Source organism: Thermobacillus sp. (genome assembly GCF_003390775.1).
Lineage (GTDB): Bacteria > Bacillota > Bacilli > Paenibacillales > Paenibacillaceae > Thermobacillus > Thermobacillus xylanilyticus.
In genome coordinates this window covers 1-57,237 of the sequence record NZ_QEWA01000024.1, presented here as the reverse complement: position 1 = coordinate 57,237, position 57,237 = coordinate 1, and the positions used below count along the sequence as shown (strand labels likewise).

Here is a 57,237-nt window from a genome sequence, read left to right as displayed (position 1 = left end):
GAGCATCTCGACGTCGACCATCACCTGGGACAGCTTCACGCTGGAAAATTACGCCCGGCTGTTCACCTCGATGAGCGCGCTGAAACCGTATCTGGTCAGCGTTCTGTATGCCGCGGCGGGATCAATCGGCGTCGTGGCCCTCGCGCTGTACGCGTCGAGAATTTTGCATAAGTACAAAAACAGCAAGCTGGCGCTGGCGCTGGAATATTCCTTGCTGATTCCGTGGATTCTGCCGAGCACGCTGATCGCGATCGGCCTCGTGATCGCCTTCAACATCCCCCGTCTCATCGTCGGGAACGCGGTGCTGACCGGGACGCACTGGATCGTCATTCTGGGCTATGTCATCATTCACATTCCGTTTACGATGCGCATGGTGAAGGCCTCATTCTTCAGTCTGGACAACAACCTGGAGGATGCCGCCCGGAACATGGGCGCGAGGCCGTTCTATACGTTCCGCAGAGTGCTGCTGCCCATCGTGCTGCCGTCCACACTGGCGGTCCTTGCGCTGAACTTCATCAAAATTTTGGACGATTACGATCTGACGGTCTTCCTGTATCACCCCGTTTATCAGACGCTGGGGGTTGTCATCAAGAACAGTACGGACGCGGAAGCGGGCATTATCGCCCGTGCCATGACGCTCGTCTACTCGGTCGTGCTGATGGTCATGTCCGGCATTACGATGTACTTCGTTTACGGCAGAGGCAGCAAAGAAAAGTAAACCGATCCGAAATCGGATCCGAACATCCGATACAGACAAACGCGGAGTGGAGGCACCTCATGCAATTGAAAATCATGTCGTTCAACCTGAGAGTCAACGTGGCATCCGACGGGGACAATGCATGGCCGAACCGTACGAAGGCGGTTGCCGAGACGATCAAGAAACATGATCCGGACATCATCGGCGTTCAGGAAGGGCTTCACGGCATGCTTGCGGACCTGGAGCCGCTGCTGCCGGAATACGCCTGGGTCGGCGAAGGGCGGAATGGCGGAACCGAAGGCGAATATACCGCGATTTTCTATAAGAAGAACAAGTGGGAAATGGTCCATTCGGGGAACTTCAGCTTGTCCGAGAAGCCGGAGCAGCTCGGGGCGATGAGTTGGAACACTTCCCACACGCGCATGTGCACCTGGGCGGCGTTCAAGTCGCGCACGGGCGACCAATTTGCCATGTTCAATACGCATCTGGATCATGTCAGCGAAGAAGCGCAGCGGAAGGGCATGGAGCTGATTCGGGAGCGGATGCGGAACCTGCGCGATCAGACCGGTCTTCCGATCGCCTTGACGGGCGATTTCAACGTTACGCCGGAACACGCCGCCGTAACGGGACTGGTGCAGGAAGGCTATCAAAGTGTTTATTCCGTTCTGCAAGCGGCAAACCGGGATGTCGGGGGAACGGTCCATCACTTCAAGGGCGGCGACACCGGTGAAACGATCGACTACATCTTTCTGACCCCGGATTGGCAGGTCCAATCGGTCGTGATCGATCGGGAGCTTTATGAAGGCCGGTATCCGTCCGATCATTATCCGGTCATTGCCGAGGTGTCGCTGAAGTAGACTCATTGGCTCGTGAGGAGGTGGCTCTGCCATGAAGGTGATTGAAACCGGGCTGTGGGATATTTCCTACGTGGACTCATCGCTGCGGATTTTGCTTTCGCTGGTGCTGGGCGGTCTGATTGGACTGGAACGCGAATGGCACAACCATGCAGCCGGTCTTCGCACGCACATTCTGGTATGTGTCGGAGCCACGATGATCATGCTGCTGTCCATTTACGGATTCGGCGACTTCGCGAGCGAATTCAATGTCCGCATGGACCCGGCGCGTCTGGCGGCACAAGTCGTGTCCGGCATCGGATTCCTTGGCGCAGGCGCCATCATCCGCAACGGTTTGAGCATCACGGGGCTTACGACCGCCGCTTCCATCTGGGTGGTGGCGGCGATCGGCCTGTGTGTGGGAGCGGGCTTTTTTTATGAAGCGGTGCTGGTTACGGTGCTGGTCATCCTCATCCTGCTGGTGCTGAACCGGCTTGAGAAAAGCCTCCACAGCAAGCGCAGCCGAAACGAAATCACGTTGCGGATCACCCGCGCGGAAGGGAGCGTCGCGCAAATCACGGATCTGATCGAGAAGGAAGGGCTTCTGATCGTGAGCATGTCGCTGGAAGCCCCCGGTGACGATCAGGATGAGGACGACATCCGGACGCTCCGGATCAAGCTGCACAAGCCGCGCACCCGCAATCTGCTTCATGTGTGCGACAAACTGCTGGCGCTCGATTTCGTGCAATCCTTCGAAACCGCCGGGGTGCTGAAATCGCAGCAGTCTCATGCCGGGATGTAAAGAATGGTTTTGCGTCTTGGCCTGTTATCCCGGATCTGCAAAGCATCCGGGATTTTTTGTGCCGGGGAAGAAGAAGAGGATATTCCAACCAAAGTGTCGTATAATAAGACAGGTCTTTGAATTTCAAACGGCATGCAAGGAAATGTTTCGGATTGCGGATAAAGGATGTGAGAAGATGCAGCATTATGGAAAGTGGCTGATCCGTATCGCGGCAATCTACGCGGTGATCGGCGCCATGCTCGGATCGGACTTGGCCGGCAGGAAAGATTATACGATGGTACCGGGCCACGCCCACATTCTGGTGGTCGGGTGGCTGAGTCTTTTTGCGTACGGGATTTTCTACCATGTGTTCAAGGAAATCGGCATGAAGCGAACGGCCATACTGCAAGCCTGGTCCAGTCTGATTGGCGGCGGATTGATGCCGCTCAGCATGTTGATCTACTACAAGAGCGAGAACTCGTTCACCACGCTGCTGTTTATCCTGACGGCGTCCGTCCTGCTTCTGGCCATCATCCTCTTCGCGGTATTGGTATTCTTCGACAAGAAAATGCCCGCAGTTAAATGGCTGGCAACGCGGGTGGTACCACGACACATTCGTCCCCGACGAGTGTGTCTTTTTATTTTGGAGCCCGCGAAGCTTGACAATAGTTGCTTTTGTCATATATTTATTTATAAAAGGCAATATTTGGCGGACGTTGAGGAGGGATGGCGGTGCCGGCTTCGGATTTCGAGAACCGGGTCGCTGCTGTAAGGCGGTTCAACCGTTTTTTCACGAGAAGGCTCGGCGTGTTGAGGGAAGGTCTGCTGCATACGCCGTATTCCCTCACCGAATCGCGCATCCTTTATGAAATCGCGAATCGGGACCAGGTCATTGCCGCCGAACTGGCGAAAGATCTGGGGCTGGATCCCGGATATCTCAGCCGCATATTGGACCGTCTCGAGCAGAAGGGATTAATCCGGAAGGAACAAGTTCCGTCGGATGGGCGGCAGCGGCTTCTTCGCCTGACGCCGGACGGAGAAGCAGCCGCGTCGCTGTTGGATCAACGTTCGAGAGAAGAGATCGGGGAGATGCTGGGCAACCTCTCCGAGCAGGATCAGAACCGGCTCATTCAAGCGATGAATACGATCGAACAACTGCTCGGCGAAGGATTGAAGTATTCCGAGCCTTATGTGCTGCGCCAGCATGAGCCCGGCGATATGGGGTGGATTGTCCATATGCACGGACGTCTGTATGCGGAGGAATACGGCTGGGACGAGCGCTTCGAGGCGCTGGTCGCGCAGGTTTGCTCCGATTTCATCAACCGGTACAACCCCGAACGGGAACGCTGCTGGATCGCGGAAATGGACGGGCAGATTGTCGGTTCCGTGATGGTCGTGCAGGAGAGCGATGAAACGGCCAAGCTTCGCCTGCTGCTCGTCGACCCGAGGGCCCGCGGCTTGGGATTGGGCAAACGTCTCGTGGACGAGTGCATCCGATTCGCAAGGCGCAAGGGCTACAAGAAACTCGTGCTGTGGACCAACCACGTGCTTGTACAAGCGAGAAACATCTATCAGAAGGCCGGTTTCGTGCTGGTCAAACAGGAACCGCACCGCAGCTTCGGCTCCGAGCTGATCGGGGAGACGTGGGAGCTCACACTGTGACGGTCGCCGGACGCTGACATTTTCGTGCAGGGAATGCACGGCGTCGAATCACCGGCTGCGGTACGATTCATCTCGAAAGGAGGGATGGCGATGGACTGGCTGGAAAGGCTGAACAAAGCCATGGACTACATCGAGGCGCATCTGGCGGACGAGATCTCGTATGACGAAATTGCGCGGATCGCCTGCTGCTCGACGTACCATTTTCAGCGGATGTTCCCGTTCATCACCGGCATCACGCTGTCCGAATACATCCGGCGCAGGCGGCTCACCTTGGCGGCCTTCGAACTGCAGACGACCGGCGCCAAGGTGATCGACGTCGCGCTCAAGTACGGGTATCAGTCGCCGGAAGCGTTCGCCCGGGCGTTCAAAAGTCTCCATGGCATCATGCCGATCTCCGCGCGCGATCAAGGCGTCACCTTGAAGGCTTATCCTCGCATGTCCTTCCGGATCTCAATCAAAGGAGATGTCGAGATGAATTATCGGATTGAGCAGCGCGGACCGTTCGAGATGTTCGGCGTTTATGCCGAGGTCCGCCAGGAATTGCAGCCGGCGTTCGAGGATGTCGCCCGGTTCCGCAGAGCGTGCGATGAAGACGGCAGCGTGGACGAGATCAACGCGCTGCTGGGCCGGTTCGGCAACGGTCTGCTGCACGCCGCCCTGTTCGACCACACGGGCGAGACGTTCAAGTACATGGTGTGCTACCATTTGCCGAAGGGACTGGACATTCCGAAGAAATTTACGAAGCTTGCCGTCCCGCCGCTGACGTGGGCGATCTTCCCGGAGCCGGACTGCGAACTGCAGCAGTTGTGGCGGCGCATCTATACGGAATGGTTCCCGACGTCCGGGTACGAGCAGGCGGAAGGTCCCCAGTTCGAAATGTACTACGGTACGCCGGAACGCACCCAAGGCGAAATCTGGATCCCCGTGAGGAAAAAATAACGCGCGTCAAGCGTAACCGACAGCCGAAGCAACAAGGCCATCCCGAACAAGGATGGCCTTCTTTCGCCCTTCCGCTAGTCCTTCCGGGCTTTCACCGAGAAGAGCAGCGGCGGGTGGTGGTTCCCCTTCAGCCGCCATCGCCCTTGCTCGTCCTGCGTCATGAGCCCGGGGTACATGTTGAACACCGTGAACGGGAACTCATGCAGAAATTCCAGCGTCAGTCCCGCCCCGATCAGCGCGCCGACAATCTCGGACAGCGTATGCTGCCACTGATAGGTCACGGGGTGCGCCAACGGATCGTCATCTCCCGTATAGGTGACGTCCGATACATATTGGCGTGTCTCGGTATTGAAATAGGAATCCGCGATCTTCAGCTCGCCGTCCACCGGTTCAAACATGAACGTCACCGGATGAAACTCCGCCATGTAGAAGATGCCCCCGGGTTTCAGGGACGTGCTGATCAGATCCGCCCAACCGTCCAAATCCGGCAGCCAGCACAGCACGCCATATGACGTATAGACGATGTCGAACTGCTCTCCGCCCAGCACTTCCTTGGCATCGTAGATGTCCGAGCACAGAAAACGCGCGTCAAGCCCGAGCCGGTCATTGAGCGACCTGGCCAGCGCGATCGCCTTTTCCGAGAAATCGATCCCGGTCACGCGGGCGCCCAGCCTGGCCCAGTTGAGCGTATCCAGGCCGAAATGGCACTGCAGATGAAGCAGGGTGCGCCCGGCCACATCGCCCAGTTCCTCCTGATCCAACCCGATCCGGGGCGCGTCATCCGCCAGAAAGGCATCCACGTCATAAAACTTCGACTTCGCATGAATCTCCGTCCGGTCGTTCCAATTGAGCCGATTGATGTCCCGGTATTGACGCATGATCATCCCCGCCTTTCAACAAGTCACCGATCATCGCATTGCAACGTTGATTCGACTATACAACGATGATGACGTCAAAGAAATGATAAATTACAGATTTAGCTGAATTTTACCAACGCGAGCTCAGGACATTCGCAACGATGCGCCTGACTTCCGGCAGCAAAGAATCATACCGCGAATCCCCGAGTTCCTGCCGGCCTACCCACGCATATTCCGTGTGCTCATCGTTCAACCGGAAGCTGCGGATGTCGCCGTTTCCCGGTCTGACCAGATAGGTGAACATGACTCTGTAGAAATCCCCCGACGCCTTTCGTCCCTTGAACGCCCGCACATGCAGCTCTTCGATAGAGTCAACTTCAAGGTTCGTCTCCTCCCGGACTTCCCGGATGACCGCCTCCTTCGGGGTCTCCTCATATTTCGCCTTGCCGGCCGGCACATACCACGCGCCATTGTCCGCTCTTTTCGCAAGCAGAACCTTGCCTTCATGCACAATAATCGCTTCCACGGCGATCCGATAGTCGGGGTACGGGTTCATGGGCGTCACACCTTTATATCGGTTTAAACCATTTTCCTGCAATTCGGAAACGGTGTAAATGCCCGGGCGTCAGGCGGACAGGGAATCCCGGTCCGGGCAGCGAAAGATATTAGATCATCGATTCCAGACGAAACGGAGCCGATCATGAAGAAACTGACCATGCGAACGTCCGACAGGACGCAGGCCAATATAGACAAAATCGCGGCGCTGTTCCCCCATGTCATCACCGAAGCGGTCGATGAAGAGGGCAGCGTGGTGCGGGCGGTTGATTTTGACCTGCTGAGGCAGGAGCTGTCCGGCGCGCTGGCGGAAGGGGAGAAGGAGCGGTATCAGCTGACGTGGCCGGGGAAGCGGGAGGCGGTCCTGAACGCGAACGTGCCGACCGACAAGACGCTGCGCCCGGTCAGGGAAGACAGCGTGGACTGGGACCGGACGCGGAACTTGTACATCGAAGGCGACAACCTGGAAGTGCTGAAGCTGCTGCAGGAGTCGTACCTGAACAAGATCAAGTGCATCTACATCGATCCGCCGTACAACACGGGGCGGGATTTCATCTACAAGGACAACTTCCGGGGAACGGTCCGGGAATATCTCGCGGAGTCCGGGCAGGTCGACGAGCTCGGCAACCGGCTCTTCCAGAACACCGAGGCCAACGGCCGGTTCCACAGCGACTGGCTCACGATGATGTACGCCCGGCTCAAGGTGGCGCGGAATCTGCTGCGGGAAGACGGCGTCATCTTCATCAGCATCGACGACCACGAAGCCGCCAATCTGCGCGCGATTTGCGATGAAATCTTCGGGCACGGCAACTTCGTCGCCACGATCATCTGGGAAAAAGTGTACAGCCCCCGCATGGACGTCACCGGTTTCTCCACTTCCCACGACTACATCCTCTGCTATGTGAAAGGCGATATCGCGGGACTCAAGCGGGAGCCGTTCGAGCAGAACGTCCGGCAGTTCAACCATGTGGACGAAGCGACGGGGCGGCGCTACCGGAGAAGAAGCATCCGGAAGGAAGGGAGCAACTCGCTCCGTTCGGATGCGCCGAATTCGTTCTTCCCGCTGGAAGCGCCGGACGGCACGCTCGTGTATCCGATCAAGCCGGACGGGACAGAGGGCTGCTGGCGCTGGAGCCAGGAGACTTACGAGGAGAACGTCAGGCAGGGGCTGGTCGAGTGGGTAAAGACCGAAGCGGGCTGGCAGGTGTACGCGAAGCAGTTTCTCGACGAGGGAGCGACAAAGCCGCCGGAGACGATCTGGCACCACAAGGAAGTGGGACACACCCACGGCGCGGCGGAAGAGCTGAAAAGTCTGCTGAACGGGCGATTCTTCGACAGTCCGAAACCGAAAGAGCTGATCATGAAAATGCTGACGCTCGCGACGGAGAAGGATGAAGAACATATCGTCCTCGACTTCTTCTCCGGTTCCGCCACGACGGCTCACGCGGTGATGGAGCTGAACGCGCGGGACGGCGGCAACCGCAGATTTCTTCTCGTCCAGCTGCCCGAGCCGACGAACGAGCGGTCCGAGGCGCGCAAGGCCGGCTACCGGACCATCTGCGATATCGGCAAAGCGCGGATCCGCCGCGCGGCGAAGAAGATCCGGGAAGTGACGGGGGCCGGCATCGACTACGGCTTCCGGGTGTTCCGCGTCGATTCGTCGAACATGAAGGACGTCCGGCATGCGCCGGACAAGCTCACGCAGGCCGACCTGTTCGATCTCGCCGCAAGCATCAAGGAGGACCGCACAGGGGATGATCTGCTCATCCAGGTCATGCTCGAGCTCGGCCTGGAGCTGTCGCTGCCGATGGAGACGCGGCGGGTGGACGGGAAGACGGTCCACCTCGCCGGCGGGAACGTGCTTGCCGCCTGCTTCGATGACGATGTGCCGGAGTCCGTCATCCGGCAGATGGCTTCCATGCGCCCGCAGCACGCCGTCTTCCGCGACAGCGGCTTCGCGGACGACGCCGCGCGCATCAACGTGGAGGAGCTGTTCAACCTGCTCTCTCCCGGAACGGACATTCGGGTGCTGTAAGGCGGTGTACGAGCGGTGAAAATCAGGTTCAAGCAGCAGCCGTTTCAACTGGATGCGGTGCGAAGCATTGTCGATTGCTTCGCGGGGCAGCCGTACGCGCCATCCGCTGGTCCGGATGCGCGGAACCGTCCCGTCATGCTCCCGGACGAAGACGTGCTGCGGAACATGCAGGCGGTGCAGCGGCGCAATGGACTGCCGGTCTCGGAACGGCTGGAAGGCCGGTACAACCTGACCGTGGAGATGGAGACCGGCACCGGCAAGACCTACACGTTCATCCGCACGATGTTCGAGCTGTACAAAACGTACGGATGGAGCAAATTCATCGTCGTCGTGCCATCCGTTGCGATCCGCGAAGGCGTGCTGAAGACGTTCCGGATGACGGAAGACCATTTCATGTCCGTGTACGGCATGAAGGCGCGGTATTTCGTATACAACTCGAAACAATTGCATCACATTGAGAAATTCGCCGGCGACGCCGGCCTGAGCGTCATGATCATCAACGCGCAGGCCTTCAACGCGCGGGGACGGGAGGCAAGGCGGATCTACATGGAGCTCGACGAATTCGGCAGCCGCAGGCCGATCGACGTGCTGGCGGACACGCGGCCGATCCTGATCATCGACGAGCCGCAGTCCGTTGAAGGCGTGAAGACGCGGGAATCGCTGAAGGCGTTCAACCCGCTGCTTACCCTGCGCTATTCGGCGACGCACCGCGAAGACTACAACAAGGTCTACCGCCTGGACGCGCTGGACGCCTACAACCTGAAGCTGGTGAAGAAGATCAGCGTGAAGGGGATTTCGCTGAAGGGCATCGGCGGATCGGACGGCTATTTGTACCTCGAAGGCATTGAGGTGAGCGCGGACCGGGCGCCGGCGGCCCGGCTGGAGTTCGAGGTGAAGACGAAGGCGGGCATGGTCAGGCGGACGCGCATCGTCAGGGTAGGCGACGATCTTCACGCCTTGTCCGGCGGCCTCGCGCAATACAAGGGGTACAAGGTGTCCGGGATCAACGGACGTGACGGCAGCATCAGCTTCACGAACGGCGTCACGCTGCATGCCGGCGACGTGCAGGGGGATACCGGGGAGCTGCATCTTCGCCGGGTTCAGATCCGGGAGACGATCAAGTCGCATTTCGCGAAGGAGCGGGCGCTTTTCTCGCAGGGGATCAAGGTGTTGTCGCTCTTTTTCATTGATGAGGTGGCGAAGTACCGGCAATATAATCGGGACGGCGCGGAGCTGAGCGGCGTTTACGCCGACATCTTCGAGGAGGAGTATGCGGCGCTGCTGGCCGAAGAGCTGGACAGGTTGGCCGACGACGATCCGTATGCCGGGTACCTGAAGCGAATCCGGGTGAAGGACACGCACAAGGGGTACTTCTCGATCGATCGAAAAAGCAACCGCTACGTTGATCCGAAGGTGTCCGCCCGCGAGACCGACTCCGATGATGCCGACGCGTACGACCTGATCATGCGGGACAAGGAGCGGCTGCTCAGTCTGGCGGAGCCCGTGCGGTTTATTTTCTCCCATTCGGCGCTGAAGGAGGGGTGGGACAACCCGAACGTGTTCCAGATCTGCACGCTGAAGCACAGCGATTCGACGATCAAGAAGCGCCAGGAGGTCGGGCGGGGCCTTCGGCTCTGCGTCAATCAGGACGGGGAGCGGATCGATTCGGCCGTGCCGGGCATCGACGTCCATGACATCAATGTGCTGACCGTCATCGCCAGCGAATCGTACGAGCAGTTCGCGCGGCAGCTGCAGCGCGAGATCGCCGAGGCGCTGTCCGGCCGTCCGGGTGCGGCGGATCGCAGCGCCTTCCTGGAGCATGTGGCGGAGAACGAGCGCATCGGCCATAGCGCTGCCGCTGCGGCGAATGACGACTTCCACAGGCGGGAGTTCCTCAAGCTCTGGAACCGGATCAACCGGAAAACGGGCTGCACCGTCAAGTTCGACTCCGGCGAACTGGTGAGGAAGTGCGTGGAGGCGCTGGACAGCCGTCTGCAGGTGCCGGCCATCCGATATACCGTCCGGCATGGCGAGATGCGGCGCATCGAGTCCCGGGAGCAACTGGAGTCGGGGGAAGCGTTCCGGGTGCGGGAAGTCAAGGATGAGACAGCAGATGTGCAGCCGCTGACCGGGGTGAAAATGGACCTGATCGGCAGGCTGACGGATGAGACGAAGCTGACGCGGAAGACCATTGCGGCCATCCTGACGGGAATCAGGGAATCGACGTTCCGGCAGTTTCGCCTCAATCCGGAGGAGTTCGTGCTCCGCGCCGCGAGGCTGATCAACGAGCAGAAGGCGGCGGCGATCATCGCATGCATCACGCACGACGCGTCGAATGATCGGTACGAGTTGAGTGTGTTCACGAAGAGCGGACTGTTCGGGCGGCCGGGGGACGGGGCGGAACCGGCAGAAGCCGTGGCGGACTTCCGGAGCGGTCGCGATCTTACGCAAGAGCCGGATGCGGGCGGCGAGGTGATCGTGTACGACAAGCTGCCCCGGGGGTTCTTCATCCCGACGCCAATGGGCGACTACCATCCCGACCGGGCGGTCGTGTTCCGGGAAGGCGATGTGAGGCACATCTGCTTCATCGCGGAGACGAAGGGCTCGCTGGAATCGCTGGAGCTGCAGGGTGCGGAGCGGGTGAAGATCGAATGGGCGCGGAAGGTTTTTGCGAAGCTGAACACCGGGCAAGTGAAGGTCGATGCGGCGGACAGTTACGAGAAGCTGCTGGAGATCGTGAAGCCGTCGTGAATGGAGAAAACGGCGCTCGTGGGGCCGTCCGGAACAGGGAAAACCGCCGATACTGATGTTCGACGAGGCGACCAGCTCGCTGGACAACGAGAGCGAACGGGTCGTGCAGGCTTGCGAACGAATCATCGTGCCGGCGTGAGATGGAGGATGACTTTTGATCGAAGGAGGCGACGACATGATCACGGAGACGGACATGAAGCATTTGCGGCGCTGTGTCGAGCTCGCAAGGATCGCGCTGGAGAAGGGCGATGAACCGTTCGGTTCGGTTCTGGTATCGGCCGAAGGCGAGGTGTTGTTCGAGGACCACAACCATGTGGCGGGAGGGGATCATACGCAACACCCGGAATTCGCCATAGCCCGCTGGGCGGCTCAGCACATGACGCCGGAAGCGCGCGCCCGGGCCACCGTCTACACCTCCGGGGAGCACTGCCCGATGTGCGCCGCCGCCCACGGCTGGGTCGGCCTGGGCCGGATCGTGTACGCCAGCTCATCCCGGCAATTGGCCGAGTGGCTGGACGAATGGGGAGTTCCGCCGTCCCGCGTAAGGAACTTGCCCATCCAGGAAGTCATCCGCGACGCTCAAGTGGAGGGACCCGTTCCCGAGCTGGCGGAGCAGGTGCGCGAGCTTCACCGGCGGCTCCACGCGGACAAACGCTAAAAATGTGGAGAAGGCTTTGGCGCCGGAAGGCGCGAGCCGGAGGAGGAAGGAACGACGGATGGAAACGTTCATTGCGCTGGGCGGCATCCTGATGGCGATTGCGGTCGCGCTGGGCGCGTTCGGCGCGCATGCGCTGAAGGATAAGCTGCAGCGGGACAAACTCGCCGCATTCCGGACGGGCGTGCAATATCATCTCATTCACGCGCTGGGCCTGATCGCGGCCGGCATGCTGGCCGTCGGTGTGTTGTAGTTGGGTGAAGCGGACAGGTTAGCGGGCTTTCAGCCGGTCCATCACATTGTCCGGACCGGCGAACACGGAACCTCCGTTTTTGACGGTGTCCCGGATCAGTTGGATCAGGCGGTCCTTGTCTATGCGGACTTCGCGCAGCCATGCGGCCGCCTCGGCTGTTTCGGGTTCATATTTGGCCCCCCAGGCAGACAACTCCAGCAGAACAGGGATAAAATCCAGTCCGGCGTCCGTCAGTTCATACAAATCTTTTCTTCCGTCCGTGGGATGGGGCTTCTTCGTGATCAACCCCAGTTCTTCCAGACGAGCCAGACGGCTGGCCAGGATGTTCCTCGCGATCTTCTCATCCGAGGCCAGGAACTCCCCGAATGTTCTTTTCCCCGCAAAAACGATATCCCGGATGATGAGCAGCGTCCACGAATCCCCGACCACTTCGAGCGAAAAGGCGATCGGGCAATTGGAACGACGTTTGATGGTTTTTCTCATGGCGTTGCTCCTTGACTGATGTGCCATAGCTTCATTATACTTGAATAAGTTTCAAAATGCAACTGAAAGGGGCGGGCGGAAATGCATTATCTGTTCGTTTACCATGGCGGTGTCGTTCCCGAAGATCAGGCGGAGCAAAACATCAGCGACCTGTGGAACTGGCTGGACAACCTGAAGGCAAGAGGATATGAGAAAGTGCGGTTTGCCGGATTCGGACGGAAGACGGTTTCCCCGCATGCTGTAGAGGACTATCAAGGCGACATTTTTGGGGTGGCGGTGATGGAAGCAGAATCTTTGGAAGAAGCGGTCTCACTCACGACCGATTGGCCCGAGCTGCAATACGGCGGGAAGATTGAAGTATTTGAAGCGCTGGCCGCGGACTACCCCCGCTCAAGTTCGGATGCCCATATCCTCAACTTGTTTGCCGATGTCAGACGGCAGATTCTGGATACTCTGCACGGGCTGCCTGTGGACAAACTTGACCATATTCCCCCGGGATTCCGAAACAACATGCGTTGGCAAGCCGGACATGTGCTCACGGTAACCGACGAGTTGATCTTTCAATTTTCGGGAGCCGGATCCCGCATTCCCGCGGAATATAAAACCTGGTTCGCATCAGGAACGGATCCGTCAGGCTGGAGTGATGCGCCCCCGGAAATCGATGTGCTGCTGCGGCGGCTGGAGGGACAAATGGCGAAGATCGGCGATGCATTCGAAGGCAGGCTGACGCACCCCGTTGCGGATCAAAGCAATTTTCTTCAGGCAAAAACCGTCGGCGAGCTCTTCCACGTATTGATTGCGCACGAAAGCCTGCACCTGGGTATGATTCAAGCGATGGCTAAAAATTTTGTAAAAAAGCAAGCCGCAGACGCACAAGAAGGAGGAGCTCACCATTCCGGACATGTCGATGTCAGACCGGGCGACGTTGCCGAAAAGTAAAAGGGGCTTCGACGCCTCAGTCGAAGCTCCCCTTTTTTATGGATTCACGAAATCAGGACTGCCTTGGTCCGGTCAACTTGCGAATAATCTCGGCTTCCCGCGCCTCGTTCCACTCTCTGACCATGCGGGGCATGATGAACAGATCGACAATGATCCAGATGAACAGTGCCAAGCCGGTCAGGAGCATGATGACGAGGAAAATGATAGCCGGGGCGTTCCATTCCTCATCGACGCCGCTAAAGGCGGCAGCGGTAAAATAACTGAATGTGGCTGCCAGGAAAAGGATCAACTGTATAGTGCCGCTTACATACCGCTTCAGATAGAATCGGTGGACTCCCAAGTGTCCGCCCAGCAGCATGAAATACGCGAGCGCGAGCGATTTCTCGGCGTGCCGCATTTCCGATTGCAGCACGAGAAGCTGTTCCAGCGTCAGGTCGCGCTTGTTCATGTCATCAGAAGCTGTTCGGAGCCGGCGGACCTTGGTGGGCGATCATTTGCGAGACGAGACGATACTCCAGCTCGCGGTTGTGATCCTTTACCCAGGTATGTACCAGGAAGGCATCCACGATCCACCAGATGGTGGTGACGATCAGCCCGATAAGCGTGATGCTCAGAATGAGCTGGGCGATCGCGGAGCCTGTCTTCTTCATATAGAACCGGTGACCGCCCAATATACCGAGGAAGTACCACAGCACGTAGGCGAGGATCATGTTCTTCCCCTGGTTTCTGACTTCTGAATCCACGATCATGAGTTGTCTGGCGTCGAGCCGGCTCTTCATTGCGACCAAATCCATCCCATGGATCACCCCGGATACCGGATTAAAAATTTTAATATTAGACAGATTATCAAAATTATCAAATTTTGACAAGCGTCTGCTTTTTTCGTCTGCAATCGACGGAATCGGGGGTGCGGCCGCCGAGCCGGCAAGCAGCGGAGAAAATGAAGCCGGTATCGCCTCCTAATATTGTCGATTGGCCACTTCCTTCTCCGCGAGCACTTCGGTGAACACACTTTCCGGCGGGACGATCCGCTTCGGCAAGGTGCGTCCCTCGTAGATCTCGCGGACGGCCTGCATCAGAATCGGACCGAGGAGCGGATTGCATTCCACCACGCAGTTGATTTTGCCCTCCGCCATCATCTCGAACGCTTTGCGCGTGCCGTCGACGGAAATGATGACGATGTCTTCTCCGGGCTTCAGGCCGAATTCCTCGATGGCTTCGATGGCCCCGAGCGCCATGTCGTCGTTGTGGGCGAACAGCACATCGATGCCGCCGCCGCTTTCCCGCAGAAACCCGCGCATGACTTCGGCTCCTTTGGCCACCGTGAAGTCGGCCGGCGCGGAATAGGCGATCGTCATGTCGGCGCGCTCCCGGATGACGTCCCGGAAGCCTCTGCCGCGCTCGATGGACGGCGAGGAGCCTTCCGTGCCCTGAAGCTCCGCGATGACGACGGGCCCGGGATCGTTGCGCTTCTTGTCCAGCAAATATTTCCCCGCCTTGCGGCCTTCTTCGTAGAAATCCGCGCCGATAAACGTCACATACAGCGACGGGTCGCTGATCTGGACGGCGCGGTCGGACAGAATGACCGGGATGCCGGCCTGTCTGGCCTCGGTCAAGATGTCTTCCCAGCCCGTCTCGATGACCGGCGCGAAGGCGATCACATCCACTTTCCGTTCAATGAAGCGGCGGATCGCTTCGATCTGCTTCTCCTGCGACTGCTCCGCATTGTCGAACAGCAGCTCGATGCCGGCCTCCTTCGCGGCTTCCTGGATCGATCTCGTATTGGCGTTGCGCCAATCGCTCTCGGAGCCGAGCTGCGAGAAGCCGAGCACGATCTTGTGCTTGTCCGCGGCGACCGTATCGGACGGGAGATCGGGGATGCGGGAATCGATCTTCTCCGGCTGCTCCTCACGCGGCGCCGCAGCTTCACGGTTGCAGCCCGCCAGCATCGCAAGGCACACGAGCAGCAGGTTGAAACAGGCAAGTGCCGTTCGGCTTGACCGCAGCAATCGAATCCCCTCCCCAAATCCGATTATATCTTACACAGACTGGCTCCGCGTAGACCGCGCGGTGAAGATCCGCTGCAGCAGAATAAAGAGAAACAGCAGCAAGCCGATGACCATTTTCGTCCACCAGGAGCTGAGCGTGCCTTCGAACGTGATGATCGTCTGGATGACGCCCTGGATCAGAACGCCGAAGAACGTGCCGATGACATAGCCGGAGCCGCCGGTCAGCAGCGTCCCTCCGATCACGACCGCCGCGATGGCGTCAAGCTCCAGGCCGACGGTATGCAGCCCGTAACCCGACAGCATGTAGAACGTGAACACGACGCCGCCCAGGGACGAGCAGAATCCGCTGAACGCGTAGACGAGCATTTTCGTCCGGCCGACCGGAAGCCCCATCAGCACCGCCGACGACTCATGACCGCCGATCGCATAAGTGTTGCGCCCGAAGCGGGTGTAATGCGCGAGATAGACGGCCAGCGCCACGACCAGGAGGGCGATGACGACGCTGATCGAGATGAAGCTGCCGCCCGGCAGGCGGATTTTCGCGAGCGCCATATGCGTATAGAACGGATGGCTGATCGTGATCGTATTGATGCTGATCACGTAGCACAGCCCCCGGGCGAGAAACATGCCGGCCAGGGTGACGATGAACGGCTGAATCTGAAAGTAATGAATGATCGCGCCCATCATCCAGCCGAACAGGATGCCGACGGCAAGCACCAGCGGAATGACGGCCGCCGGCGGCCAGCCGGCTTCCGTGATCAGGCTGGCGGACAACATCGTGGTCAGCGCCACCACGGAGCCGACGGACAGATCGATGCCGCCCGACAGGATGACGAACGTCATGCCGACGGCCACGATGAGCAGGAAGGCGTTGTCGATCAGCAGGTTCATGAACACCTGCAGCGAGAAAAATCCGGGATACCGCAGCGAGCCGGCCAGAAACATCAGGATGAACAGCCCGATGGTCACCAGAAGCGGGATATACTTGCGATCAACCATGTCTGCTCACCTCCTGTCCGGATGCTGCAGGGCTCCATGGAATGCCGCGCGTCAGTGAACGGCGGAACGACGGCGATTGGATCAGACAGACGGCCAGGACGACGAACGCCTTGACGACCAGTGTGATTTCCGGGGGAACGCCCAGCATGTAAATCGTGGTCGTCAGCGTCTGGATCAGCAGCGCCCCGGCCAGGGTGCCGGTCAGCGAGAACCGGCCGCCGCTCAAGGAAGTCCCGCCGATGACGACGGCGAGGATGGCGTCCAGTTCAATCCACAGCCCGGCGTTGTTGCCGTCCGCGCTCGAGACGTTCGAACTGGTGATCAGCCCGGCAATGCCGGCGCACAGCGCGCAGAACATGTACACCGCAAGCAGGATCGAGCGGGAACGGATCCCGGCGAGCCGGCTTGCCGTCGGGTTGCAGCCGATCGCCTCGATGAACATGCCGAGCGATGTCTTGCGGGTCATCCACGCGGCGAAGAGAAAGACCGCGGCGGCCAGATAGACGGAGAACGGAAGGGTCATGAGCCATCCGGCGCCGATGAAATTATACGGCTTGCTCGTCACCGTGATGATCTGCCCGCTCGTGATGAGCTGCGCAATGCCCCGCCCGGCGACCATCAGAATGAGTGTCGCGATGATCGGCTGGATGCCCGCGCCGGCCACCAGCAGTCCGTTCCACAGGCCGAGGGCGATGGAGACGAGCAGCGCGAGCAGGACGGCGGTGAGCACCAGGCTCAAGGCATGCTGGTCGTCGCCCCGGCTGATGGTCAGGCAGGCCATTGCGCCGGAGATCGCGACGAGCGACCCCACCGACAGATCGATCCCCCGTGTCGCGATGACCAGCGTCATCCCGATGGCGACGATGGCCAGGGGGGAGCCGAAGTTCAGAATGTCGATCAGACTGCCGTACAGATGGCCGTTCTGGTAGCGGATCGCGAAAAACTCCGGTTTGAAGATCAGGTTGAGCAAGAGCAGCAAGCCGAACACGGCAAGCGGCCAGAACAAAGGTTTGTTCCACCAACGGACACTCATGGCGTCATCCTCCCGCGATGGCCTGCATAATGGTCGTCTGTTGGATGTCGTCACCGGTTAAGTGCCGCACATGCCGCCGGTCGCGCAGGACGGCGATCCGGCTGCTGACGCGGACGACTTCTTCCAGCTCGGAGGAGATGAAGAGCACGGCCATCCCTTCCCCGGACAAGGACAGGACCAGCTTCTGAATCTCGGCTTTGGCGCCGACGTCAATGCCCCGCGTCGGCTCATCCAGAATGAGCAGCCGGGGATTCATGAGCAGCCAGCGGGCGAGGATCACTTTCTGCTGGTTGCCGCCGGACAGATTGCGGATGAACTGTTCGGGATCGGGCGGCTTGATGTCGAGCGCCCGGATATATTCGTCGGCGATTTCCTCCTGCCGTCTGCGGGACAGCGCGCGGAACCAGCCGCGATGGGCCTGCAGCGCCAGAATGATGTTCTCCCGCACGGTCAAATCTTCAATAATCCCCTCGGTCTTGCGGTTCTCCGAGCAGAAGGCGATGCCCCGGTCGATCGCTTTGCGCGGCGAGTCCAGCCGGATCTCCCGGCCCTCGATGACGAGCCTTCCCTGATCGGCGCGGTCGGCGCCGAACAGCAGCCGGGCCGTCTCCGTCCGCCCCGATCCGAGCAGCCCGGCCAGTCCGACGATCTCGCCGCTGCCGATCGTCAGATCGAACGGCTCCACGCCGCCCTTGCGTCCCAGCCCGGATGCGCGCAGATAGGGCGGCTTCGCCTCGCCCGGCGCGGCGGTCCGTTTCGGCATGCCGCCGAGAAGTTCCAGATCCTTGCCGATCATCTTCTGCACCAGCTCCACGCGGGGCAGTTCATCGGTCAGGTATTCGCCGACGAACCGTCCGTTACGCAGAATCGTAATCCGATCGGACACTTCATAGACCTGGTCGAGAAAATGGGTGACGAACAGGATGGCCAGCCCTTGCTTCTTGAGATGGCGCATCACCTCGAACAGCTTGTTCGTCTCGTCCCGGTCGAGGGAGGAGGTCGGTTCGTCCAAGATGAGCAGCCGGGCCGAAATGTTGAGGGCTCGGGCGATCGCGACCAGTTGCTGAACGGCGACAGAATAGGTGTCCAGCGGCTTGGTCACGTCAAGCTTCACGTTGAGCCGTTCCGCAAGCAGCGCCTCGGCTGCGCGGTTCATTGCTTTCCATGAAATCTTGCCGAATTTCCGCGGTTCCCGGCCGATGAAGATGTTCTCGGCCACGGACAGGTTCGGACACAGATTGATTTCCTGATAGACCGTGCTGATTCCGGCCTGCTGCGCTTCGAGCGGACTCCGCAGATGCAGCGGCCTGCCCTCCCATTCCACCGAGCCTTCGTCAACGGGATAGACGCCGGTGAGCACCTTGATCAGCGTCGATTTGCCGGCGCCGTTCTCTCCCATCAAGGCGTGTACTTCGCCGGCGAACATCCGGAAACGGACGTCATTCAGCGCGTGGACGCCGGGGAACCGCTTGTGGATGCCGGACATTTGCAGCATCGGTCGGTTTTCGCTCATGCTGCCGCCCCCTTGTCAGAAATTGAAGCAAGCAAAAACGGCTGGCGCCGTCCTCATGGGCGGACGCATCCGTTTTGCGGTGAAAGATCAGCCGATGACAAGCGTGAGACTTGTAAATGCTTATCTTTGAACAAAGCCACCCCGCCCCCGTGCGGGGGTTGGGGCGGCCGATCGTTGTGCTGATGCCGGTCGGCAAGCGGATCAGTATTTCCGGTCCGGCAGGGCGGCCTTCGCTTCTTCCGAAGTGAACGTCCCTTCCTCGGTGACGATCCGCTTCGGCACTTCCTTGCCTTCCACCACCGCTTTGACGGCGTCCATCAGCTGCGGCCCGAGCAGCGGGTTGCACTCCACAATGAAGTTGATCTTGCCGTCCGCCGCCGCCTGCATGCCGTCTCTTACCGCGTCCACCGTAATGATGATGATATCTTTGCCCGGAACGAGGCCGGCCGCTTCGATGGCCTGGATCGCGCCGAGGCCCATGTCGTCGTTATGGGCGTACAGCACGTCGATGTCCTTGTGCGCCTGCAGGAACGACTGCATGACTTCCTTGCCTTTCGCGCGGGTGAAGTCGCCGGTCTGCGAAGCGATGATTTTGAGGTTCGGGTTCTCCTTGATGACCTCTTCGAACCCGGCCTTGCGGTCGATCGCGGGAGCGGAGCCTGTCGTCCCCTGCAGCTCGACGATGTTGACCGGTTCCGTCGCGTCCTTGAACTGCTCCAGCAGCCAGCGCCCGGCGCGGCGCCCTTCCTCCACGAAGTCCGAGCCGATGAACGAGACATACAGCGATTCGTCTTCCGAATCGATCGCGCGGTCGGTCAGGATGACGGGGATGCCGGCTTCCTTCGCTTCCTGCAGCACCGTCTCCCACCCCGATTCGACGACCGGCGAGAAAGCGATGACGTCGACCTTCTGCTGGATGAACGAACGGATGGCCTTGATCTGGTTCTCCTGTTTCTGCTGCGCGTCGGAAAATTTCAGCTCGATGCCGGCCGCGGCCGCCGCTTCCTTGATCGATTCCGTATTGGCCGTGCGCCAGCCGCTCTCGGCGCCGACCTGGGCGAAGCCGAGCACAATCTTCTTGCCTGCCGGGGGTGTCGGCTCATTCGGCGTCTCGGAGCCTTGTGATGCATTCGTGGAAGCGGGCTTGTTGTCTCCGCCGCCGCCCGTTCCCGAATTTTTGCTGCCGCCGCCGCATGCGCTGATGACCAGACAGACGGCGAGCAGCAGAATCGGCATGATTTTCCGTGTTTTCAAATGGGTCAACCTCCCTCAATGAACATTCTCGTACGAGGCACACCCCCATCTTAACCGCTTTCAAATTTCGAAAATATGGAGGATGAAAGGAGTTTGTTTCGCATTTTTGGGAAGTTGGAGCGCGAGGGGACGGAAATGTTTTTTATTTTGTTGAAAGGGTGGAATTTTTTATTGCTGCATACGCTTACAACCTGTCCTGGTATAAAATACAGGTAGTTGACAGGCGGGGGAGAAGGAATGGGACCGGGCATGAAGAAGGTGTCGCAATGGATTTTGTCCAGTCTGCGGGTCAAAATGCTTGCCATGTTCGTGATGCTGACGATCGTTCCGCTGATCGCCGTCGGCATCGTGTCCTACCAGAAATCGTTCCGAACGATCTCCGAACACAGCAAGGCTTCCTTCCTGCTCACCGCGGACCGGCTGGCCCGGGACATCGATGTGCTCTTTCAGGATACCGCGCGTCTGCTCGAGCTGGAAAACCACCAGGCCGTGCTCCGCTTCCTGTTCTCCCAGACCGATTCCTACGCCGATGCGAAGGACATTCTGCAGGCGTTCGACCTCTACCGCAAGACGTACCGAAATGACAGCGTGCTGAACATCTCCATGGTCAATCTGTACGGCCGGGGCATCAGCGAGCGGCGGGGGGTGTTCGCCCTGAACCAGAATCCGCTCCGCAACCCGCATTTTCAATATTTGATGAACGCGCCGGACGAGGTGCTGATCGTTCCGCCCGACGAGATGCTGCCCCAGGACCGGCTGGACGGTTTTCAATACGATTCGGAGCATGTCGTGTCGATCATGACGACCGTCAGGCAGCGGATTACCCGCGAGGTGATCGGTTTTATCGTGATCGATTTGGACGCGGATACGGTGCTGCGCTATATCCGGGATGCAATGGCCGGACATGCGGGGTATTTCTATGTGGCGGATTCTGCCGGCAAGCCGCTGTTCGCCGCGGACTCGTCTTATGCGCATCTCCTTCCGTCCGCCGCCGATCTTGCGCCGCGATTGGACCGGAAGTCGGACAGTTTCGTGGAAGACGGACCTGACGGGCAAATCTTCATCACATACACGACCTCGGCGGATACCGGCTGGAAAATGATCGGCATCGCGCCTCTCCGCGAGATTGTCAAAGATGCCCGCGAGATCCGGCGGCTCATCTTCCTGAGCGTCGGACTGAGCATCGTGTTCACCATCGGCCTCTATGTCTACCTCACCTCGCGGCTGACCCGGCCGATCCAGATTTTGAAACACAAGATGCGCAAGGCGGCTTCGGGGTTCTTCGAAGTGAAGGTGAGGCCCGCCGGCACGGATGAGCTGGCCGATCTCGGCAACAGCTTCAACATCATGATCGAGCAGATCCGCATGCTGATGGAGCGCAGCATCCGCGAGCGGGAACAGGTCCGGAAGGCGGAGCTGCGCACGCTGCAAGCGCAGATCAACCCCCATTTCCTCTACAATTCGCTCGATTCCATCGTATGGATGGCGGAAGCGGGGAAGAATCGGGAAGTGATCCGGCTCGTGCAGGCGCTGTCCCGTTTTTTTCGCATCAGTCTGAGCAAGGGGCGGGATCTCATTTCGGTCGGGGAAGAAGTGGAGCATGTCCGCAATTATCTGGTCATTCAGCAGATGCGCTATTCCGACATCCTGGATTACGAGATTGACATTCCGCAGGAATTGCGGGCCGTACCGATTCTGAAGATGACGCTGCAGCCGATTGTGGAGAACGCCTTGTATCACGGCATCAAGAACAAGCGGGGCAAGGGGCGGATCCGGATCTCCGGCGCTTCCGATCAGGATCGGACCATCCGGCTTTCGGTCGCGGACAACGGCATCGGCATGAGCGCCGGAAAACTGGCCGAGCTTCGCGGTCTGCTGGACGATCCCCTGGTGCCGCAGGGGGAAAGCGAGCCCGACAGCGGATTCGGACTGCTCAATGTGCAGCGGCGCCTTCGTCTGTATTACGGCCCGCAATACGGCATTGTGCTCGACAGCAGGGAAGGCGCGGGCACGACCGTAGAGATCACGATTCCGGTTCAAGGGGGGACGCACCTTGAAGAAAGTGTTCCTGGTGGATGACGAGATTGTCGTTCGCGAGAACATGCGAAACTGCATCGATTGGGAGAAGGAAGGGTTTGTGTATTGCGGGGATGCGCCCGACGGCGAGCTGGCGCTGCCGCTCATCGAGAAGCTGAAGCCGGACATTCTGATTACGGACATCCGGATGCCGTTCATGAACGGTCTGGAGCTGAGCGCGATCGTCCGCAAAATGCAGCCGGGCATCAAAATCATCATCCTGAGCGGCCACGATGAATTCGAATACGCCCGGCAGGCGATCCGCATCGGAGTCGAGGACTATTGCCTGAAGCCGGTCAGCGCCGAAGACATCATCCGGGTGCTCCGGGTCATCAGCGCCAAGGAAGAGGCGAGCGAAACGCATCGGTCCCTGCCTGCCGGCCGGATCGACCTGCTGGGACACGAATCGCTGGATTATCCGCTCAGCCTCGACCGGGAAGGGTTTGTGGAATTTCTGAAGGTCGGTTCGCCGGAGCAGAAGGAACTGCACATCCGGCGTTTCGCGAAGGATCTGGAGAATGTCGATTGGGAGTCGTCGCTGTACGGATTTTTCCTGCTCCACGACCTGACGCTCACCGTATTCCGGGAAGCCGGGGAGCAGTACGGCGAGCAGGTGCGGCCGGACGACTGGCTGCCGGAGATGAAGAGCCGGATCAGCGCCATCCGCTCATGGGAGGAGGCCTGCGAGTACCTGGATCAGCTCGCCGAGCTGTTCTGGCATTGGCGCTCGCAGTCCAGCGACCGCTACAGCGTCCTGATTGCCCGGGTAAAGCAATTTGTGCAAGAGCATTACGGGGACGAACGGCTGTCCCTGCATGACGCGGCCAGACATGTCAATGTCAGCCCCAGCCACCTGAGCAAAGTGTTCAGCCAGGAGACCGGAACGACGTTCATTGAATATGTGATGGAAACCCGGATCAAGAAGGCGATGGAGCTGCTCTTGTCGACCAAAGCGAAATCGTATGAAATCGCCTGCCGGGTCGGGTACCAGGATCCGCATTATTTCTCCAACGTGTTCAAACGGTTGACCGGGATGACGATCCGCGATTTTCGCAAGCGGGGCAAGGCGGGGCAGCCGGTCGTCCGGAGGAGCGGGCATTCGTGAACCGGCATATGGCGAAGCGGGCGGCGAGGAAAACGGGAACGGCCGCGCTGGCCGCAGTACTGCTGGCGGCTGCGGCGCTCGCCGGCTGCCGGGAGCCGGCGCCTTCCCGCGAGAGCGTGTCCGCCGCAGCCGAAGCGGAGGCGTTGCCGCGGCGCACGTTCGGCATCATCTACCCGATGGCGGATGTCTATTATGAGGCGGTGACGGAGAGCGCGGCCCGGGCGGCGGAAACGGCGAGCGCCCGGCTGATCATCAAGGCGCCGGACGAGGCCAATCTGGAGCAGCAGATCCGCATGATGGAGACGATGATCAAGCAGGGTGTGGACGGGATCGCCATCAGTCCGATCGATTCGGAAGCGCTCGGGCCGCTGATCGACAAGGCGGCGGAGGCGGGGATTCCCGTCATCTGTTTTGAATCCGATGCGCCGGACAGCCGGAGAGTTTCTTATATCGGAACGGACAACATCCAGGCAGGGGAAAGGATGGGACGAGCCATTGACGGGCTGCTGAAGGGACGCGGCATGGTGCTCGTGTCCACCGGGCAGTCGGACAGCATGAATTTGCGCGAACGGTTGGAAGGGTTTCTCGGATACATCCACCGTGAGACGAATATTGACGTGCTGGAGGTTCGTTATCATCAGGGCGTTCCCGAGCAGGCGCTGGCGGATCTGGAAGGGATGATCGACGATCACCCGCATTTCGACGCCTTCGTCGCCCTGGACTTCGTATCCGGCGCCGCATCCATTCTGGTATGGAAAGCGATGGGATTGAACCGGTACGCGCTGACCTTCGGCCTGATGCCCGAAATCGCGGAAGCGGTTCGCAACGGTCAGATTACGATGGCGGTGTCCCTGAATGAACACCGCTGGGGAGCCTTGATCGTCGAACATCTGCTCAAGGCCTGCGAAGGGGAGGAGATCCCGGAATTTCTGGATACCGGGATATCGCTGGTTGACATTCATGCGATTGAATCAGGGGAGGGGATGGTCGAGACCGAGCCTTCGGATTGACAGGGCGGGATTCCGAGGCTGCATCGCAGGTTTGCATACCCGCGTCGTCGTGAGCGCGGGGGGCAGGGCGGCACCCGGAATCCCGAAGCCCGATCAACGCTGGAAGAACTCGATCCACTCGTTCTCCGGACCGTAGATGAAGAAATACCGGTGGCCGTTCGGCAGCGTGGTGATCGTGTCGAAACCGGGAATGAAGGACACATCCAGCTGCTTGATGCGCGCATATTCGGCTTCGATATCGTCCACGTTGAATGCGATGTGATGCACTTTGCCTTCCGTCGGCAAGCTGTCGTTGTACCCCTGGATCAGTTCAACCTCCGTCCCGTCGGATCCGCCGAAACCGAGAAAAGCAAGCTGAAGCACGCCCTTCGTATGCGTGAAGCGGCTTTTCACCTCGAGCCCGACAACCTCCGTGTAGAAACGAATGCTTGCGTCCAGATCCTTCACCATGACACCGACATGGTCAATCCGTTTGCCCGCCATGAAGACGCCCTCCTAACAGGATGTACTGGTTACCCCTATCTTAAGAATTCAAATATTTAGTAGTCAAGTATGAATTGTCGGAATAGTGACAAAACCGCTTTGATTATGAATAGCCCTTGATGTAAAATAGCATTATATTTGAAAGTAACGCTTGTGTCACATTGGATCACGCAATCTGGAACGGGCTTTTTCATCATACTGTGGAAAGGGTGAGCCGGCTTGGGCAAACCGCAAACCTCGCATTTCTGGTCGCTGCTGCTGTTCGCTGTCGGCGTCTTCATGGCGCAGCTCGACAACGGCATCATCAGCTCGGCGCTGACCACGATTAACCGGCATTTTGACGTATCGGACAACTGGGGAGCCTGGGGCGTCACGATTTACACGCTGGGCCTGGCGATCAGCCTGCCGATCGTCGGCAAGCTGTCCGACCGCTACGGCCGCAAGCGGCTGTTCATCGTGGAGATTGTTCTGTTCGGTCTCGGTTCCCTGTTCGTGGCGCTCAGTCCGACGTTCGAGCTGTACCTGGCGTCGCGCTTCATCCAGGCGCTGGGCGGCGGGGGCATTTTCATCATCGGCAATTCGCATATTTTGAGCACGGTTGAGCCCGACAAGCAGGCGAAATACCTGGGAATGCTCGGCGCGATGAACGGGGTTGCGGCCATTCTCGGTCCCAACATCGGGTCTTTCCTGCTCGACTGGACCGGAAACTGGCACATCCTGTTCCTGATCAACGTGCCGATTGCCGCCGCGCTGTTCATTCTGGCCTTCCTGCGGCTGCCGGAATCGGCGGACCCCGGCACGGGACGGCTGGATCTGACCGGAACCGTTATCCTGTCGCTTGCCATTCTGTCGCTGATGTACGGCCTCACCAACATCGACGTCGACTTCTGGGCAAGCTTCAGGGAATGGGATGTAACCGGGTTTATCGGCTTGGGGCTCGTCCTGTTCATCGTGCTGTTCCTGTACGAGTCGGTGCTTGAGCGCCGCAAGAACGGCGATCCGATCCTGCCGCTCTATCTCATCCGGCAGCCCCGCTACCTGATGGTGCTCGTCATCGGCATGCTGTCCGGCGGCATGCTGGCGGCCATGATTTTCATCCCGGGGTTCACCGAGAATGTGCTCGGCATCCCGGCGGAGAAGTCGGGCTACTGGATGACGCCGCTGGCGCTGGCGTCGGGCGTGGGCGCCGGCATGGGCGGCGTGCTGGTGGCCAAGCGCGGGCCCATTTTCGCCGTCGTGCTGTCCGGCATCCTGACGCTGATCGGATTCGTATTGTTCCCGCTGTGGATTGACGCGAAGTGGCAGTTCATCGTCTCCAGCATGGTGGCCGGCGTCGGCATCGGGGTCATCCTGGGCGCGCCGCTGAACATTCTGGCGACCGAAGGCTTGCGGGCGAACAAGGGCACCGCGCTGGCGTCGCTGTCGCTGCTGCGCCAGATCGGCATGACGATCATGCCGACGATCTATGCCGGCTTCATCGCGCGCGGCTACAACAATATCGGCGAACTGTTCAGGACGGACTTCCGGAACATTCTGAATGAGAATGTGGAACAGGCGAATCTGTCCCAAGAGGCGCTGGACGAACTGGCGGCCATCGGGCGGCAGATGGCTTCCGGCGGAGGGGAGGCGGCAAGCCCAGGCCAGATCCAGGACATCATCGGCTCGGTGCAGGACCCGGCTTTGCGGGACGTCATCGCCGACAGCGTCGCCGAGGTGACGAGATTGGCGGCGGAGAACGGCTACGGCGGCCTGTACTGGTCGGCGGCCGTGCTGGGCGTGCTCGTCATGCTCGCGGCATTCGTGCTGGCGCCGATGCGGAGGAAGGTGGCGGCTTCGTCCGCGGAATGAGCATAAGAAAAGGGCATCCCCGGACGGGGAACATTCCGCAGCCGACTCATCGCGGGCCGGGAAGGCCGCTGCCCTTGCCTGTCTGCTGCAGATAGAACATTTCCATAAGCAGCGGCAGCGACACCAAAATCGGCGGATCGTCAAACCGGGGCGGACGCAGCGTCAATTCCTGATGCGGCGTCCGCTCGCCATGTCTGACCACGAGCGGAGATGCGGAACGGGCCCGGAGCGTCATATCGGGCAGCAGAATATCCCGGGCCTGCATCCCCCAGGATACGGTCGTGGCCATCAGGTAATAGATGCCGGGTTTCACGCCGGAGAAGCGGAAGGCATTGTCCGCTCGCACCAGGGTGCCGTAGTCCGGGAGACCGTCGGGAATCGGCTTGCTGAACAGACCGACCATGACGAAGCCTTCGAACGGGATTTCCGTGCGGAACGAGCCCTCGACGCAATCGCCCGGCGCCTGCTCGTGCCCGGAATGCCAGATGGCCGCGTCCGTCAGCTGCCGCAAGTGCTCCGCGGCATGGGCGGCGGAATTTCGAAACTCCGCCGGCGTCAGGCCGACGCTTCGGCCGAACCGCGTCGTGAAGCTGCCGAGACTCTGATAGCCCAGCTCCATCGCAATATCGCGCACGGGCAGGTCGGTCGTCATCAGCAGTTCTTTGGCTTTTTGCAGGCGCAGGGAAGCGATGTAATATTGCGGGGTCAGGCCGGTCTGCTCCTTGAATATGCGGATGAAATGAAACGGGCTGTATGCGGCGTAACGCGACAATTGCTCAATGGTCAACGGTTCGTGGAGGTTTTGCCGGATGTATTTCATGACCTCGATCAGTTCCGGATACTTGTCTGACACGGGATCACCATTCAGCATATTTTTCCTTGGAGTGATTCTGGTTATCATGTATTATATTGTAACGACTTCACCTTGCCGGACGCTCCCGCCCGGATTGACGGCACGTACGAGGTGCTGCCCCGGATGGCCTCCGTGCTGGAGGCGTACCGCGCAAGGGAGCTGCCGATCATCCACGCCGTCCGTCTGTACAAGGAAGACGGTTCGAACGTCGACCTGTGCAGGAGAGAAGCGATCGAGCAAGGTCTGCGCGTCGTGGCGCCGAACACGGAGGGCGCCGAACTGGTCCGGGACATCCGACCGGCGCAGTACGCTTCGCTCCATGCGGAGCGGCTGCTGAACGGCGAATTTCAGCCGGTCGGCCGCAGCGAATGGGCGATGTACAAACCGCGCTGGGGCGCTTTCTACGGGACGGATCTGGAGCGGTTTCTCCGGGACCGCGGCGTCGACACGATCGTCTTCATCGGGTGCAATTATCCGAATTGTCCGCGCACGTCCATCTATGAGGCGAGCGAGCGCGATTTCCGCATCGTGATGGTGTCCGATGCGATGTCGCAAGTCTACGAGCAGGGAATACGGGAGATGCGAAACATCGGCGTCCATGTCTGCACCGTCTGGGATGTCATGGAGGCCGTCCGATCGCTGTGATCCATGCCAAAACGTGAAACGGCTGTCCGCGAAGGACGGCCGTTTGCTTGTTCCGGGCGCGGAGATCAGACAAAAGCGGTATTCACCTCCAGCCGCTGCATGCTATAATAATGCCATTTGAACAAGCGCATGTCCTTCCGCCGGAAAGCATTCGGAGGGACGCACTTGCATCACGGACAACTGGAGCAACCCGAATGGCGACCTTATTGCTGCTGATTATTTATCTCACTTTCATCAGTCTCGGCCTTCCGGATTCCCTGCTTGGCGCGGCATGGCCCGTCATGCGGCATGATCTGGGAGCGCCCATCGGCATGGCGGGGGTGCTGTCGTTTACGGTCACGATCGGCACGATCGTGTCCGCCCTTGCCACGAGCCGCGTCGTCCGGCGCATCGGCACGGCGCGCACCACGCTGATCAGCGTGGCCATGACGGCCGGCGCGCTGCTCGGCTTCTCGATCGCGCCGTCCATCGCATGGCTCATGGTCTTCGCCATACCGCTCGGACTCGGCGGCGGCGCCGTCGATTCCGCGCTCAACCACTACATTGCGGGGCATTACGAAGCCCGCCACATGAGCTGGCTGCACTGTTTCTGGGGCGTCGGCGTTACGGTCAGCCCGATGATTCTGTCCGTTTACCTGTCCGAAGGCGCCTGGAGAGACGGATACGCGATGATCGGCTTCATCCAGTCGGCGATCGCGGCGGTGCTGATTGCGTCGCTGCCCCTGTGGAAACATATGGAGAAGAAGCGGGCCGGCGGCGGACGGGCCCCGCAGGCGGATGCGCCCGCGCGCGGGCCGGACGAAGGACGCAAGCCGAAAAATGCGGCCGGCGTCAAATACGCGCTGGGGACGTTCCTGTTCTACTGCGGCGTGGAGGCGACGGCCGGCTTGTGGGGCAGCAGTTATCTGGTCAATGTCAAAGGCATCTCGGCCGACGATGCGGCGCTGTGGATCTCGATCTACTTCATGGGCATTACGATCGGCAGGTTCGTGAACGGATTCGTCACACTCAAATTCAGCAGCCTGACGCTGATCCGGGCGGGACAGATCACGACCCTGGCCGGCGCGCTGCTTCTGCTGCTGCCGCTTCCCGCCGGCTTTTCACTGGCCGGATTTCTGATTACCGGATTGGGACTGGCGCCGATCTTTCCGAGCATGCTGCACGAGACGCCCGTCCGGTTCGGCGAAGCCCACGCCGGTAGGATTATGGGGTATCAGTTTGCGACAGCCTATACGGGGGCGGCATTGCTGCCTCCGCTGCTCGGGATGCTGGCCGGATACTGGACGATCGGCATTTTCCCGCTGTACATCGTCCTGATGGCCGCCGCGATGCTGCTCGCCACGGAACGGCTGAACCTGCTGTTGCGGCGGCGGCATGATGCCGTATAAAATGCAAGAAACGCATGCGGCAGGAAATCGTATGAAAGAATGTCAGTTTTCCCGCAGACTGGCGGCAGGAGTTCCGCATGCCGGCCGCTGCACGGGGAAACCTTACGGAGCCGATAATCGAAGGAGGAACGTTCGTTGGACATTTGGCTGGAGTACGCGTGGGCGCTCTTGATTCTGATCGGACTGGAAGGGCTGCTGTCGGCTGACAACGCGCTCGTGCTTGCCGTCATCGCGAAGCATTTGCCGGAGAACCAGAAATCCAAGGCGATCAATTACGGCATCATCATGGCCTTCGCTTTCCGGTTCGCCGCCCTGTTCGCAATCTCGTTCATCGCCAATGTATGGCAGGTGCAGGCGATCGGCGCCGCATATCTGCTGTATCTGGGACTCAAGCATGTCATCCAGGCCCGCTTCGGGAAGAAGGATGCGCATAAGGAAGAGAAACAGTCCGGTTCGGCGAGGGGCTTCTGGGGCACGGTCGGCAAGATCGCGCTGGCCGACCTGGCATTCGCCATCGACTCCATCCTCGCCGCGGTGGCGCTCGCGCTCGGCTTGCCGGATTCGCCGCTTGGCGACTTCGGCGGAATGGACGGCGGCAAGTTCGCCGTCGTGGTGCTGGGCGGCATCGCCGGTCTGGTGCTGATCAAATACGCCGCGGGCTGGTTCATCAAACTGCTGGCCAAACGTCCGGCGCTGGAGACGACAGCGTATGCCATTGTGGCATGGGTCGGCGTCAAGCTGGCGGTCATCACCCTGGCCCATCACGACATCGGCGTGCTGGACCACGATTTCCCCCACAGCACGGTCTGGACCATCGTCTTCTACGGCATGCTGGTCGCGATCGCGCTGCTGGGCTGGTTCTCGCCCGCGAACAAGCCGGCCGCCAAGAACGCGGAACAGCACTGACAATTCTGCAAAGGACTCCCATGAATGCCGTTCATCTTCGGATGAGCGGCATTTGCATTGTCTTTCATTCTTACATCATTAGTGTTAAACTATTATGGAACGACGAGATTCGGAGACGATGCGAGACATGTTCGGCGCCCCGGCTTGCTGCGGCGCCTAAATTGATGTGTCCGCATACCGCAAAATTGAAAGCATGGGGACGATTATCTATGGGTGACAGACAGAATCGCGCAGATGTCATCTTGATCGGCGCCGGCATCATGAGCGCGACGCTTGGCACAATGCTCAAGGAATTGGCGCCGGACCGGGACATCATTGTGCTCGAGAGACGCTCGCAGCCGGGCGAAGAGAGCTCGAACGAATGGAACAACGCAGGCACGGGCCACGCTTCGCTGTGCGAGCTCAATTACACCACCGAGAAAGCGGACGGCTCGATCGACATCAGCAAAGCGGTCAAGGTCAACGAAGAGTTCCAGCTCTCGCGGCAGTTCTGGTCGTACCTGGTGCGGCGCGGCCTCATCCGGGACCCGCAGAAGTTCATCATGCCGGTGCCGCACATGAGCTTCGTGCAGGGCGAGCGGGACGTCGCCTTCCTGAAGAAGCGGTTCGAAGCGATGTCGGCGAATCCGCTGTTCGAAGGGATGGAATTCTCCGACGCCCCGGACAAACTGGCGGAATGGATTCCGCTGATGATGGAGAACCGCACCGTGGACCGGCCGATCGCGGCCACCCGGATCGAATCGGGTACGGACGTCAACTTCGGCGCGCTGACGCGCATGCTGTTCGCTCATCTGAAAGACAGCGGCGCACAAATGCTGTACCATCGCCACGTCCAGGACATGAAGCGGACGACGGACGGCAAGTGGGAGCTGAAAGTGCGGAACGTGGAGAGCGGCGCCGTCGAACGGTACTCGGCTCCGTTCGTGTTCATCGGCGCCGGCGGCGGCAGTCTCCATCTGCTGCAGAAGTCCGGCATCGCCGAAGGGCGCGGCATCGGAGGTTTCCCGGTCAGCGGCCTGTTCATGGTGTGCCGCGACCCTGAGATGGCCAAGCGGCATTACGCGAAGGTGTACGGCAAGGCGGCGATCGGCGCTCCGCCGATGTCGGTGCCGCACCTCGACACGCGGTTCATCGACGGCAAGCCGTCGCTGCTCTTCGGTCCGTTCGCGGGCTTCACGCCGAAGTTCCTGAAATTCGGATCGAATCTCGACCTGCTGAAATCCGTCAAGCCGCACAACCTCGTCACGATGATCGCGGCGGGGGTCAAGAACATGTCGCTGACGACCTATCTGATCAAGCAGCTCATGTTGACGAAGGAACAGCGCGTCGAGGAGCTCCGGCAGTTCGTCCCGCACGCGCGGAGCGAGGACTGGGATCTGATCGTCGCCGGCCAGCGCGTGCAGATCATCAAGGATACGGAAGCCGGCGGACGGGGGACGCTGCAATTCGGCACCGAGGTGATCAGCGCGGCCGACGGCTCCATCGCGGCTCTGCTGGGCGCCTCCCCGGGCGCTTCCACCGCGGTGGCCATCATGCTCGAAGTGATCAAGCGGTGCTTCCCGGAGCAGCTCAAGGCATGGCGGGAGAAGATCGGCGAGATGGTGCCGTCCTGGGGCATCAAGCTGTCCGAGAACCCGGACCTGGTCCGCGAGCTGCACGAAGAAACGGCGAAGACGCTCGGTCTGGACCGCAGCGCGCATCCCGCGCGGCAATACGCGTCCACCGCGACCAGCTGAATGCGCATGTCCATAACGGCAGACTGCCGCGCCGAAAGGCGCCGCGGCCTGCCGTTTTTGCCGTTCGGGCGCCGCAAGCCGCATCGTGCATGGTATAATTGGGAGCAAACACGCATATGCTGACAAGCCGGCACATGCCGACGGAGCCGGAGGAGACGCCCATGAATCGGCACAGGGAATTGCAATCATACACATTGAAGGAGATCGCGCATCTGAAGGTGCACGGCCGAACAGCGGGCCGCCGGGAGCCGCTCACGCTGTTCTGGACGGGAAGCGGCATCGAACTGAACGCGACAGGCTCCGAACTGTGGCTCGAGGTCGAAGCCGACTACCGCACGTACGAGCCCTGGATCAGCGTGCTGATCAACGGAGCGCCCGTCGCCCGGCAGATGGTGACGGCAGGCCGCCACCGGATCTGCATCTTCCGGGGCATGAACCCGGATGCCGTGAAAAATGTCCGCATCATCAAGGACACGCAGGCGATGAGCGCGGACACCGGGTGCGTGCTGCAGATTCACGGCGTGGAGTCCGACGGCGATTTTCTGCCCGTCCGGGACAGGCCGTACAAGATCGAGTTCATCGGCGACAGCATCACGTCGGGCGAAGGCGCGATCGGGGCAAGGCAGGAGACGGACTGGATTCCGATGTGGTTCAGCGCGGTGCACAATTACACCGCCCTGACGGCGGACGCCCTTGACACCGAATACCGGGTGCTGTCGCAGAGCGGCTGGGGCGTGCTGACCGGCTGGGACAACAACCCGCGCACGAACATGCCCGATTATTACGAGCAGGTGTGCGGCCTGCTGACCGGCGAGAAGAACGAAGCGCTCGGCGCCTTCGAGCGGAACGACTTCGCCGCCTGGCAGCCGGACATCGTCGTCGTGAACCTGGGCACGAACGACGGCGGCGCCTTCCATTCGCCGGAATGGCGCGACGAAGCGACCGGCGAGCGGCACAAGCAGCGGCTGAACGAGGACGGCACGTTCAACGAAGAAGATCTCGCGGCGTTCGAGCGGGCGGCCGAGCAATTTCTCGGCAAGCTCAGGGCGTGCAACCCGAAGGCGCACATCGTCTGGGCGTACGGCATGCTCGGCACGCCAATGATGCCCGCGATCCGCCGGGCGGTCGACGCCCATGCGCGGCGCACCGGCGACCGGAACGTCTCGGTCTTCGAGCTGCCGAACATGACGGACGAGACGGTCGGGGCGCGAAGCCATCCCGGTCCGGCGGCGCACGAAGCGGCGGCGAAGGCGCTGGTCCCGTACCTGCGGAATGTGCTGGAGCAGCGGACGCGGTCCTGACATAATGCATCTTTAACTTGGCAAAACGGTATATCCGCGGGTCGACGGGGCCATGATGAGGAGAACGCTACTCTCGTTATAGAAGGTGCGGCTGATGAACGCCATCCTGTATCCAATCTTGACCGTCGCCAACGCGGTGCTGTTGGGCTGGGGAATCACCATCCGGCGCTGCGGCGTTTCATGGAGCCTCATCGTCATGCTGCTGGCGGTCACCGCGGCGCTGCTCTGGGACAATCTCGTGCTCGGCGCCGGCGCATGGGTCCAGGCAAGCGAAGGGTTCGAGCGGGTGCATTTCACCCGATTTTTGCTCCACGCCTGCATTACGCCCTTGCTCGTGCCCGTCTCATACGAATTCGTCCGGCAGACCGGCGCGGAATGGGCGAACCGGCCGGCAGCGGCGCTTACCGTTCTGCTCGTGACGGCCGGACTGATCGTCTGGGAGCTGGCGGCGTCGGTGTCCCGCCTGAGGCTCAGGCCCGTCTTCGAACACGGCATCCTGACCTATGAGCCGGCCGGGCGATCCTGGGCAGGAGGCGTGATGATCGCCGTCGTCATGGCCGCGCTGCTGGCCGCCGGGTGGATCCTGCTCCGGCGCGGCGGACCGTCCTCGCTGCTTGCCGGTTCGCTGATCATGCTGATCGGCTCGGCGCTCGTACCGCTTACGGGCATCCCGTCCCTGCATAACCTGTTCGAGTTCATCCTCGCGGCAAGCCTGTGGGCTGCCGCCGACCGGCTTGCCTTCCGCGCGCGCCACAGTTTGTGAACACTGGGGGCTGAATGACATGAACATTCTCGTTACGCTCAACGCCAACTATCTGGGACCGCTGACGACCATGCTCACGTCGCTCTTCCTGAACAATCCGGGCGAACACTTCACGATCTACCTCATGCATTCGAGCATCGACGAGGGCGCGCTTGAGCGGCTCGGCGCCTATGTCGGGCGACACGGCAGCGAGCTGCAGATCATCCGCGTCGATGAAGGGGAGTTCGAAGACGCGCCGGTGCTGATGCACTACACGAAGGAAATGTACTACCGGCTGCTTGCGCACCGCTTTCTGCCCCCCGACGTCGACCGCATCCTGTATCTCGATCCCGACATCCTCGTGCTCAATGCCGTGCGGCCGCTCTACGAAACGGATCTGGACGGGTACCTCTACGCCGCGTGCTACCACGACAAATTTTCCGTCAAGGAGATCAACCGCATCCGGCTGATGCCTTACGATATCGATTACTACTACAACTCGGGCGTGCTGCTGATGAATCTTGAACTGCAGCGGGAGCAGATCAAGGAGGACATCATCTATCAGTTCGTCGAGAAAAACCGCTCGCGGCTCGTCATGCCCGACCAGGACATCCTGAACGCCCTCTACTCGAAGAAAATCAAACCGCTGGACGAGACGCTGTACAACTATGATGCCCGCTTCTATCTGTACTACAAGTTCAAGTCGAACGGACAGTGCGATATGGACTACGTGATCAACCGCACCGTCATCCTCCATTTCTGCGGCAAGAAGAAGCCCTGGAGCCGTTCGTACAGCGGCAAATTCCATGCGCTGTACAAACATTACGAGCGGCTCACGCAGCTTGGGCTGCAGGCCGCGGAGCTGCCGCAGGCGATCATCGCGCCGGCTGAGGCGCCGGCGGCTTCGCCGAGGGCCTCCACGGCGCTGGACTAGACACTCCCGCATGGGCACCCGCATAGGATGGGGAAGAACCCATGAGACAGGAGTGGCTGGAAACATGCCGATATCACCGGGAACCTGTGCGGTGTACACCGTTCGGCCGGGAGACTCGCCCTATTCGATTGCGAACCAGTTCGGCTCGTCCCTGGCCGACCTTGAGCGGGCGAACGCGCTGTACCCGCCGGTCACGGACCCCGGCCTCATCTACCCGGGGCAGAAACTGGTCGTCCGCGTGCCGGGCACCTCGCAGGAAAGCACCGTCCTGCACCAGGTGACGGAAGGGGATACGCTCTTCCGGCTGGCCGAGCGCTATTCCGCAGGCGTCGACATGCTGGCGGCGCTGAACCGGCTGGAGCAGCCGGATATTCTCCGGGTCGCGCAGCTGATCTATATCCCCGCCTTCGTGTACGAGGTGGAAGCGGGCGATTCGCTCTACCGGATCGCCCGGCGGTCCGGGTCGAGCATCAGCGAGCTGGCGCGCGCGAACGCGAACCGGCCCGGCTTCTCGCCGGATGTGCTCTACCCCGGCTACCGGCTCGTCATTCCGCTGCCGTCATCGACCAATATCGTCGTCTTCCGGCCGCTGCCCGGTTCGCGCATCGCCGCGGGCACGCCGCTGACCGGCAGCGCCCGGGCGTTCGAGGCGAACGTGCTGTACCGGGTTCTGGACGATGCGGGCCGGATCGTCGCGCGGGAGCGGGCGGTCACGGCGACGGAGGGAGCGCCGGCGTTCGGCGCCTTCAGCGCGTCGATCGCCTTCGACGCGGCGCCGGGGACGCCGGCGGGCGCGATCCAGGTGTACACGCGCAGCGCGAGAGACGGCAGCATACAGGATCTGGTCGAGGTCCCCGTCCTGTTCTGACGGGCTCCGCGCAAGTGGGATCGCCAAACCGTGCATACTACGGTTTGGCGGTTTCTTTTTTGCCACCTGATGTTCATGGAATCTCCACAACTCCTGGCCCGAATTGGTCATGCGGACCGAAAGCAGACGGTCTACCATGAAAACATGAGGGTGCGGGGAGGCGGTGAACCTATGCGGAGAACGGCGGGAATCCTCGCGGCAGCGTTCGTGCTGCTCGCGGTTCTTGCGGCATGTTCGCGCGAGAACTTGCAGCAGATCGGTCTGGTCGGCATCGAGGCGTCGTTCGACGTCGAGCCGGTGCAAGCCCGGGCCGGTGAAGTCGTACAGATGAAAGCGGTGTTTACCGGCGTCGAACTGGACGAAAACGCAAACGTGCAGTTTGTCGTCATCTCGGACGGGCAGCCGACCACGTTGAAACACCGCTACGAAGGCGACAATACGTACACGGCCGAATACCGGTTCGAGCAGCCGGGCGAGTATGACGTCGATCTTCATCTGTACTACGAGGATGTCCACATCTACAAGAAGAAACAGGTGAGCGTGCAATGACGCGGACGCGCCTTGCCCGCGGGCTGAGCCGAACCGCGGCGCTTCTGCTGATCGGCACGGCGCTGGCGGCCCGGCAGGCGGGCGCGGCGGATACGGAGGAGCCGAAGCCGCTTCAGCCGCTCATTGACGCGGCGCCGGAAGGGGCGGTGCTGCGCCTTGCGCCGGGCGAGTATGCCGGGCCGGCCGTCATCGGCAAGCCGTTGACGGTGGAAGCGGCGGCGGACGGCGACGTGACGGTCGCGAGCGCGGACGAGCGTCCCGCGATCTCCGTGACGGCGGCGGGCGTCACCGTCCGCGGACTCCGGATCGAGCAGGCGGGCGGACGAGACAGTCCGGCGGTGTATGCGGGGGCGCCTGACATCGCCCTCGAAGGGCTCGACATCGTGACGGACGGCTACGGCATCCGCCTCGAACGGGCCGACCGGTCGATCGTGCGCGGCAGCATGGTCCGTTCTTCCCGGCCGTCCGGCGGCCGGTTCACGGAGCGGCGGAACGGCATCGATCTGTATGAGACGCATGACGCGGTAATCCAGGACAACACGGTCGCGTCGATGTATGACGCCATCTATATCGAGAACAGCGACAACGTGCGGATCACGGGCAACGCGGTCGAGTCGTCGCGGTACGGCATCCACGTCATGTACTCGGACGGCACGGTGATTGCCGGCAATGACGGCCGCATGAATGTCACCGGCGCGATGGTGATGACGGTGGACGGCGTGCTGCTTGAGGGGAACATTTTTGCGAAGCAGAGCGAAAATGTCAACTCCCAGGGCATCCTGCTGTTCGCGGCCAAAAATTCGGTCGTGCGCGGGAACGTCGTTTCCGGCAACCGGGTCGGCATTTACGTGGAAGGATCCGTCGACAACCGGATCGAGAACAACGAGATTCTGGACAATTTCATGGGGATGCAGCTTCTCGATTCCGAAGGGAACGCCGTCACGGGCAACCAGTGGATCGGGAACGTGACGGATGCCGGCGCGCAGCGCAGCGGAGCGAACCGGATCGAGCGGAATTTCTGGGATTCGTTCAGCGGCGTCGATGCGGACGGCGACGGCGCCAGCGACCTGCGCTATGCCGTCAATCCGTTCTTCCTGTCGGTCACGGAGCGTCGGCCGGTGTTCCAGCTGCTGTTCCAATCGCCGGGGATGAAGTTTCTGGAGGGGTTGTACGGTGCGGACCGGAGCGGGTGGGCGGTTGACGCCGCGCCGCTCATGGAGCCCGCGCGGGAGACGGACAGGACAAGCCGGGAATCGGGACGGGCCGCAGGAGCCGCAGGCGCGCTTCTGCTTGCGGCGGCCTGCGCCGTCATGATCATTTCGAGGAGGAGAACGACATGAGGAATCGGCGGATGACCTTGGCACTCGCGATCATCATGGCAGCCGTCCTTAGTGTGGCATGCGGCCGCAGCGAATATTCGGCGCGTGCGGTGAACGAGGAGACGGACCGGTGCGCGCAATGCAACATGGCTGTGGCGGACGACGCCCATGCGACGCAGATCGTGATGAAAGACGGACGGACGCTCATGTTCGACGATATCGGATGCATGTACGCCTGGCTGGCGGAACACGGCGACGGCGATGTCGGCGCGTCCTTCGTCCGTGACTATCACGGCCTCCAATGGGTCAAGACGGAGAAGGCGTACTACGTCTACGACGCGTCGTTCAAGACGCCGATGGCGTACGGCGTGCTGTCGTTCGCGGACAAATCGGACGCCGAGGCGTTCATCACGGAGCAGGGCAAGGGTATGCTCATGACGGCGGACGACCTGCCGAACCATTCGTGGGAAGTGAATCGCGATATGGGACAAGCGCATGGCGAGGGCGCGCATGATCATGACGGCGTCCATGACGACGCCGGCCACGGGGATGCGGACAGGCATGAAGATGGCGCGCACGGCCGCGACGCGGACCATGGCGACGATGACGCCCGCGATGCCGGCGCGCACGGGAATCATGAAGGCGGAGCCGGGGCATGACGCAAATGCTGCAGGTGGCGGGCCGGGAAATCCGGATGGGCTTCCGCAATCCGTGGGCTTATTCGTTCCTGGCCCTGTTCGCCCTGTTCATGCTCGCCCTGCTGCTGATCAACCGGCAGGGATACGTGCAGGGGTATTCCGGCGTGACGGGCACGATGCTGAATCTGATCCTGTACCTGCTGCCGCTCATGACGCTGATGCTGGGCTCCTTCTCCCTCACGGGTGAAAAAGAAGACGGCGGATGGGAACTGCTCTCCACCTACCCGCTGACAACCGGCGCCTACCTGATCGGCAAGTACGTCGGCCTTGCCGTCGTGCTGCTCGCCATCGCGGCGTTCGGCTTCGGCCTGGCGGGCGTCGCGGGCTGGGCGGCGGGCGGCGGTTTCGGTTTCCGGACTTATGTCGTGCTGCTTGCGTTTTCTTTTTGCCTCGCGCTGATGTATCTTGCGGTGTCGCAGCTGGTCGGCGCGCTGGCGCGCAACCGGTGGCAGGCGCTGACAATCTCGGCCGCCGTCTGGTTCTTCACGGTCATGGCCTGGCCGGCGCTCCTGATCGCGGTGCTCGGCATGCTGCCGTATCCGTGGATCAAGCCGGGCGTGTCGGTGCTGACGTTGTTCAATCCGGCGGAGCTGGCCCGGCTGCTTGCCGTCATCAAGCTCGGCGGCGGCTCGATGCTCGGGGCGGACTACACGGAGTGGGTGACGTGGATCCGCGGCGGGAGCGGGACGATGGTGTTCACGGTCGTCTGTCTGGCCTGGGTCGCCGTCTGCCTCGGCCTGGCCGGATGGCTCTGGGAGAGGGGGCGGAGGCATGGCTGAACCGGTGCTGGTGATGGAACATGTGCGAAAGTCGATGCGCCGGCAGGAAGTCATCAAGGACTTCACCCTGCAGGCGGAAGCGGGGCGGGTGATCGCGCTGCTCGGCGGCAACGGCGCGGGCAAGAGCACGATTCTCAGGATGATCGCCGGCATCCTGCACCCGGACGCGGGCGAGATTCGCGTCGGCGGGCTGCGCTGGAAGGACGGCCGGCTGCGGTACGCCGAGCGGGTCGGCTACATGCCCGACGATTACCGGTTCCCCGGCGGGCTGACGGCGATGGAGACGATGACGTTCTGGGCGAAGCTGCGCGGGTTGCCGAAGAGCCGGGCGGCCGAGGCGCTGGCCGAGGTCGGGCTGTCGGACACGGGGACGAAGCCGGTGGCGTCGTTCTCGAAGGGGATGCGGCAGCGCGTCCTGTTCGCGCAGGCGCTGCTCGCGCAGCCGCCCCTCGTCCTGCTGGACGAGCCGACGAACGGCCTCGACCCGTACTGGATGGAGAGCTTCATCCGGCTCGTGCGGGAGGCGGCGGAGCGAGGACAGACGGTGCTGTTCTCGACGCACCAGCTCGAAATCGCGGAGGCGGCGGCCGACCGGATCGTCTTCCTGCGGGACGGCGTGGCGATGTTCGACAGCGGCGCGGGGCAGAACGGCGCGGACGGGCCGGAGACGCTGCGCGAGGCGTTCGCCCGGATGTACGGCATTCCGCTCAGGCGGTGAAACGAAAGAGGCTCGGCCTTGAGGGATTCAGGGACCGAGCCTTTTTGTTTTACTTGCGCAGCAGCAGATACAGGAAGTACGGCGCGCCGATCAGCGCCGCCATCGTGCCGGCCGCGATGCCCTCGGGCTGGGCGACGTTGCGCCCGATCGTGTCCGCGACGAGCAGCAGCCAGCCGCCGACGAGGATCGAGATCGGGAGGGATAACTGGTGGCGCGGCCCGACGAGCCGCTTGGCGATATGCGGCGCCATCAGGCCGACGAATACGATGCTGCCGGCCATCGCGACGGCGGACGCGGCCAGCGCGACGGCGGCCAGCAGCAGCGCGGCGCGCTCGTGCGTGAGCGGCACGCCGATGCCGATCGCTTCCGATTCCCCGAGTTCCAGCAAATTCAGGCGGCGCGCTCTGTGCAACACGAACGGCACGAGTACGACCAGCCACGGCAGCAGCGCCAGGATGAACGGCCAGTCCGCGCCCCAGATGCTGCCGGCCCGCCACTTCGAGATGAAATCGACCTTCTGCGGCTCGGCTGCCGAGATCATCACGACCATGAGGCCGTTCAGTGCGATGGAGCTGCCGGCGCCGATCAGCACCAGCCGGAGCGGGTGCAGGCCGGATCCGCGGCGGTACGCCGCCAGCCAGATCAGGATGGCGGCGGCCAGCGCGCCGGCGAAGGCGATGGCCGGCACCAGATAGAGGAACAGGCCGGCATCGATCGGGAAGAACAGGTAGTACAGCGTAACCGCGACGCCTGCGCCGGCATTGATGCCGATGATGCCGGGATCGGCCAGCTCGTTGCGGCTGACCCCCTGCAGGATGGCGCCGGACAGCGCCAGCGCCATGCCGGCGAGCAGCGTGATCACGATGCGTGGCAGCCGGATCGAGAACAACACGAATTCTTCCTTGAACGTCCCCTGGCCGAGGAAGGTCGGAATGAGCCGGTCGAAGGACAGCGAAGCATAGCCGAGGCCCATGCTGACGACCGCGGTGGCCGCGGTCAGGCCGAGCAGGCCAAGCAGCCAGAGGCGCTGTTTCCGGACGAGCGCCTTCGGAATCATGAGCGCTGCCCCCCTCTCCGCGCGATGATCAGGAAGAACGGGATGCCGAGCACGGCGATGATCGCTGCCGCCGGCGTCTCATAAGGCTTGCTGATCGTCCGGGCGAGCGTGTCGGCGAGCAGCAGCAGCGAGGCGCCCGCCACCGCCGCCATCGGCAGGACGCGCCGATAGTCCGTGCCGACGAGCGCCCGCGCGATATGCGGCACCATCAGGCCGATGAACGCCATGCTGCCGACAAGGGCGACGGATACGCCGGCCAGCAGGATGACGACGGTGGACAGCGCCGCCTTGACGAGGGCGGTGCGCTGGCCGAGCCCGGCGGCGACTTCTTCGCTCAAGGACAGCACCGTCAGCTGACGGGCGTACAGAAACGCGGCGATCAGGCCGGCGGCGACGGTCGGGACGACGATGGCGAGCTGCCGCCAGGTCGTGCCCATGATGCCGCCCGCCGTCCACATCGAGACGTCCTTCGTCACCTTGAAGGCGATGCCGATCGCTTCGGCGAGGGCGTACAGGAAGAACGTGACGGCCGCCCCGGCCAGCACGAGCCGGAGCGGGGACCAGCCGTCCCTGCGCGAGGCGCCGAGGCCGAGGACGAGCAGCATGCCGAACGCTGCGCCGATCCAACCGGCGACGGTCATGCCGAAGTAGCCGAGCGCGGGGAAGAACGCGAACCCGACGGCGAGCGCCAGGTTCGCGCCCGCCGTAATGCCGAGCAGCCCGGGGTCGGCGAGCGGATTGCGCGTCATCCCCTGCATGATCGCGCCTGCGGCGGCCAATGCGGCGCCGACGACCATCGCGGCGATCTCCCGCGGCAGCCGGATTTCCCGGATGATCAGAATCTGATCATTGACCTCCCGGGAGAGCAGGGCTTGCCAGACATCACGGAAAGGGATGTTCGCCGCGCCGTACACGAGCGACACGACGAACATCCCTGCCATGACCGCGACGCCGGCGGCCATCGTCCATCCGTATGCGGCCCTGCGCGGGCGCCCCGGAACGTTCATCACGAAGCGTCATCCTCTCCGTCACGGGCTGTTCAGGAAGAACTCTTCGAACAGCTCCAGCTGCATCTCCAGGGTGTAGGGGTCGGAGAACGAAGAGCCTTCCCCGGTCATTTCGAGCACCCGGCCGTTCTTCACGGCGGGAATGTTCTTGTACGTTTCGGTGTCCTGGAACGACAAGTCGGCGTTCGAATATTTGCTGATGATCAGATAGTCGCCGACGAATTCCGGCAGCACTTCCGGAGACAGCGCGTAGTAGCCGGATGCCAGCGCGTTCTCCTTCACTTTCTCCGGCATGCCGAGCTTCATTTCCTGATAGAGCAGCTCCGTGCCGCGCGCCCAGTTGTCGCCGAACACGTAGATCGCCTTGTCATACACTTCGATGACGGTGACCGTGGCGTCCTCGCCGATTTTCTCGCGGATTTTCGCGCCGGCTTCTTCCAGACGCTTCCGGAAACCTTCGACCCATTCCCGGGCGTCCTGCTCCTTGTTGACCGCCTTGCCGACCTCGATGTGCATGTCGAAAATGTTGAGCGCGCCCCAGGTGTACGAGACGGTGGGTGCAATCTGGCTCATCTTGTCAAGGTTCTTGGTGGTCGACAGCGCGATGATCAGGTCGGGCTCAAGCTCGATGATTTTCTCCAGACCTTCTTCGGACACTTCCTCGACATCCTTCAGCTGCTCGGCGAACTGCGGGGCGCTCTTCGACCATACGTCGGTGCCGATCACGGGCACGCCGAGATGCATGAGGTTGCCGGTGAAACCGGACAGGGAGATGACCCGCTGAGGATCTGCGGGAACTTCGATCGGTCCGGTCTCCGATTCGTAGGTGATGGTGCCGCTCTGTGCGGGCTGCTCATTCCCCCGGGCGGATTGCGGGTTCTCCTGCGCCGGCGGTTGATTTTCCCGGGCCGACTGCTGATTCCCGCCGCCGCATGCGGTGACGGCGAGCGCCAGCACCAGCAGGACGGGGAACAAAATGTTGCGCATGATGCTCCACTCCTCAACTTGCTATGTATGTTGATGGTTTGACGAAATGATAATGATTATCAGTTTCGACAATATGATGATAGCGGCCGGAAGAAAGGTTGTCAATGACATTCCGGCGGCGAATTTTTCCACTATAATCAAGGTTTCCGCGGCGGACGGGAAGGGGATGGACCCGGCTGCGGCGAACGGATATGCACATAGGTACGGGAGGGATCGGCATGAGCGAGAAGGATGTCGTCGCCCGGACGGCCGAACCGGTGACGACCGGAAGGATGGTGCGCGATCTCCGGCGGCTCGGGGTCGAAGACGGGGATGTGTTGCTTGTCCATTCGTCGCTGTCGAGCATCGGCTGGGTGTGCGGCGGACCGCAGGCGGTCGTGGATGCGCTGCTCCGCGCGGTCGGCGGGGAGGGGACGCTGGTCATGCCGGCGCAAACCGGCGACTGGAGCGATCCGGCCGAATGGCAGAATCCCCCGGTGCCGGCGGACTGGCACGAAATCATTTACCGGGAGTGGCCCGCGTTCGATCCGGATGTGACGCCGACGCGCGGGATGGGGCGGATCGCCGAGTTGTTCCGCACGTATCCGGGGACGAAGCGGTCCGGCCATCCCCAGGTGTCGTTCTGCGCGAACGGGCGGCATGCGGATGCGATCGTGTCGGAACATCCGCTCACCCCGCAGTTCGGCATGCCCTCGCCGCTCGGCAAAATGTACGGCATGCGGGCGAAGGTGCTGCTGCTCGGCGTCGGCTACCATGCCTGCACCAGCTTTCATCTGGCCGAAACCCGGCTCCCTTCGATGCCGGTCAAGCGGATGGGGGCGGCGATCCGGGAAAACGGCGAGCGGGTGTGGCGGTGGTTCGAAGACTATGCCTACGACGCGGATGATTTCAACCGGATCGGCAGGGAGATGGAAGGCAGCATTTCCGTGCGGAAAGGGACGGTCGGACAGGCGGAATGCCGGCTTTTCGACATGAAGGAGGCGGTGGACTTCGCCGCGCAATGGATGGCGGAGAACCGGTGAAACGGCGAAATGGAACCTGAGCGGTTCCATTTCGCGTTTCGATGGTTTCGATGGGAAGGGGAGTGGAGCCAATCCTGGATCAGTATGCGGTCCAGCCCGCGTCGGCCGTCACGACCGCGCCGTTCACGAAGCTTGCGTCGTCCGAAGCGAGGAACAGCGCGACGGCCGCGATCTCTTCCGGCTCGCCCGCGCGCGGGTTGTTGCTTGCGCCGGACATGGCCTTGCCCATGCCGAATTGGCTCGGGTTGTTCATCGTCGTGCCGATGTTCGTGTTCACGCCGCCCGGCGCGATCGCGTTGCAGCGGATGCCGTATTCGGCGTACTGGAAGCCGACGTTCTTCGTAAAGCCGATGACGGCGTGCTTCGAAGCGGTGTAGGCCGCGCCCGCCCGGGAACCTTGCAGGCCGCCGATCGAGGCGATGTTGACGATGGCGCCGCTCTTCTTCTCGATGAAGATCGGCAGCACTCTGCGGGTTGTCCGCATCGGACCGGTCGTATTCACCGCGAAGACGCGTTCCCACAGCTCGTCGGTGATTTCCGCCGCCGGGACGAAGTTGTCCATGATGCCGGCGTTGTTGATCAGGATGTCGACGGTGCCGTACGTCGAAACGGCCGTATCGACGAGGTTCCGCACGTCTTCTTCCTTGGCGACGTTGGCCGCCGCGGCGATGGCCGTGCCGCCTTTCGCTTCGATGCCCCGGACCACGGCTTGCACGCCTTCGGCATTGAGGTCGGATGCGACGACTTTGGCGCCTTCCTGCGCGAACCGTTCGGCGATGGCTTTGCCCATGCCGGATGCCGCGCCGGTGACGATGGCGACTTTGCCGGACAGTTTCATACCGGTATGCCTCCTCGCTCTTTGTTTGATTTCATGGTAGCAAATGTTGGACATCGTCCGTTGTGACCGGCATCACTGCGCGAGGAGGGGGCATGTGCTATGCACGGTTCAGCCGGAGCCGCGCAGTTCAATCGGCTTTGCGGCCGATGAGCACGGCCAGATCGATCGTCACCTCGAGCTGGTCCAGCTCGGCAATGCGCTGCAGGGCCTCTTCGCCGGCCTGCCAGCTCAGCGGCGTCATCGCGGCGAGGTGCGGCAGCAGCGGCCGGTCCAGCCGGACGCGGCAGCGGAGCCGGTCCTCGTCGACCCGTGCGAACCGTTCCCGGAAATGCGCCTTCGCCCGGCTGCCGGCGGTGACCGGCCGATCCGCATCCGGCTGCAGCAGCCGCCTGAGTTCGATAAGGTAATCGGGTTCGGGGATTACCTTCAATACGATGCCGCCGGGCGCCAGCAGCCGGCTGAACTCCTCATAGTTGGCAGGAGAGAGGATGTTGAGGACGGCGTCGAAACAGCCGGCGCCCAGCGGACTGCGGGCCAGATCCCCGACGCACCAGAGCAGCTCCGGATACGATCGCGCAGCCATTTCCACGCCTTCCTTCGCGAGGTCGATGCCCACACCCCGAATAGCATGCCCCGTTTCCGCCGCGATCTTGCCGCGGATGCGGGCCAGATGCGAGCCTTCCCCGGAGCCCGCGTCGAGCAGGAGGAGAGGGGACTTGCCGCCGCAAGATTGCAGGATCTTCGCCGCCGCAAGTTCATGGAGCGGATCGTACAGTCCGCCGAGCAGCACCGCCCTGCGGGATTGGAACAGCCGCTTGTCATATTTCGCGCGCGCCGGGCGCGTCAGCAGATTGATGTATCCGTGCTTCGACAGGTCGAACGTGTGGCGGGCCGGGCAGACGATGCTCCGGCGGTCCAGCCGGACGGTCTGTCCGCAGACCGGGCAGCGGAGCAGCGCGGCAACGGCCGCCTCCGGGCCGTTCTGTGCGGAATGGTAAGCGGTCATGATTGGAAGCCTCCCGGTCCCATCATAGCATGCCGGATTTGTCCGGACAAAAAAAGGCCGCGTGGCGCGTCGCTTCGCGCGTGCGGGCCGGCGTGTGCGCGGGCAGTGCCGGCTTCCTCAGCGGGCGGCAGCCGCGGCGAGCGCGTCGGCGAAGGCCGAGAGCCGCTCATCGCCGCTGTCCGCCGACCGCCGGACGAGCCACAGCTCGTTCACGGCCAATGTATCCGGCTCATGCAGCACGTGGAGGCGTCCCGCCTTGAGCTCATCGCGGATCAGGTAATCCGGCAGCACGCTGACGCCGAACCCGCGCAGCACCATCGTCTTGATGACCCGCAAGTCGGGGACGACGTAGTCCGGCAGAATCGCGCAGCGGACGCCGAATGCCTGCATCCAGTAGCGGCGGATCATCGGCAGGTCGGAGCCGTAGCTGATCCAACGCTCCTTCTCAAGCGCGGCCCGGATCGCTTCTCTGCCCGCGCCGCGCGGCACGTCGAGCGGCCGGGCGCCGACCGGCAGGAACGTCTCGACGGCGAGCCGGGAGAAGACAAGCCCGGTCGTCGCCACATGCTGCGTGGCCACGAGCAGGTCGAGCTCGCCGTCCTGCAGAAGGCGCAGCAGCGGGCGCGTCTCGCCGAACGTGATAATCAGCCGGTACGGCGAGTCCGGCAGCGCGGGGATGATCCGCTCGTGCATGAACTCGGACGGTCCGCCGAGACGGAGGACGGGCGCCCGTCCCGGCAGCTTGAAGGCGTCGTCCACCCGTTCCAGGCGGTCGACGGCCGGCGCGATCTGCGCGTAGAGCTGCTTCGCGCGCTCGGTCGGCACCATGCGGCGGGGCGTCCGGCGGAACAGCGGCTCCCCGATCTCGGCCTCGAGCGCGGCGAGATGCTGGCTGAGCGCCGGCTGGGTCATGTACCGGGACGCCGCGGCGGCGGAGACGGAGCCGTGGCGGTAGATTGCGACGAAGGAACGGAACCATTCGAAGTCGGCCATAAAAATTTTAATACCACCATGCATTTTTCTTTATTTGGATTATAGCAGCCGATGGAATACACTGAAAGCGTGGCAGCCGGCTGCATGCATATTCCATGGTGGAAAGAGGGATGGATGGTGGCCCAACGACATATGCTCATGGTGGTGACGAGCCACGGCGAAATGCCGACGGGCGAACGGACGGGGATCTGGCTGTCCGAGTTCGCCGAGCCGTATGAAGTGTTCCGCGCGTCCGGGTTCAAGATTACGGTTGCAAGCATCAAAGGCGGCAAAGCGCCGATCGATCCGCGCAGCCTGACGGCGGAGGCGGAAGCCAAATGGGCGGAGGCGATCCGGGTGCTCGACGATACGGTGCCGATTGACGCGGTGAGCGCGGACGGGTTCGACGCCCTTTTCCTGCCGGGGGGACACGGGACGATGTTCGACCTGCCGGGCAGCGTGAAGCTGCAGTCGCTCATCCGGACGCTCATCGAATCGGATCGTCCGGTCGGCGCGGTCTGCCACGGTCCGGCCGGACTCGTCGACGTGAGGCTGTCCGACGGCACGCATCTGGTGAAAGGCCGGCGGGTGACGGCGTTCACGAACGAGGAAGAGCGCGCCGTGAAGCTCGATCAGGCGATGCCGTTCCTGCTCGAGGACCGGCTGCGGCAGGCGGGCGCGGAGTTCATCCCCGCGGAGAAATGGGCCGATCACGTCGAAGTCGACGGGAAGCTGGTGACGGGCCAGAATCCGCAGTCCGGCGAGTCGGCGGCGCGCAAGCTGGCGGAATTGGTTGCATCGGCATAAGAGCAGGAATGAGGCCCGACAAGAAAAAAGAAAGGCCGGCAAGGACCTGACATCCTTGGCGGCCGTTTCGCATTTACGGCAGAATGTTGCCGGCGGCACGGTAGATCTCGTACCACTCTTCGCGGGACAGATGCACTTCGCTCGCCTTGCAGCAGTCGCGCAGGCGGTCGATGTTCATCGTGCCGGTCACGGGCTGCATCTTCGCCGGATGGCGGAGCAGCCACGCGATCGCGATCGTCGTGTTCGAGACGCCGTGATTCGCCGCGATCTCGTCGATCTTCTTGTTCAGCTCCGGGAACTTCGGGTTGTCGAGGAAGACGCCCTCGAAGAACCCGTACTGGAACGGCGACCACGGCTGAATCGTGATATCGTGCAGGCGGCAGTAGTCGAGCACGCTGCCGTCGCGGTCGATCGCGGAGTCATTCTCCATGTTGACGTTGATGCCGTTCGAGATCATCGTCGCGTTCGTGATGCTGAGCTGCAGCTGGTTCGCGACGATCGGCTGGCGCACATAGCGCTTCAAGAGCTCGATCTGCATCGGCTTCTGGTTCGAGACGCCGAACCAGCGCACTTTGCCGGAGCTGTGCAGCTGATCGAACGCCTCCGCCACTTCCTCCGGCTCGACGAGCGCGTCCGGACGGTGGAGCAGCAGCACGTCCAGGTAGTCCGTCCGCAGCCGCTTCAGGATGCCGTCGACGGACGACAGGATATGTTCCTTCGAGAAGTCGAACATCCCCTTGCGGATGCCGACCTTCGACTGCAGGATCATGGACGAGCGGATTTCGGCGTTCATGCCGATGGCGTCCGCGAAAATCTCCTCGCAGGCGCCGCCTCCGTAGATGTCCGCATGGTCGAAGAAATTCGCGCCTTCTTCGAGCGCCGTGCGGATGAATTTCTCCGCTTCCGGCTTGCTCAGCCGGTTGATGCGCATGCAGCCGACGGCGACGACGGGCACTTGAAGCGTGCTGGTGCCGAGTTGAATGGTACGCATGATGGATGGATAGCCTCCTTGTGATCGGCGATAAGGTGTTGAATCGAACGCGCCGCAGGGCGGGCTGCGCCGCTGTGAATACGTGTTCACGATGATTGTGGCATATCAAGGGCGCGCAATCAAGCCAAAGATTGGCTCGTCACTCCGCATCCCCCGCGCGTCCCGTCCCGCGCGCCAGCTCCTTCCGCACGATCGGCGCCACGCGCGTGCCGAGCAGCTCGATCGCGCGCAGCACGTCCTTGTGCGGCATCGTGCCGACGTTGACGTGGAGGAAGAACCGGGTGACGCCGAGGTTCCGGTGAAGCAGGACGATTTTCTCCGCGACATATTCGGGGTCGCCGACGTAGAGCGCGCCCCGCAGGCTGCGCGCCGCGTCGTAGGTCTCGCGGGTGTACGGCGGCCATCCCCGTTCCCGGCCGATCTGGTTCATCTGCGCCTGCGTCGGCAGATAGAATTTCTCGTCCGCTTCCTCGGTCGTGTCCGCGACGAAGCCGTGCGAATGCGTCGCGATCTGCAGCTTCGACACATCGTGGCCGGCCTGCACGGCCGCGCGCTTGTACAGCTCGACGAGCGGCGCGAACCGCTCCGGCATGCCGCCGATGATCGCGAAGCAGACGGGCAGGCCGAGCATGCCGGCCCGGACGGCCGATTCCGGATTGCCTCCGGTCGCGATCCAGACGGGCAGCGGGTTCTGCACGGCGCGCGGATAGACGCCGCGGCCGTCGATCGCGGGCCGGTGTCCGCCGCGCCACGTCACGATCTCGTTCCGGCACACTTCAAGCAAGAGTTCCAGCTTCTCGTTGAACAGCTCGTCGTAGTCTTCCAGCTTGCAGCCGAAGAGCGGGAACGATTCGATGAACGAGCCGCGGCCCGCCATGATTTCCGCCCGGCCGTTCGAAATGCCGTCCAGCGTGGCAAATTGCTGATAGACGCGGACCGGGTCGTCCGAGGACAGGACGGTGACCGCGCTCGTGAGCCGGATCCGCTTCGTCAGCGGCGCGGCGGCCGCCAGCACGACGGCCGGCGCGGAGCAGGCGTAGTCGGGCCGGTGGTGCTCGCCGACGCCATAGACGTCAAGGCCGGCCTGATCGGCAACGACGATTTCTTCCACCGCGCGGCGCAGCCGTTCCGCATGGCTGATCCGCTCGCCCGTCTCCGGGTCGGGCGTCGCTTCGAGGAAGGTGCTGATGCCGATCTCGATGCCGGCGGCAGGTTCGTTATCTTGACTCGGGGTGCTGCTGTGTTCGGACATGTAGTTCGCCTCCTTCGATACCATCAGTGTACGCCAACCGGCAGCGTTCCACAAACAAGAACACCCGGCATCGTTCAAGATGCTGGGTGTTCTGTCTTCCGGTTATCTCGGCGCGCCGAGCTGCGTCCAGGCGTTTTCGATGTCTTTGACGGCCTGTTCGCGCGTCGTGTTGCCCGCGATGTAGGCTTGCATGATCTCGCCGAAGCGCTGATGGAAGCTGTCCAGCGAATAGATAATCGCCAGTTCGCCCGTCTTCTCGGTCTGCATGATTTGCTGCATTTGCTGCGGCATCTGCAGCTGCGGGAACGGGACGTCCTTGATCGGCGGAATGACTTTCGCCACTTCCGAGAACCACGATTTGCCGTAATCCGACGTGTACAGCCAGTTGAAGAACTCCAGCACTTCGTCGACCACCGGGGAATCCTTGTTGATCCGAAGCGCCTGGTCGGCGCCGGTAATGATCATGGCATCCTCCGGATTCTCGCTGACCGGATAGCCGGCCACGCCGATGTTCAGGTTCGGATCGATCTTCAGAATCTGCTCTTCCGTCCAGGCGCCTTGACCGGTCATGATGGCCGCCTTGCCCGTCGCGAAGTCGCTGATTTGCGCGGACAGGTCACGTTCCAGCGGCTTCGGCATGCCATGCTCAACGGTCAGGTCGATGAAGTCGAAGAAGGCCATCAATTCCGGATGATCCGCGAACGTCGTCTTGCCGGCGATGAAGTCCTGAACGAGCGCTTTCGTGTTGCCCGGAGCCGCCGCATTAATGAAGTGCTGGAAGATATGCTTCTGCACCCACCACTCTTTGTAACCGTTGGCGAAAGGCGTTACGCCGATCGCTTCCAGCTTCGCGATGGCATCCTTCAGTTCCGTCATCGTTTTCGGGAACGATTCGATGCCCGCCTTCTCAAACAGGTCTTTGTTGTAGATGATGGCGAACAGGTTGTCCTTCACCGGCAGGCCGAGCACCTTGCCGTCGCTGGACGTCATGTTCGCTCTCACCGCGTCGTTCATTGCTTGCGCAAGTGGTTCGTTGGTCAGGTCGGCGCTATACTCCGCGTACTGATCGATTTCCCCGCCGGCCGTCGATGCGAACACGTCGGACAGGTTGCCCGACGCGATTTTCGATTTCAGGATGGTCGGGTAGTCGGCCTGCATGATTTCCAGTTCAATCGAGACGTTCGGCTTTACTTTTTTGTACTCTTCAACGAAAGCATTGAAGGCGTCGGTGTATTCCGGCATGTTGATGAACATGCGCATGTTGACGGGCTGTTCGTTCGCTCCGCCGCCTTCTCCCGTGTTCGCGCCCTGTTCCGCGTTATTCCTGGAACCGCATGCCGCGGCCATGCCGGCCAGCAGAACGGCGCACAACACGAGTGCCGTTTTTTTCAACATTTCAACCCCTCCGTCTTTTGGATGTTTGCCTTTTCATTGTAAAGAACGCGGAGAGTCCGAAAGAAGGCGATATCGTAGAGATTTCAGGGTAAAAAAGTGGCGTTCTGTTCCTTGCTGCGGTACTCTGTGGGGGACAGCCCGAAATGATTTTTGAACGCCTTGCTGAAATAATTTTTGTCCTTGAAGCCGACCAGATCGGAGACGTCCTGAATTTTCAGCTCGGGGTCCCTGAGCAGTTCCGCCGCCTTTTCCATGCGCACTTTTTGCACATATTCGTAGATGCCCATGCCGTATGCCTGCTTGAACTGTTTCATCAAGTATTCGCGGCTCAGGTAGTATTTTTCCGTAAACGTATGAATGCGGATCGATTCGTTGTAATGTTGATCGATGTACGCCTTGATGTCGCTTACGTGGAAGCGGGCGGCCGATTTGACCGTTCTCCGCACATAATCGGCGAAGTCCGCCAGCAGATCCTGCATCGCGCTTTCAAATTGCTTGAGCGACGTAAGGTCGTACGGCATGTCCGGATCATGGCCGGCAGAGCGCATGTCGGGCTGCCAACCGTTCGGCACGCCGAGGTCGAGGGCCAGCTCATGCAGCAGCGTCGCGAAATCGTCCAGCAGCCGGTCGGCGGCGGCCAGGCTCAGGCGGCCGGCCTTGCGGATCTCCGCGACATAATCGCTGACGACGGCGGCGGCATAGGCCGCATTTCCTTCTTCCAGGCCGTGCCGGATGAGCGGCATCCTTCCGATGAGCGGCGGCGGCGACCCTTGTTCCGCGGCGGAAGCTGCCCATATCGGCCGATGGGCCGTCTCCGCCAGGTTGGCGGACCATGCCAAATCCCGGGCGGCGAGGTAGGAATCGCGTATTTGGGTATGGGATTGGACCGGGCGGCCGACCCCGCCGGAGGCGACGAGATGGAGCCATTTCTCCAGCCGGTCGAGCCCCTCCTTCAGCAATCCTTCGATATCGGGACGAAGGCCGTGAGGGCGGGCAGGGTCCAACGTCAGCACGAGAATGAACTCCCGTGCCGATTTCGGATTGGCGAAGCTGAAGCAGTTCACCCCGTCCAGCTCCAACTCGTTCAGCAGGTTGGCGACGGCAAATCGGAACAGTTCCGTATCCCCTTTGAATTTTTCCCGCCGCACCTGCGTCATGTTCAGCAGGCAGAAGACGGCCACCTGATACTCCGCGGGTTTGTCGGCACCGATAACGGACAGGTGGGTCGGCGTGACGCCGCCCGCGTCTTCCACCAGGCGAAGGAAAACCGTCTCCTTCAGTTTCGGCAGCGAAAGGTTGAGGGCTATGCCCTGATCAATCCGCTCGCCGGCTTCCCGTTTCCGCCGCCCGATCAGCGCCGCGGCTTTCGCCAGCGCCTCGTTCAGATCGTGCCGGTTGATCGGTTTCAGCAAATAATCGATGGCCCCCGAAAGGATGGCCGTGCGTGCGTATTCGAAATCGTCGTAACCGCTGATGACGATGCATACGCATTCGGGATGTTCCGCGGACACCCGGCGCAGAAACTCGACGCCGTCCATTTCCGGCATCTTCATGTCCACCAGCAGCAGGTCCGGCCGCCGGGCGGCCACAAGCCGAAGCCCCTCCCGGCCGTTCTCCGCTTCGTCGATCTCCGCAATGCCGTATTTCTCCCAATTGCCCAGAAGTTTGATCGCTTCCCGGGACGGTTGTTCATCCTCGATGATCAGCGCCCGAATCATTGCCATCATTTCCTCCCCGAGGGATCAAAATGCGGACTTCCGTCCCCAATTCATCGGAATCAATCATGAGCCGCGCCGCATCGCCGTAAAGCAGCTTCAGGCGGGCGGCCAGGTTGGAGAGACCGATGGAAGCATTCCCCTGCTGCTCCCGGTCGTCCCAATCGCGCGCCAGCCGCTCCCGCAGCAGCTCCAGTTGTTCTCCGTCCATGCCCGGACCGCTGTCGTGCACGGCGATGACCGTGCCCAGCTTGTCCGGCCAGGCTCGGATCCGGATCAAGACCGGGACGGACGTCTTCTCCACGCCGTGTTTGACGGCATTCTCCACCAGCGTCTGGACGGACAGTTTTGGAATCTCCACGTCGGGCAACCGGTCGTCCAGCTCGAAGCGGACTTGCAGCCTGCCGCCGAATCGGGCCTTCTGGATGGCCAGATAGCGTTCAATGTGTTGGATTTCTTCTCTGAGCAGCACCCGGTCTCGCCGGCTGATGCTGTAGCGCAGCGTCCCGGCCAGGGCGTCCACCATGTCGGCCACTTCCGGCACGCCTTTCTTCAGCGCGTTGGTGGAGATCGTCTGCAGCGCATTGTACATGAAATGCGGATTGAGCTCCGCCTCCAGCGCCTTGAGCACGGCGTTCTTCTCCGCGAGCTGCATGCGGTACCGCTCATTGATCAGCTCTTCAATCTGCCGGACCATCCGGTTGAACTGGCGGGACAGCAGGGCAATTTCATCCTGTCCCCGGACCTCGACCATCACGTTGAAATTGCCGCGGCTGAACGCTTCCATCTTGCGGGTGAGCGCCTTGAGCGGGCGGGTGATCGCGTTGGACATCAGCGAGACGGCCAGAAGCGCGAACAGCACAAAGACCGACCCGAGCAATATGCTGACGTTGCGCGTCTTCTGCGCTGAAGCGTAGATCAGCCGGTACGGCGTCCATTTGACGAGTGTCCAACCGGTAGTCTGATCCATATCACCGATCACCATGTAGCGCTCGCCGCCCAGCACCCGGTCCAGGACGCCGTCTTCGTCCGCCCGGATGTCGGCCAGCCATTCCGTCAGAGGCGCCTGTTCGAAGAAAGCCGGGTCGCTCCAATAGAAAGGCCGTCCTTCGGCATCCGCCAATAGCAGTTGTTCCCCTTGAGCGAGGGCGACATCGCGTAAAATCTCATCGCGGCCTCCGGGGGAAAACAAAATCGTGAGCACCGCCATCGGTTCCCGCTCGAGCAGTGTCCGAATGACCCGGTGATAGGCGATGTAGCTGTCCTTCGTCCGGGCGTATCCGACGGACTCATCCAGCAGCAGCGTCTGAATCAGGCGGTTCGTGTCCCGATCCAGAACCATCTCCATCCATTTCTGTCTCGCGATCCGCCCCTCTTCATCCGACACAATGCGCACCGTCCGTCCCGGCTCGCCTTTGCTGATGGCGTAGTATTGGTTATGGGACGGCAGGTAAAAAAACAGGCTCTCGATGTCATTTCGGGAATGAAACATGCTGCGCACGTAATTCTCCAGAAAGATCTGGGCCGTGTAATCGCAGGTCCCGCACTCGGCCGCCTGGATCAGTGCGTCGTACTGCAGCCCGGGCGTCGACATCTGGTCGATTTCCGCGAAGTAGCGGACGATGTTTTTGTTGACCAGCATCAGGTTGCTCTTGCTGCCGGCAACGAAGGATTCTACCGACTGCCGTTCAATCATTTTGTAGGAAATGAAGGTAAGCAGCAGTACGATCAGCATCGCCAGGCCGGCGAACAGCAAGATCAGTTTGCGGACAAGCCGTTCCGACGGTTTGCCGGCAAGCCGGCGGATGCGGTTCATCCAGTCGGGCATGGGAATCCCCTCCGGGAGCAGTTGCAGTACACGTTATTCCCCTTATTTGATTACAGAAATGCATTCTTTTGCGGCTTACGGCCCGCCTATAATGTGTATTATCCGTCAGTTTGCACGCAACGACAAGAAAGCAGGTGAAATCATGTTCAGCATGGGCCGCAAATCGCGCTCCGGATGGGAGTTCTCGCTGTTCGTCATCCCCGCTGTGATCGGCGTGCTGTTCGCCTTCTATATCCCGTTCGTCATGAGCATGGCGTATTCCCTTACCGAGTGGAACGGCATCAACAGCAATCCCGACTTCATCGGATTCGACAACTTCCGGGCGCTGCTTCAAGACCGGAACTTTTTGAACGCGTCCCTGTTCACGCTCAAATATTCGATTCTGTACATCATCCTCGTCAACGTGCTGGCGGTGTTGATCGCCCTCGCGCTGGACCGGCCGCTGAAGACGCGGACGGCGCTCAGGGCCGCTTTTTTTGTCCCGTACATTCTCAGTCTGGTCATTGTCGGTTTCATTTGGCGGTTCATTTTCATGCAGGGATTCGAATCGCTCTATGAACAGACCGGCTGGGGCATTTTCCAATGGAGCTGGCTGGGCGAAAATACGCTGGCGTTCATCTCCGTGCTTCTGGTGTCCATCTGGCAGTCCGTCGGGTTCTATATCGTCATTTACATCGCCGGTCTGCAATCGGTGCCCGCCGACGTCATGGAAGCGGCCGTTGTGGACGGGGCGGGGCCGGTTCGCCGCTTCTTCAGCGTAACGCTGCCGCTGCTTGCGCCGTCGGTGACCATCGCCGTGTTCATGGCGCTCACCAACTCGATCAAAATTTTCGATGTCATCCTGTCCCTTACCGCCGGCGGTCCGGGTGGGTCCACGGTCAGCGTGTCGTATGACATCTACCGGGATACGTTCCAGAACAACATGTACGGGTACGGCACCGCGAAGGCGCTCGTGCTGTTCTTCGCCGTCATGATCATCACCGTCGTTCAGCTGGCCTACTTCAAACGGAGAGAGGTGGAGAGCTGATGAAGCGCGGAAAAATCGGACTTGCGCTGCTCGAATTGTTCATGATCGTTTCCGCCCTCGTGTTCCTGTATCCGATGTTTCTCGTGCTGATCAACTCGTTCAAGACCTTCGGCGAAGTGATGCGGAACGTGGTGGCGCTGCCGGAGAAGCTGACCCTGGAAAATTACATCTATGTGTGGAAGTTCATCGATTACCCGCAGTTGTTTCTCAACAACGTCATCATCACGGTAGTCGGGGTGGCCGGCATCATTGCCCTTTCATCCCTCGCCGCTTACAAGTTGTCCCGCACCGGAAGCAGGCTGAGCAACATCTTGTATCTGGTTTGCATTCTGCCGATGCTCGTCCCGTTCCAGAGCATCATGATCACCGTGCTCAAGCTGGCGAAGGACATGGGGCTGTCTGACAGCACCTGGGGGCTCGGCGTCATTTACTGGGGATTCGGCGTGCCGCTGGCGGTGTTTATCTATCACGGATTCGTCAAGGGCATCCCGCGGGAGTTGGACGAAAGCGCCATGATCGACGGCGCCTCTTCCTTCCGGACGTTCGGCACCATCATTCTGCCGCTTCTGAAACCGGTGACCACCACCGTCATTATCATCGACGTCATGTGGATATGGAACGACTTCCTGCTGCCGCTACTCATGGTCAACAGCTCGCAATCGACGAAGACGCTGACCTTGGCGGCGTACACCTTCGTCGGACAGTACAATACCGATTGGCAGTATGCGATGACGGCCATGGTGATGGCGGTGCTGCCGTCCATCATCGTGTTCATGCTGCTGCAGAAACATATCGTGAAAGGCGTCGTGGCGGGCGCGGTCAAAGGTTGAATCGTCCGCTTGCAATCGGCAGTCTGCTTCGGGGATTAGCGGCCCGGGGCAGACTGCTTGTCTTTTTTGGGGCAAAGCCGTGCCGCAAGTCCCGAAAGCGATGGGTCTGCCGGCCCCGCGCAGTGTCGAATCGTTCTCATAAATAAGAAATGATTATCAAAAATCTTAAATAGTTTCCCCTGAAAAAGTCGGCTGTTTTAAGCAAAATAAAAGGAATTCATCTCCTCCATGTGGAAATAGGAAGTTGCCGAGACAACCTATCCCAAGAGGCGAATTCCTTTGTCTTAATAGTTCAAC

Annotated in this window: 55 protein-coding genes (1 of these 55 only partly in view); 32 read left to right on the top strand and 23 right to left on the bottom strand. The window is 61.3% G+C overall.

Annotation, left to right across the window (positions count from 1 at the left end; genetic code table 11):
* The 6 genes from C6W55_RS02700 to C6W55_RS02675 all read left to right on the top strand — a co-directional run.
* Positions 1-718 carry the final stretch of an ABC transporter permease gene (locus C6W55_RS02700; protein WP_286891336.1) on the top strand. The gene continues 998 nt to the left of window position 1, outside the view, so the window shows 718 of its 1,716 coding nt (coding positions 999-1,716); its start codon lies beyond the left edge, outside the window; its stop codon occupies positions 716-718.
* A gap of 59 nt (positions 719-777) precedes the next feature.
* Entirely contained in the window at positions 778-1,554 is a 777-nt protein-coding gene (locus C6W55_RS02695) for an endonuclease/exonuclease/phosphatase family protein (protein ID WP_286891335.1), read from the top strand.
* 31 nt (positions 1,555-1,585) lie between these two features.
* Positions 1,586-2,332, top strand: coding sequence for an MgtC/SapB family protein (locus tag C6W55_RS02690; RefSeq protein WP_286891334.1), 747 nt, complete (start codon positions 1,586-1,588; stop codon positions 2,330-2,332).
* Positions 2,333-2,507: 175 nt separating this feature from the next.
* Complete coding sequence (locus C6W55_RS02685; RefSeq protein ID WP_286891333.1) at positions 2,508-3,083, top strand: hypothetical protein; 576 nt, start codon at positions 2,508-2,510, stop codon at positions 3,081-3,083.
* The gene (locus C6W55_RS02680; RefSeq protein ID WP_286891331.1) at positions 3,044-3,973 is read left to right on the top strand and encodes a bifunctional helix-turn-helix transcriptional regulator/GNAT family N-acetyltransferase; all 930 of its coding nucleotides are present in this window, start codon (positions 3,044-3,046) and stop codon (positions 3,971-3,973) included. The genes C6W55_RS02685 and C6W55_RS02680 overlap by 40 nt, the downstream gene beginning before the upstream one ends.
* Positions 3,974-4,063: 90 nt before the next feature.
* Positions 4,064-4,912, top strand: a complete 849-nt coding sequence (locus tag C6W55_RS02675) for an AraC family transcriptional regulator (RefSeq protein WP_286891329.1) — start codon at positions 4,064-4,066, stop codon at positions 4,910-4,912.
* Positions 4,913-4,986: 74 nt separating this feature from the next.
* On the opposite strand, the gene C6W55_RS02670 is transcribed toward C6W55_RS02675, so the two are convergent.
* Positions 4,987-5,790 (bottom strand): class I SAM-dependent methyltransferase, encoded by an 804-nt coding sequence (locus tag C6W55_RS02670; RefSeq protein WP_286891327.1) that lies wholly within the window; start codon positions 5,788-5,790, stop codon positions 4,987-4,989.
* Positions 5,791-5,899: 109 nt separating this feature from the next.
* Entirely contained in the window at positions 5,900-6,325 is a 426-nt protein-coding gene (locus tag C6W55_RS02665; RefSeq protein WP_286891326.1) for an NUDIX domain-containing protein, read from the bottom strand.
* A gap of 144 nt (positions 6,326-6,469) precedes the next feature.
* Here C6W55_RS02665 and C6W55_RS02660 point away from each other — a divergent pair, with 144 nt between their 5' ends.
* The 4 genes from C6W55_RS02660 (at position 6,470) to C6W55_RS02645 (ending at position 12,018) form a co-directional block, all read left to right on the top strand.
* Positions 6,470-8,359: a site-specific DNA-methyltransferase gene (locus C6W55_RS02660; protein ID WP_213483015.1), complete on the top strand. Its 1,890-nt coding sequence runs from the start codon at positions 6,470-6,472 to the stop codon at positions 8,357-8,359.
* Between the two features lie 15 nt (positions 8,360-8,374).
* Positions 8,375-11,110 (top strand): restriction endonuclease, encoded by a 2,736-nt coding sequence (locus tag C6W55_RS02655; RefSeq protein WP_286891324.1) that lies wholly within the window; start codon positions 8,375-8,377, stop codon positions 11,108-11,110.
* A gap of 175 nt (positions 11,111-11,285) precedes the next feature.
* Entirely contained in the window at positions 11,286-11,768 is a 483-nt protein-coding gene (locus tag C6W55_RS02650; protein WP_015253108.1) for a nucleoside deaminase, read from the top strand.
* 58 nt (positions 11,769-11,826) lie between these two features.
* The gene (locus tag C6W55_RS02645) at positions 11,827-12,018 is read left to right on the top strand and encodes a DUF423 domain-containing protein (RefSeq protein WP_286891323.1); all 192 of its coding nucleotides are present in this window, start codon (positions 11,827-11,829) and stop codon (positions 12,016-12,018) included.
* An 18-nt stretch (positions 12,019-12,036) separates the two neighbouring features.
* Here C6W55_RS02645 and C6W55_RS02640 read toward each other — a convergent pair whose 3' ends face one another.
* Positions 12,037-12,501: a winged helix-turn-helix transcriptional regulator gene (locus C6W55_RS02640; protein ID WP_286891322.1), complete on the bottom strand. Its 465-nt coding sequence runs from the start codon at positions 12,499-12,501 to the stop codon at positions 12,037-12,039.
* 81 nt (positions 12,502-12,582) lie between these two features.
* Here C6W55_RS02640 and C6W55_RS02635 point away from each other — a divergent pair, with 81 nt between their 5' ends.
* Positions 12,583-13,440 (top strand): DinB family protein, encoded by an 858-nt coding sequence (locus C6W55_RS02635; RefSeq protein WP_286891320.1) that lies wholly within the window; start codon positions 12,583-12,585, stop codon positions 13,438-13,440.
* 52 nt (positions 13,441-13,492) lie between these two features.
* Here C6W55_RS02635 and C6W55_RS02630 read toward each other — a convergent pair whose 3' ends face one another.
* The 7 genes from C6W55_RS02630 to C6W55_RS02600 form a co-directional block, all read right to left on the bottom strand.
* Positions 13,493-13,888 carry an NINE protein gene (locus C6W55_RS02630; protein ID WP_286891319.1) on the bottom strand — a complete coding sequence of 132 codons (396 nt, stop codon included), beginning with the start codon at positions 13,886-13,888 and terminating at the stop codon, positions 13,493-13,495.
* Between the two features lie 4 nt (positions 13,889-13,892).
* Positions 13,893-14,234 carry a TM2 domain-containing protein gene (locus C6W55_RS02625; protein ID WP_041853720.1) on the bottom strand — a complete coding sequence of 114 codons (342 nt, stop codon included), beginning with the start codon at positions 14,232-14,234 and terminating at the stop codon, positions 13,893-13,895.
* Positions 14,235-14,399: 165 nt separating this feature from the next.
* Entirely contained in the window at positions 14,400-15,449 is a 1,050-nt protein-coding gene (locus tag C6W55_RS02620) for an ABC transporter substrate-binding protein (protein WP_286891318.1), read from the bottom strand.
* Between the two features lie 30 nt (positions 15,450-15,479).
* Positions 15,480-16,448, bottom strand: a complete 969-nt coding sequence (gene yjfF, locus C6W55_RS02615; RefSeq protein ID WP_286891317.1) for a galactofuranose ABC transporter, permease protein YjfF — start codon at positions 16,446-16,448, stop codon at positions 15,480-15,482.
* On the bottom strand, positions 16,441-17,481 hold the full coding sequence (locus tag C6W55_RS02610; RefSeq protein ID WP_213483009.1) for an ABC transporter permease: 1,041 nt from the start codon (positions 17,479-17,481) through the stop codon (positions 16,441-16,443). Before C6W55_RS02610 ends, yjfF begins: the two co-directional genes overlap by 8 nt.
* A 4-nt stretch (positions 17,482-17,485) precedes the next feature.
* Positions 17,486-18,994, bottom strand: coding sequence for a sugar ABC transporter ATP-binding protein (locus C6W55_RS02605; RefSeq protein ID WP_015253085.1), 1,509 nt, complete (start codon positions 18,992-18,994; stop codon positions 17,486-17,488).
* Between the two features lie 201 nt (positions 18,995-19,195).
* The gene (locus C6W55_RS02600; RefSeq protein WP_015253084.1) at positions 19,196-20,248 is read right to left on the bottom strand and encodes an ABC transporter substrate-binding protein; all 1,053 of its coding nucleotides are present in this window, start codon (positions 20,246-20,248) and stop codon (positions 19,196-19,198) included.
* Positions 20,249-20,497: 249 nt separating this feature from the next.
* On the opposite strand from C6W55_RS02600, the gene C6W55_RS02595 reads away from it, so the two are divergent.
* From C6W55_RS02595 to C6W55_RS02585, 3 genes are read left to right on the top strand one after another with little or no spacing between them, the layout of a single operon-like run.
* Complete coding sequence (locus C6W55_RS02595; protein ID WP_286891316.1) at positions 20,498-22,327, top strand: sensor histidine kinase; 1,830 nt, start codon at positions 20,498-20,500, stop codon at positions 22,325-22,327.
* Positions 22,311-23,429, top strand: coding sequence for a response regulator transcription factor (locus tag C6W55_RS02590; RefSeq protein WP_286891351.1), 1,119 nt, complete (start codon positions 22,311-22,313; stop codon positions 23,427-23,429). The genes C6W55_RS02595 and C6W55_RS02590 overlap by 17 nt, the downstream gene beginning before the upstream one ends.
* A complete protein-coding gene (locus C6W55_RS02585) occupies positions 23,426-24,439 on the top strand; it encodes a sugar ABC transporter substrate-binding protein (protein WP_286891314.1) in 1,014 nt (337 codons plus the stop codon). The genes C6W55_RS02590 and C6W55_RS02585 overlap by 4 nt, the downstream gene beginning before the upstream one ends.
* A 93-nt stretch (positions 24,440-24,532) precedes the next feature.
* On the opposite strand, the gene C6W55_RS02580 is transcribed toward C6W55_RS02585, so the two are convergent.
* Positions 24,533-24,922 (bottom strand): VOC family protein, encoded by a 390-nt coding sequence (locus C6W55_RS02580; RefSeq protein WP_213483004.1) that lies wholly within the window; start codon positions 24,920-24,922, stop codon positions 24,533-24,535.
* Positions 24,923-25,141: 219 nt separating this feature from the next.
* On the opposite strand from C6W55_RS02580, the gene C6W55_RS02575 reads away from it, so the two are divergent.
* Positions 25,142-26,770, top strand: a complete 1,629-nt coding sequence (locus tag C6W55_RS02575) for an MFS transporter (RefSeq protein WP_213483003.1) — start codon at positions 25,142-25,144, stop codon at positions 26,768-26,770.
* Positions 26,771-26,816: 46 nt separating this feature from the next.
* On the opposite strand, the gene C6W55_RS02570 is transcribed toward C6W55_RS02575, so the two are convergent.
* Positions 26,817-27,623, bottom strand: a complete 807-nt coding sequence (locus C6W55_RS02570) for a helix-turn-helix domain-containing protein (protein ID WP_286891311.1) — start codon at positions 27,621-27,623, stop codon at positions 26,817-26,819.
* Positions 27,624-27,695: 72 nt separating this feature from the next.
* Here C6W55_RS02570 and C6W55_RS02565 point away from each other — a divergent pair, with 72 nt between their 5' ends.
* The 13 genes from C6W55_RS02565 to C6W55_RS02505 all read left to right on the top strand — a co-directional run bounded on the left by C6W55_RS02565 (position 27,696) and on the right by C6W55_RS02505 (position 40,206).
* A complete protein-coding gene (locus C6W55_RS02565; protein ID WP_213483001.1) occupies positions 27,696-28,268 on the top strand; it encodes a cysteine hydrolase family protein in 573 nt (190 codons plus the stop codon).
* 194 nt (positions 28,269-28,462) lie between these two features.
* Positions 28,463-29,656: an MFS transporter gene (locus tag C6W55_RS02560; protein WP_015253078.1), complete on the top strand. Its 1,194-nt coding sequence runs from the start codon at positions 28,463-28,465 to the stop codon at positions 29,654-29,656.
* 135 nt (positions 29,657-29,791) lie between these two features.
* On the top strand, positions 29,792-30,562 hold the full coding sequence (locus C6W55_RS02555; RefSeq protein ID WP_286891309.1) for a TerC family protein: 771 nt from the start codon (positions 29,792-29,794) through the stop codon (positions 30,560-30,562).
* A 209-nt stretch (positions 30,563-30,771) separates the two neighbouring features.
* Positions 30,772-32,298, top strand: coding sequence for a malate dehydrogenase (quinone) (gene mqo / locus C6W55_RS02550; RefSeq protein WP_286891308.1), 1,527 nt, complete (start codon positions 30,772-30,774; stop codon positions 32,296-32,298).
* A gap of 161 nt (positions 32,299-32,459) precedes the next feature.
* Positions 32,460-33,599: an SGNH/GDSL hydrolase family protein gene (locus tag C6W55_RS02545; protein WP_286891307.1), complete on the top strand. Its 1,140-nt coding sequence runs from the start codon at positions 32,460-32,462 to the stop codon at positions 33,597-33,599.
* Between the two features lie 94 nt (positions 33,600-33,693).
* Positions 33,694-34,362 carry a hypothetical protein gene (locus C6W55_RS02540; protein ID WP_286891306.1) on the top strand — a complete coding sequence of 223 codons (669 nt, stop codon included), beginning with the start codon at positions 33,694-33,696 and terminating at the stop codon, positions 34,360-34,362.
* Between the two features lie 19 nt (positions 34,363-34,381).
* A complete protein-coding gene (locus C6W55_RS02535; protein ID WP_286891305.1) occupies positions 34,382-35,275 on the top strand; it encodes a glycosyltransferase family 8 protein in 894 nt (297 codons plus the stop codon).
* Between the two features lie 64 nt (positions 35,276-35,339).
* Complete coding sequence (locus C6W55_RS02530) at positions 35,340-36,143, top strand: LysM peptidoglycan-binding domain-containing protein (protein WP_286891303.1); 804 nt, start codon at positions 35,340-35,342, stop codon at positions 36,141-36,143.
* A 171-nt stretch (positions 36,144-36,314) separates the two neighbouring features.
* Positions 36,315-36,692: a hypothetical protein gene (locus C6W55_RS02525; RefSeq protein WP_286891302.1), complete on the top strand. Its 378-nt coding sequence runs from the start codon at positions 36,315-36,317 to the stop codon at positions 36,690-36,692.
* Positions 36,689-38,032, top strand: coding sequence for a right-handed parallel beta-helix repeat-containing protein (locus C6W55_RS02520; protein WP_286891300.1), 1,344 nt, complete (start codon positions 36,689-36,691; stop codon positions 38,030-38,032). Before C6W55_RS02525 ends, C6W55_RS02520 begins: the two co-directional genes overlap by 4 nt.
* Positions 38,029-38,670: a nitrous oxide reductase accessory protein NosL gene (locus C6W55_RS02515; protein WP_286891298.1), complete on the top strand. Its 642-nt coding sequence runs from the start codon at positions 38,029-38,031 to the stop codon at positions 38,668-38,670. Before C6W55_RS02520 ends, C6W55_RS02515 begins: the two co-directional genes overlap by 4 nt.
* Positions 38,667-39,488, top strand: coding sequence for an ABC transporter permease (locus tag C6W55_RS02510; RefSeq protein ID WP_286891296.1), 822 nt, complete (start codon positions 38,667-38,669; stop codon positions 39,486-39,488). The genes C6W55_RS02515 and C6W55_RS02510 overlap by 4 nt, the downstream gene beginning before the upstream one ends.
* Positions 39,481-40,206 carry an ABC transporter ATP-binding protein gene (locus tag C6W55_RS02505; protein ID WP_286891294.1) on the top strand — a complete coding sequence of 242 codons (726 nt, stop codon included), beginning with the start codon at positions 39,481-39,483 and terminating at the stop codon, positions 40,204-40,206. Before C6W55_RS02510 ends, C6W55_RS02505 begins: the two co-directional genes overlap by 8 nt.
* Before the next feature lie 49 nt (positions 40,207-40,255).
* Here C6W55_RS02505 and C6W55_RS02500 read toward each other — a convergent pair whose 3' ends face one another.
* From C6W55_RS02500 to C6W55_RS02490, 3 genes are read right to left on the bottom strand one after another with little or no spacing between them, the layout of a single operon-like run.
* Positions 40,256-41,263 (bottom strand): FecCD family ABC transporter permease, encoded by a 1,008-nt coding sequence (locus tag C6W55_RS02500; RefSeq protein ID WP_286891292.1) that lies wholly within the window; start codon positions 41,261-41,263, stop codon positions 40,256-40,258.
* Positions 41,260-42,270, bottom strand: coding sequence for a FecCD family ABC transporter permease (locus C6W55_RS02495; protein ID WP_483316343.1), 1,011 nt, complete (start codon positions 42,268-42,270; stop codon positions 41,260-41,262). Before C6W55_RS02495 ends, C6W55_RS02500 begins: the two co-directional genes overlap by 4 nt.
* A gap of 21 nt (positions 42,271-42,291) precedes the next feature.
* Entirely contained in the window at positions 42,292-43,257 is a 966-nt protein-coding gene (locus C6W55_RS02490; protein ID WP_286891291.1) for an iron-hydroxamate ABC transporter substrate-binding protein, read from the bottom strand.
* Between the two features lie 218 nt (positions 43,258-43,475).
* Between C6W55_RS02490 and C6W55_RS02485 the strand changes: the two genes are divergently transcribed.
* Entirely contained in the window at positions 43,476-44,279 is an 804-nt protein-coding gene (locus tag C6W55_RS02485; RefSeq protein ID WP_213482988.1) for an AAC(3) family N-acetyltransferase, read from the top strand.
* Positions 44,280-44,358: 79 nt separating this feature from the next.
* Here C6W55_RS02485 and C6W55_RS02480 read toward each other — a convergent pair whose 3' ends face one another.
* The 3 genes from C6W55_RS02480 to C6W55_RS02470 form a co-directional block, all read right to left on the bottom strand.
* Entirely contained in the window at positions 44,359-45,117 is a 759-nt protein-coding gene (locus C6W55_RS02480) for an SDR family oxidoreductase (protein WP_286891289.1), read from the bottom strand.
* Between the two features lie 127 nt (positions 45,118-45,244).
* Complete coding sequence (locus C6W55_RS02475) at positions 45,245-46,123, bottom strand: putative RNA methyltransferase (protein ID WP_286891287.1); 879 nt, start codon at positions 46,121-46,123, stop codon at positions 45,245-45,247.
* A 117-nt stretch (positions 46,124-46,240) separates the two neighbouring features.
* Complete coding sequence (locus C6W55_RS02470) at positions 46,241-47,116, bottom strand: LysR family transcriptional regulator (protein ID WP_286891285.1); 876 nt, start codon at positions 47,114-47,116, stop codon at positions 46,241-46,243.
* Between the two features lie 114 nt (positions 47,117-47,230).
* Between C6W55_RS02470 and C6W55_RS02465 the strand changes: the two genes are divergently transcribed.
* The gene (locus C6W55_RS02465) at positions 47,231-47,902 is read left to right on the top strand and encodes a type 1 glutamine amidotransferase domain-containing protein (RefSeq protein WP_213482983.1); all 672 of its coding nucleotides are present in this window, start codon (positions 47,231-47,233) and stop codon (positions 47,900-47,902) included.
* A gap of 73 nt (positions 47,903-47,975) precedes the next feature.
* On the opposite strand, the gene C6W55_RS02460 is transcribed toward C6W55_RS02465, so the two are convergent.
* From C6W55_RS02460 to C6W55_RS02440, 5 genes are all read right to left on the bottom strand, one after another.
* Complete coding sequence (locus C6W55_RS02460) at positions 47,976-48,893, bottom strand: aldo/keto reductase (protein ID WP_286891284.1); 918 nt, start codon at positions 48,891-48,893, stop codon at positions 47,976-47,978.
* Positions 48,894-49,032: 139 nt separating this feature from the next.
* Entirely contained in the window at positions 49,033-50,145 is a 1,113-nt protein-coding gene (locus tag C6W55_RS02455; protein ID WP_286891283.1) for an LLM class flavin-dependent oxidoreductase, read from the bottom strand.
* Between the two features lie 102 nt (positions 50,146-50,247).
* Positions 50,248-51,540 carry an ABC transporter substrate-binding protein gene (locus C6W55_RS02450; protein WP_286891282.1) on the bottom strand — a complete coding sequence of 431 codons (1,293 nt, stop codon included), beginning with the start codon at positions 51,538-51,540 and terminating at the stop codon, positions 50,248-50,250.
* 83 nt (positions 51,541-51,623) lie between these two features.
* A complete protein-coding gene (locus C6W55_RS02445) occupies positions 51,624-53,264 on the bottom strand; it encodes a response regulator (protein WP_213482980.1) in 1,641 nt (546 codons plus the stop codon).
* Positions 53,230-55,083 carry a sensor histidine kinase gene (locus C6W55_RS02440; RefSeq protein WP_213482979.1) on the bottom strand — a complete coding sequence of 618 codons (1,854 nt, stop codon included), beginning with the start codon at positions 55,081-55,083 and terminating at the stop codon, positions 53,230-53,232. The genes C6W55_RS02445 and C6W55_RS02440 overlap by 35 nt, the downstream gene beginning before the upstream one ends.
* Before the next feature lie 142 nt (positions 55,084-55,225).
* Between C6W55_RS02440 and C6W55_RS02435 the strand changes: the two genes are divergently transcribed.
* Together C6W55_RS02435 and C6W55_RS02430 are read left to right on the top strand one after the other, a co-directional pair.
* A complete protein-coding gene (locus C6W55_RS02435; RefSeq protein ID WP_015253047.1) occupies positions 55,226-56,110 on the top strand; it encodes a carbohydrate ABC transporter permease in 885 nt (294 codons plus the stop codon).
* Complete coding sequence (locus tag C6W55_RS02430) at positions 56,110-56,940, top strand: carbohydrate ABC transporter permease (RefSeq protein WP_015253046.1); 831 nt, start codon at positions 56,110-56,112, stop codon at positions 56,938-56,940. The genes C6W55_RS02435 and C6W55_RS02430 overlap by 1 nt, the downstream gene beginning before the upstream one ends.
* The last annotated feature ends 297 nt before the right edge of the window (positions 56,941-57,237 follow it).

Bases quoted from the DNA above. Each gene is read 5' to 3' on its own strand.
- C6W55_RS02695 (WP_286891335.1), top strand. From the start codon at position 778: ATGCAATTGAAAATCATGTCGTTCAACCTGAGAGTCAACGTGGCATCC.
- C6W55_RS02690 (WP_286891334.1), top strand. From the start codon at position 1,586: ATGAAGGTGATTGAAACCGGGCTGTGGGATATTTCCTACGTGGACTCA.
- C6W55_RS02685 (WP_286891333.1), top strand. From the start codon at position 2,508: ATGCAGCATTATGGAAAGTGGCTGATCCGTATCGCGGCAATCTACGCG.
- C6W55_RS02675 (WP_286891329.1), top strand. From the start codon at position 4,064: ATGGACTGGCTGGAAAGGCTGAACAAAGCCATGGACTACATCGAGGCG.
- C6W55_RS02670 (WP_286891327.1), bottom strand. From the start codon at position 5,790: ATGCGTCAATACCGGGACATCAATCGGCTCAATTGGAACGACCGGACG.
- C6W55_RS02665 (WP_286891326.1), bottom strand. From the start codon at position 6,325: ATGAACCCGTACCCCGACTATCGGATCGCCGTGGAAGCGATTATTGTG.
- C6W55_RS02660 (WP_213483015.1), top strand. From the start codon at position 6,470: ATGAAGAAACTGACCATGCGAACGTCCGACAGGACGCAGGCCAATATA.
- C6W55_RS02650 (WP_015253108.1), top strand. From the start codon at position 11,286: ATGATCACGGAGACGGACATGAAGCATTTGCGGCGCTGTGTCGAGCTC.
- C6W55_RS02645 (WP_286891323.1), top strand. From the start codon at position 11,827: ATGGAAACGTTCATTGCGCTGGGCGGCATCCTGATGGCGATTGCGGTC.
- C6W55_RS02640 (WP_286891322.1), bottom strand. From the start codon at position 12,501: ATGAGAAAAACCATCAAACGTCGTTCCAATTGCCCGATCGCCTTTTCG.
- C6W55_RS02635 (WP_286891320.1), top strand. From the start codon at position 12,583: ATGCATTATCTGTTCGTTTACCATGGCGGTGTCGTTCCCGAAGATCAG.
- C6W55_RS02630 (WP_286891319.1), bottom strand. From the start codon at position 13,888: ATGAACAAGCGCGACCTGACGCTGGAACAGCTTCTCGTGCTGCAATCG.
- C6W55_RS02625 (WP_041853720.1), bottom strand. From the start codon at position 14,234: ATGGATTTGGTCGCAATGAAGAGCCGGCTCGACGCCAGACAACTCATG.
- yjfF (WP_286891317.1), bottom strand. From the start codon at position 16,448: ATGGTTGATCGCAAGTATATCCCGCTTCTGGTGACCATCGGGCTGTTC.
- C6W55_RS02610 (WP_213483009.1), bottom strand. From the start codon at position 17,481: ATGAGTGTCCGTTGGTGGAACAAACCTTTGTTCTGGCCGCTTGCCGTG.
- C6W55_RS02605 (WP_015253085.1), bottom strand. From the start codon at position 18,994: ATGAGCGAAAACCGACCGATGCTGCAAATGTCCGGCATCCACAAGCGG.
- C6W55_RS02595 (WP_286891316.1), top strand. From the start codon at position 20,498: ATGAAGAAGGTGTCGCAATGGATTTTGTCCAGTCTGCGGGTCAAAATG.
- C6W55_RS02580 (WP_213483004.1), bottom strand. From the start codon at position 24,922: ATGGCGGGCAAACGGATTGACCATGTCGGTGTCATGGTGAAGGATCTG.
- C6W55_RS02560 (WP_015253078.1), top strand. From the start codon at position 28,463: ATGGCGACCTTATTGCTGCTGATTATTTATCTCACTTTCATCAGTCTC.
- mqo (WP_286891308.1), top strand. From the start codon at position 30,772: ATGGGTGACAGACAGAATCGCGCAGATGTCATCTTGATCGGCGCCGGC.
- C6W55_RS02545 (WP_286891307.1), top strand. From the start codon at position 32,460: ATGAATCGGCACAGGGAATTGCAATCATACACATTGAAGGAGATCGCG.
- C6W55_RS02540 (WP_286891306.1), top strand. From the start codon at position 33,694: ATGAACGCCATCCTGTATCCAATCTTGACCGTCGCCAACGCGGTGCTG.
- C6W55_RS02535 (WP_286891305.1), top strand. From the start codon at position 34,382: ATGAACATTCTCGTTACGCTCAACGCCAACTATCTGGGACCGCTGACG.
- C6W55_RS02530 (WP_286891303.1), top strand. From the start codon at position 35,340: ATGCCGATATCACCGGGAACCTGTGCGGTGTACACCGTTCGGCCGGGA.
- C6W55_RS02525 (WP_286891302.1), top strand. From the start codon at position 36,315: ATGCGGAGAACGGCGGGAATCCTCGCGGCAGCGTTCGTGCTGCTCGCG.
- C6W55_RS02520 (WP_286891300.1), top strand. From the start codon at position 36,689: ATGACGCGGACGCGCCTTGCCCGCGGGCTGAGCCGAACCGCGGCGCTT.
- C6W55_RS02515 (WP_286891298.1), top strand. From the start codon at position 38,029: ATGAGGAATCGGCGGATGACCTTGGCACTCGCGATCATCATGGCAGCC.
- C6W55_RS02510 (WP_286891296.1), top strand. From the start codon at position 38,667: ATGACGCAAATGCTGCAGGTGGCGGGCCGGGAAATCCGGATGGGCTTC.
- C6W55_RS02505 (WP_286891294.1), top strand. From the start codon at position 39,481: ATGGCTGAACCGGTGCTGGTGATGGAACATGTGCGAAAGTCGATGCGC.
- C6W55_RS02500 (WP_286891292.1), bottom strand. From the start codon at position 41,263: ATGATTCCGAAGGCGCTCGTCCGGAAACAGCGCCTCTGGCTGCTTGGC.
- C6W55_RS02495 (WP_483316343.1), bottom strand. From the start codon at position 42,270: ATGAACGTTCCGGGGCGCCCGCGCAGGGCCGCATACGGATGGACGATG.
- C6W55_RS02490 (WP_286891291.1), bottom strand. From the start codon at position 43,257: ATGCGCAACATTTTGTTCCCCGTCCTGCTGGTGCTGGCGCTCGCCGTC.
- C6W55_RS02485 (WP_213482988.1), top strand. From the start codon at position 43,476: ATGAGCGAGAAGGATGTCGTCGCCCGGACGGCCGAACCGGTGACGACC.
- C6W55_RS02480 (WP_286891289.1), bottom strand. From the start codon at position 45,117: ATGAAACTGTCCGGCAAAGTCGCCATCGTCACCGGCGCGGCATCCGGC.
- C6W55_RS02475 (WP_286891287.1), bottom strand. From the start codon at position 46,123: ATGACCGCTTACCATTCCGCACAGAACGGCCCGGAGGCGGCCGTTGCC.
- C6W55_RS02470 (WP_286891285.1), bottom strand. From the start codon at position 47,116: ATGGCCGACTTCGAATGGTTCCGTTCCTTCGTCGCAATCTACCGCCAC.
- C6W55_RS02465 (WP_213482983.1), top strand. From the start codon at position 47,231: ATGGTGGCCCAACGACATATGCTCATGGTGGTGACGAGCCACGGCGAA.
- C6W55_RS02460 (WP_286891284.1), bottom strand. From the start codon at position 48,893: ATGCGTACCATTCAACTCGGCACCAGCACGCTTCAAGTGCCCGTCGTC.
- C6W55_RS02455 (WP_286891283.1), bottom strand. From the start codon at position 50,145: ATGTCCGAACACAGCAGCACCCCGAGTCAAGATAACGAACCTGCCGCC.
- C6W55_RS02450 (WP_286891282.1), bottom strand. From the start codon at position 51,540: ATGTTGAAAAAAACGGCACTCGTGTTGTGCGCCGTTCTGCTGGCCGGC.
- C6W55_RS02445 (WP_213482980.1), bottom strand. From the start codon at position 53,264: ATGGCAATGATTCGGGCGCTGATCATCGAGGATGAACAACCGTCCCGG.
- C6W55_RS02440 (WP_213482979.1), bottom strand. From the start codon at position 55,083: ATGCCCGACTGGATGAACCGCATCCGCCGGCTTGCCGGCAAACCGTCG.
- C6W55_RS02435 (WP_015253047.1), top strand. From the start codon at position 55,226: ATGTTCAGCATGGGCCGCAAATCGCGCTCCGGATGGGAGTTCTCGCTG.
- C6W55_RS02430 (WP_015253046.1), top strand. From the start codon at position 56,110: ATGAAGCGCGGAAAAATCGGACTTGCGCTGCTCGAATTGTTCATGATC.